Origin of the sequence: Eubacterium uniforme, from assembly GCF_900167115.1 — a bacterium.
Lineage (GTDB): Bacteria > Bacillota > Clostridia > Lachnospirales > Lachnospiraceae > Eubacterium_S > Eubacterium_S uniforme.
Genome location: NZ_FUXZ01000012.1, coordinates 59,666 through 104,717, shown reverse-complemented (window position 1 = coordinate 104,717; position 45,052 = coordinate 59,666). Strand labels below are relative to the sequence as shown.

32 protein-coding genes and 1 pseudogene (1 of these 33 only partly in view) are annotated in these 45,052 nt (G+C 33.0%); 4 read left to right on the top strand and 29 right to left on the bottom strand.

Going from position 1 to position 45,052, the window contains the following annotated elements; genetic code table 11:
- Nucleotides 1-219 (top strand): annotated as a pseudogene (locus B5D16_RS12600) (IS110 family RNA-guided transposase); the annotation flags it as partial.
- 135 nt (nucleotides 220-354) lie between these two features.
- On the opposite strand, the gene B5D16_RS09845 reads toward B5D16_RS12600, so the two are convergent.
- The 7 genes from B5D16_RS09845 to B5D16_RS12800 all read right to left on the bottom strand — a co-directional run bounded on the left by B5D16_RS09845 (nucleotide 355) and on the right by B5D16_RS12800 (nucleotide 6,697).
- Nucleotides 355-681, bottom strand: a complete 327-nt coding sequence (locus tag B5D16_RS09845; RefSeq protein WP_078766819.1) for a DUF6145 family protein — start codon at nucleotides 679-681, stop codon at nucleotides 355-357.
- A gap of 93 nt (nucleotides 682-774) precedes the next feature.
- Nucleotides 775-1,065, bottom strand: a complete 291-nt coding sequence (locus B5D16_RS09840; RefSeq protein WP_078766818.1) for a hypothetical protein — start codon at nucleotides 1,063-1,065, stop codon at nucleotides 775-777.
- Between the two features lie 67 nt (nucleotides 1,066-1,132).
- Entirely contained in the window at nucleotides 1,133-2,050 is a 918-nt protein-coding gene (locus B5D16_RS09835) for an SPFH domain-containing protein (RefSeq protein ID WP_078766817.1), read from the bottom strand.
- A 50-nt stretch (nucleotides 2,051-2,100) separates the two neighbouring features.
- The gene (locus B5D16_RS09830; protein ID WP_078766816.1) at nucleotides 2,101-2,535 is read right to left on the bottom strand and encodes an NfeD family protein; all 435 of its coding nucleotides are present in this window, start codon (nucleotides 2,533-2,535) and stop codon (nucleotides 2,101-2,103) included.
- Between the two features lie 266 nt (nucleotides 2,536-2,801).
- The gene (locus B5D16_RS09825) at nucleotides 2,802-3,608 is read right to left on the bottom strand and encodes an SH3 domain-containing protein (protein WP_078766815.1); all 807 of its coding nucleotides are present in this window, start codon (nucleotides 3,606-3,608) and stop codon (nucleotides 2,802-2,804) included.
- Nucleotides 3,609-3,869: 261 nt separating this feature from the next.
- Complete coding sequence (locus tag B5D16_RS09820; RefSeq protein WP_078766814.1) at nucleotides 3,870-5,024, bottom strand: glycoside hydrolase family 11 protein; 1,155 nt, start codon at nucleotides 5,022-5,024, stop codon at nucleotides 3,870-3,872.
- A gap of 473 nt (nucleotides 5,025-5,497) precedes the next feature.
- Entirely contained in the window at nucleotides 5,498-6,697 is a 1,200-nt protein-coding gene (locus B5D16_RS12800; protein WP_078766813.1) for a glycoside hydrolase family 11 protein, read from the bottom strand.
- Between the two features lie 684 nt (nucleotides 6,698-7,381).
- Between B5D16_RS12800 and B5D16_RS12575 the strand changes: the two genes are divergently transcribed.
- Complete coding sequence (locus tag B5D16_RS12575) at nucleotides 7,382-7,876, top strand: DUF6465 family protein (protein ID WP_078766812.1); 495 nt, start codon at nucleotides 7,382-7,384, stop codon at nucleotides 7,874-7,876.
- 88 nt (nucleotides 7,877-7,964) lie between these two features.
- On the opposite strand, the gene B5D16_RS09805 is transcribed toward B5D16_RS12575, so the two are convergent.
- The 16 genes from B5D16_RS09805 to B5D16_RS09730 all read right to left on the bottom strand — a co-directional run bounded on the left by B5D16_RS09805 (nucleotide 7,965) and on the right by B5D16_RS09730 (nucleotide 36,536).
- Nucleotides 7,965-8,171: a DUF1858 domain-containing protein gene (locus B5D16_RS09805; protein WP_078766811.1), complete on the bottom strand. Its 207-nt coding sequence runs from the start codon at nucleotides 8,169-8,171 to the stop codon at nucleotides 7,965-7,967.
- 106 nt (nucleotides 8,172-8,277) lie between these two features.
- Nucleotides 8,278-8,937: a hypothetical protein gene (locus tag B5D16_RS09800; RefSeq protein ID WP_078766810.1), complete on the bottom strand. Its 660-nt coding sequence runs from the start codon at nucleotides 8,935-8,937 to the stop codon at nucleotides 8,278-8,280.
- Between the two features lie 60 nt (nucleotides 8,938-8,997).
- Nucleotides 8,998-9,780, bottom strand: a complete 783-nt coding sequence (locus B5D16_RS09795) for an ABC transporter permease (RefSeq protein ID WP_078766809.1) — start codon at nucleotides 9,778-9,780, stop codon at nucleotides 8,998-9,000.
- Between the two features lie 80 nt (nucleotides 9,781-9,860).
- Entirely contained in the window at nucleotides 9,861-10,814 is a 954-nt protein-coding gene (locus tag B5D16_RS09790; RefSeq protein ID WP_078766808.1) for an ABC transporter permease, read from the bottom strand.
- A gap of 104 nt (nucleotides 10,815-10,918) precedes the next feature.
- Entirely contained in the window at nucleotides 10,919-12,478 is a 1,560-nt protein-coding gene (locus tag B5D16_RS09785; RefSeq protein ID WP_078766807.1) for an ABC transporter substrate-binding protein, read from the bottom strand.
- 121 nt (nucleotides 12,479-12,599) lie between these two features.
- Nucleotides 12,600-13,094 (bottom strand): tRNA (uridine(34)/cytosine(34)/5-carboxymethylaminomethyluridine(34)-2'-O)-methyltransferase TrmL, encoded by a 495-nt coding sequence (trmL, locus tag B5D16_RS09780; protein WP_078766806.1) that lies wholly within the window; start codon nucleotides 13,092-13,094, stop codon nucleotides 12,600-12,602.
- Between the two features lie 140 nt (nucleotides 13,095-13,234).
- Nucleotides 13,235-13,426 (bottom strand): hypothetical protein, encoded by a 192-nt coding sequence (locus tag B5D16_RS09775; RefSeq protein WP_078766805.1) that lies wholly within the window; start codon nucleotides 13,424-13,426, stop codon nucleotides 13,235-13,237.
- 187 nt (nucleotides 13,427-13,613) lie between these two features.
- Complete coding sequence (locus B5D16_RS09770; RefSeq protein ID WP_078766804.1) at nucleotides 13,614-14,963, bottom strand: HD domain-containing phosphohydrolase; 1,350 nt, start codon at nucleotides 14,961-14,963, stop codon at nucleotides 13,614-13,616.
- Nucleotides 14,964-15,001: 38 nt separating this feature from the next.
- Entirely contained in the window at nucleotides 15,002-16,687 is a 1,686-nt protein-coding gene (locus B5D16_RS09765) for a GGDEF domain-containing phosphodiesterase (protein ID WP_078766803.1), read from the bottom strand.
- Between the two features lie 21 nt (nucleotides 16,688-16,708).
- Nucleotides 16,709-18,448, bottom strand: a complete 1,740-nt coding sequence (locus tag B5D16_RS09760) for a GGDEF domain-containing protein (protein ID WP_078766802.1) — start codon at nucleotides 18,446-18,448, stop codon at nucleotides 16,709-16,711.
- A 193-nt stretch (nucleotides 18,449-18,641) separates the two neighbouring features.
- Complete coding sequence (locus tag B5D16_RS09755; protein ID WP_078766801.1) at nucleotides 18,642-29,207, bottom strand: hypothetical protein; 10,566 nt, start codon at nucleotides 29,205-29,207, stop codon at nucleotides 18,642-18,644.
- A 43-nt stretch (nucleotides 29,208-29,250) separates the two neighbouring features.
- Complete coding sequence (locus B5D16_RS09750) at nucleotides 29,251-30,282, bottom strand: hypothetical protein (RefSeq protein ID WP_078766800.1); 1,032 nt, start codon at nucleotides 30,280-30,282, stop codon at nucleotides 29,251-29,253.
- A 23-nt stretch (nucleotides 30,283-30,305) separates the two neighbouring features.
- Entirely contained in the window at nucleotides 30,306-31,097 is a 792-nt protein-coding gene (locus B5D16_RS09745; RefSeq protein WP_078766799.1) for a hypothetical protein, read from the bottom strand.
- A gap of 39 nt (nucleotides 31,098-31,136) precedes the next feature.
- Nucleotides 31,137-32,195: a hypothetical protein gene (locus B5D16_RS09740; protein ID WP_078766798.1), complete on the bottom strand. Its 1,059-nt coding sequence runs from the start codon at nucleotides 32,193-32,195 to the stop codon at nucleotides 31,137-31,139.
- A gap of 330 nt (nucleotides 32,196-32,525) precedes the next feature.
- Entirely contained in the window at nucleotides 32,526-35,069 is a 2,544-nt protein-coding gene (locus B5D16_RS09735) for an Ig-like domain-containing protein (protein WP_078766797.1), read from the bottom strand.
- Between the two features lie 171 nt (nucleotides 35,070-35,240).
- The gene (locus B5D16_RS09730; RefSeq protein ID WP_078766796.1) at nucleotides 35,241-36,536 is read right to left on the bottom strand and encodes an ATP-binding protein; all 1,296 of its coding nucleotides are present in this window, start codon (nucleotides 36,534-36,536) and stop codon (nucleotides 35,241-35,243) included.
- Nucleotides 36,537-36,873: 337 nt separating this feature from the next.
- Here B5D16_RS09730 and B5D16_RS09725 point away from each other — a divergent pair, with 337 nt between their 5' ends.
- Together B5D16_RS09725 and B5D16_RS09720 are read left to right on the top strand one after the other, a co-directional pair.
- Nucleotides 36,874-37,818, top strand: coding sequence for a DHH family phosphoesterase (locus B5D16_RS09725; RefSeq protein ID WP_078766795.1), 945 nt, complete (start codon nucleotides 36,874-36,876; stop codon nucleotides 37,816-37,818).
- 57 nt (nucleotides 37,819-37,875) lie between these two features.
- The gene (locus B5D16_RS09720) at nucleotides 37,876-39,603 is read left to right on the top strand and encodes a putative bifunctional diguanylate cyclase/phosphodiesterase (RefSeq protein WP_078766794.1); all 1,728 of its coding nucleotides are present in this window, start codon (nucleotides 37,876-37,878) and stop codon (nucleotides 39,601-39,603) included.
- Between the two features lie 151 nt (nucleotides 39,604-39,754).
- On the opposite strand, the gene B5D16_RS09715 is transcribed toward B5D16_RS09720, so the two are convergent.
- From B5D16_RS09715 to B5D16_RS09695, 6 genes are all read right to left on the bottom strand, one after another.
- Complete coding sequence (locus B5D16_RS09715; protein WP_078766793.1) at nucleotides 39,755-41,302, bottom strand: leucine-rich repeat domain-containing protein; 1,548 nt, start codon at nucleotides 41,300-41,302, stop codon at nucleotides 39,755-39,757.
- Nucleotides 41,303-41,489: 187 nt separating this feature from the next.
- Nucleotides 41,490-42,437: a hypothetical protein gene (locus tag B5D16_RS09710; protein ID WP_078766792.1), complete on the bottom strand. Its 948-nt coding sequence runs from the start codon at nucleotides 42,435-42,437 to the stop codon at nucleotides 41,490-41,492.
- 300 nt (nucleotides 42,438-42,737) lie between these two features.
- Entirely contained in the window at nucleotides 42,738-42,962 is a 225-nt protein-coding gene (locus tag B5D16_RS09705; RefSeq protein ID WP_078766791.1) for a hypothetical protein, read from the bottom strand.
- A gap of 64 nt (nucleotides 42,963-43,026) precedes the next feature.
- On the bottom strand, nucleotides 43,027-43,641 hold the full coding sequence (locus B5D16_RS09700) for a hypothetical protein (RefSeq protein ID WP_078766790.1): 615 nt from the start codon (nucleotides 43,639-43,641) through the stop codon (nucleotides 43,027-43,029).
- A complete protein-coding gene (locus B5D16_RS12410; protein ID WP_143405099.1) occupies nucleotides 43,607-44,299 on the bottom strand; it encodes a signal peptidase I in 693 nt (230 codons plus the stop codon). The genes B5D16_RS09700 and B5D16_RS12410 overlap by 35 nt, the downstream gene beginning before the upstream one ends.
- On the bottom strand, nucleotides 44,299-45,052 hold the final stretch of the coding sequence (locus B5D16_RS09695) for a DUF2357 domain-containing protein (protein WP_143405098.1). 1,505 nt of this gene lie beyond the right edge of the window; the window shows 754 of its 2,259 coding nt (coding positions 1,506-2,259); its start codon lies off the right edge, out of view; the stop codon is at nucleotides 44,299-44,301. The genes B5D16_RS12410 and B5D16_RS09695 overlap by 1 nt, the downstream gene beginning before the upstream one ends.

Below are 45,052 nucleotides of genomic sequence, written 5' to 3'. Positions count from 1 at the left end.
ACTACCAAAAGAGGTTCTGCTGATCTTCGAAAGACTCTGTTTCAGATAATGGATGTACTTATAAAAACAGCTCCGATAGACGATCCGGTATATCAATTTCTTGATAAGAAAAGATCTCAAGGTAAACCGTACTATGTCTATATGACTGCTGGAGCAAATAAGTTTTTACGAGTCTACTATGGACGAGTTACCGAATATCTATCGACTCTTTCAGATTAATCATAACTAATAAATGATCCTGATCAGACCGGCACTGATGTGGTGGTCTTCTTTTAATGCCTTTTCCCAACCTATATTTAATTTTCAATTTTTATAAATTTAGCCTTGACTTTTTATTTGCAGGCTAATTTATGATTACTCTTCACCAAGAACAAAAACTTTATAAAATGTTTCAAGTGATTCGAATAATTCTCTTTTTTCGTCTTGAAGCTTCTTTATCTTAAGTCCCGCTCCAATATCATCATATAAAAGATCACCCTCATCACACTCTGTTTCTAAGAGTAAGTCTCCTTCTTCAGAGAATCTAAGTAGAAAAACACCTCCAACATCCTCAGTAAAAAGAACACACATTATTTTAAGTTCATCCTTCACTGTCTGTGGAAGTAACTCATAATTATCATTAAAATAATACTTTTTCTCATATGCACTACTTGCACATAATACTAATTCATCATCAAACATATTATAACTCCTAGCATCAATTTATATATTAATAATATCTTAAGATTCATTAAAACATCCTTAAGTATATAATCTTCAATTTTATCATTTATATCAAAATATCATTCTAAATATATCACACATACATAACACGAACAATCCTGCAGCAAATAACCATACCAAAAAGGTACTTAAATATCTCTTTCTTCTTTTAAACTTTATCCCCATTAACACATTAAAAATCACACCCGCTCCAGTAACCAAAAACATGTATTTTAATCTCCACGAAACACCAACTAAAATTGCAACGAACATAACAATTATATATAGTGAAATACATGCATTAACTATATCAAATTTGTATCCTTCATATCTAAACGGTTTTCTTAATCTTTGGTTCTTCAAACTTCTCACCTAATCCCAATATATAAGGGGCTACTTTCGCAGCCCCTTTGTTTATATTATTTATAAATTATTTTTCACCTTTTGCAACTTCAGTAACTGCAGAAATTGTTCCTGCAAGGCTAGCAATATCTGAAGGTACAATAATCTTTGTAGCCTGTCCATGAGCAGCTTCAGCAAATGCTTCAAGACTCTTAAGTTTAATAACCTGTTCATCAGCACCAGCCTCTTTAATAAGTTTTAAACCTTCAGCTGTAGCCTGCTGTACTTTGATGATAGCCTGAGCTTCACCATCAGCTTCTCTAATCTTCTTTTCCTTAACAGCGTCAGCCTTAAGAATTGCTGCTTCTTTTTCAGCTTCAGCTTCAAGAATTGCTGATTCTTTCTGACCTTCAGCTTTAAGAATTGCTGACTTCTTTTCACCTTCTGCGATAAGAATCTGTTCACGTCTTTCACGTTCAGCCTTCATCTGCTTCTCCATTGCTTCCTGGATAGCAGCTGGTGGCATAATGTTCTTAAGTTCTACACGGTTAACTTTAATACCCCATGGGTCTGTAGCCTGGTCAAGTGACTGTCTCATCTGAGTATTAATAACTTCTCTTGATGTAAGTGTTTCATCAAGTTCAAGATCACCGATGATATTACGAAGTGTTGTAGCTGTTAAGTTTTCAATAGCCATAATTGGATTTTCAACACCGTATGTAAATAACTTAGGATCTGTAATCTGATAAAATACTACAGTATCAATTCTCATTGTAACGTTATCCTTTGTGATAACTGGCTGAGGTGGGAAGTCAACTACCTGTTCCTTCAAATCAACCATTCTTGCTACTCTATCAATAAAAGGCATCTTTACATGAAGACCAACTCCCCATGTTTCTAAATATCCACCAAGTCTTTCAATAATAAATGCATTTGCCTGTGGAACAATCTTAACACATGATGCTAAAATTACTACTAAAATTACTAATAAAACTACTACTGGCATTTTAAATTCCTCCTTATAATACTTTTCACATAAATACTCGCCATAAATATTTATGCCTTTCTAACAAACACTTTTACACCTTCAACTTTTTCAATGACAACCTGTGTATCAGCTGGAATAATATCTTTATCATTCACTGCTCTTGCTGACCACTCAAGGTCTCCAACTAAAACCTGTCCAGTGCTTTTAGCATTGTCGATTTCCTCTTTAACTAAGCAAGTCTTTCCAACCATGCTGTCTACATTTGTAGGCTCTCCGCCTTTTTTTGCCTGAGCTCTTGCAATCGGTCTAAAGATTAATAATACTAATACCGAGACCGCAATACCAACAAACCATTGAACGATTATGTTAGCACCTAACATACAAGCTATGAATGCGGCGACGGAGCCAACTGCAAACCATATAGTTACCAATGATACGGTTAGTGCCTCAATTACAACAAATATAATCAATAGCACAAGCCACATAATCTGAGCATCTGACATAACTTCTACCTCCTTTTATTTTTTCATTACTTATACCCCTAAATAATAAATATTCATCATATTCTTACACTTCAAATAATTATTTTCACATCAAAATAATTCTAAAAGTTTCCAAATAATTAAATATTTACTTTGAAAATAATTGTATATCATATCTCTTAAAATTTCAATATATTCCGTTAAAAAACTGTCAAAAAATACTGTCATTTCAAGGAGGTTTTAGCATATAAAAAGGAGTGATTTTCATCACTCCTTAACGTTCTCTTTTATTCAACAACTGCTGTCTTAACATTCTCATCAACTGTAACAAACTGGCTACTTACATAACCTGTCTGTCCTTCAAATGTAATTTCTACCCAGCCATCTCCAGTATCCTTTTCACTACAAGTATACTTACTTCCAACACCTGCCATGCCAAGAACCTGTGCATCTGTACTCTTTTCAGCTCTAACTCTTATGCCGTCCTCTGTAATCGTAGCTGTATAACCACCTTCATTAAGTTTCTTGTCAGCTGCAATACCAAAGATACATAATTCCGTTTTTACATAACCTTTATATTCGCCTGATGCAACTTCTGTCCACTCCTCACCTGGAGTAACCACTGTTCCACCACATCCACTATAAATTCTAGCAACTATCTTACTATCACTGCTAGCTTCTTCTCTTAAATTAACAAAATTATCAGCTGAATCTAATACTATAGCAAATGAATCACCAGCAGTAGCTTCCTTACTACTTACTTCATCTCCAATTTCCTCTCCATCTGATAAGTCTTCTGACTTGATTTCCTCTGTTCCATCAATTTCATCGATGTCATCTAAATCGTCAAGTTCCTCTAACTCATCTTTCTTAGATTCTTCTGTTTCTTTTTCACTAGTTTTCTCTGATCTGTTATTACCCTTAGTAAGTAAATGTTCTACTTTATTATTACCCATATCAGCAGAACTAATCTGCTTAACATTTACATCTCTTGATGATGTAAAATCCCAAAACATTATTGCGATTATAATGAAAAGAACAATATATAAACCTATATTGAGTTTCTTCACTAATCTTCTAATTTTAAACCTCATAGCGACCTCTAAATACACGTTTTTTAAACTAGATAAATTATAAAATTTCTTTCTTTTATAATCATCAGCCACGAGAATAATTTTAACAAATACTATTACACTTTGTCAATATATCGCGTTTATATTTTGACACGCTTTCACCATCTGCATTTGCTACTTTTTCCTTGAAATAAAAGGTTGCACACCCGAAAGTGCACAACCTTAATTTTTTCTTAAAAATTTATATTTATTATATGGCTTAGTTATCTTTAAAAAATTACTCTATGGATTTGTAATTGTAAAACTATCAAGATAAGCATCCCATGATCCGTCATCAGCTGTAACTACAAGCTTAACTTCCTGGTTACCTGTCTTATGTCTTACATTTTTAAGTGTATAAGTTGCTGGGTATCCATCTCCATAGTAAAATGTACCCATAAAATCTCCGCCAATGTAAAGATCTACACGAGCTAATTTGTTCGTATTTGAACAAGCTCTTAATGCGAAGTTATGTCTGTCATAACCAAAGTTCTGTGTATATGAAACAGCATCCTGATTTGCGTAAAGAGCAACACCATTGAATGGATTGCTGATTTTACCTGTATATCTTCCGCTTGTCTTCATGCTTTCACACTGAACTGTAGTTCCCTGCCATGAACCAGAATTGTTATTATTGTTGTTGTTATTATTCTGGTTATTGTTGTTATAGTTATTATTATTGTTATTACTATTGCCACCAAATGTTACAACTGCATTAGTAACGTTTGCATAGCCACTACTCTTGTAACCTTCTACAGTTAGGGCGACTTCTGTAAGGTTACCAAGAGTCATGCCATGCTGTGCCCAAGCATCAAAATGCTTGCTTACACTAATTGTTCCACTTGTTCTCTTGCTTGTTCTAACGCTCCAGAACTGTGTGAATGTTGTATTACCATCGATTGAAGGAGCATTATATCTTGTATCCTGATATAAATCATATGTTCCTCCATCAACACTAATCTGTCCTTTATACTGACCGCTTGTAGGTCTCCATGATCCCCAGCTGTCTACAATATAGTATTCAACTAATGGATTTCTTGACCAACCATATACACAAAGGTATGAGTTACCGTTTGGCTGGTAATTAGCACTGTAATTAACTGAGATATTACCATACTGATTATATCTCTTTGATGAATCAAGTGTCTTTCCTGTTCTAAATAAAGCATTTCCGATATTGCTCCATTGACATTCGAAAGCTCCACCTCCATTAAGTTTCATACTAGTGTTACCATAATCCTTCCATAATGAAAAATCAACACCATCAATTTTGCCAGTCTTGCTATCATATACAGTCTGGCCACGACTCTCAGCCTTAGTTGCAGTAAGTGGTGGTACTAAAGCTACCACTGCACATAACACACCTGCAATAAGACCTGCAATTTTTTTACGTTGCATAAGTCTGCTCTCCTTTCAATATTCTTTTTTTCTTTTTTCTTCTATATTTCAAACTCAGAGATTATTGCCATGGACCAAATCTCTAAGTTTCAATATCACAACCCCGGTTTCCCGACACACACAAATATACCACAAGGAATTTGCTGCAAAAAGGCTTTTTTTTAGCATTTAATTGTTAAAAAAACGAAAAAATCACAAATAGTTTTCTATCAAATCTTCATTTCAAAAATCACTAGCAATATTTTGGCTTTTTCAAAAAGCTAAAATGTGCTAGCAATAAAAAACCTTCCCAAAAACACCTTTTTTAAATGAATTGTTTCCATTTTTCATTGTATTTTCAGCTTTTTTAGATGAGTTGTTTTTATCATTTTAATTAGTTTCTTCCTATATAGATACAAAAAAAGCTGTACACCTTTCGGTGTACAGCCATTATTTCTTATAATATGTTTTACTGTTTTCTCTCTATATTAAATTTATGGATTTGTTATCTCAAGTGAATCGAGGAACGCATCCCAATTTCCATCATCAGCTGTAACAACAAGTTTAACTTCCTGGTTACCTGTCTTGTGACTTACATTCTTAAGTGTGTATGTAGCTGGATAACCATCTCCATAGTAGAATGTTCCCTTATATTCGTTACCGATATAAAGATCTACACGAGCCATGTTGTTATTATTTGAGCAAGCTCTTAATGAGAAGTTATGAGTTCCATAACCAAAGCTCTGTGTATATGAAACTGCATCCTGGTTTGCATATAATGCAACACCTGAGAATGGAGAATTAATGTTACCTGTGTACTGACCACTCTTTGTCATGTTTTCACACTGAATAGTTTCACCATTCCATGATGAACCTGAATTATTGTTACCACTATTGTTATTATTGTTATTATTGTTGTAGTTATTGTTATTATTGTTGTTATTCTGTGACTGGTTATTATTATTGTTATTTCCGCCACCTATTGAATAACCACCAAATGTAGTAACATTGTACTTAACGTTAGCATAACCGCTACTCTGATAACCTTCTACGTTAAGAGTAACTTCATAAAGATTACCGAGGTTCATGCCTCTCTGAGCCCAAGCATCAAAATGTTTGCTTACACTAATTCTACCACTAGTTCTCTTGCTTGTTCTAACACTCCAATACTGTTTAAATGTTGTGTTACCATCAATTGAAGGCTGATTAATTCTGTCTGTCTCATAAATATCATATGTGCCGCCATCGATTGTTACCTGACCTCTTGAATTAGCTCCAGGTGGTCTCCATGATCCCCAGCTGTCTACGATATAATATTCTACTAATGGATTTCTTGACCATCCATATACGCAAAGGTATGAATTACCATTTGGCTGATAATCAGCAGAATAATCAATTGTGATATCTCCATACTGTCCATATTTCTTTGTACAATCAAGAGTCTTTCCTGTTCTAAATAAAACATTACCAATGTTCTGCCATGAACATTCGAAAGCACCTCCGCCATTAAGTTTCATGCTTGTTGTACCATAATCTTTCCAAAGAGTACAGTCAACGCCATCAACCTGTACTGACTGATTGTTATAAAGAGTCGTACCTGCACTAGCTGCATTAGTATCTGTTAAAGGTGGTACTAATGTAAGAGCTGCACATAGGAATCCTGCTATTAGGCCTCCAAGTTTTTTACGTTGCATATTGCAACCTCCTTTCACTTTTTTCCTTTTTTATTCGTTCAAGGATATTAACCGGTTTGAATCCTTAAACATTATGTATCAATGATACTAAAGATTCTTTGCCTGTCTGCAGAAATATCACACTCTCTTATTACTCTATTAAATTTTTAAATCAATATAATCTAGTCCTTCGTTTTCCGCCTTATTTGCCCCCCAGCAATTGTTAATATATCACAATAAAATTCTAATTAAAAGTGTTTTCCTTGTTAAATTTTTGCCAACGAAATCGTTTAATTCACATTTTGCAGTTTCGTCTTTTCTTTGAATTTAAGCGAATTTTTGGATACTATTTTACATTTTTTTGTTTACTTAACAGAAACGAAAATTTACATCGCGTTTTCAATTTGGTAATAATCTCGTTACAATCTCGTAACAATTTACTTTAAAAAAATTGGTTTTCTTAACTTAATTTTCACTTTTGGATATATTTTTTTTATCTTTTGAAAGAGAAAATTAATAGTTATTAGCCACAAAAATAAAACAAAAAAGAGAACAAAAACTGCTGCGTTTCTTATTTGTTCTTTTTTTAGTTTTTTTCTCATAAATGTTACAAAAATATATAGATAAATGTTGCAAAATAGCCTAGATAGTTGTATTATTGAAATTGTATAAACAAATTATTCATTTTAATGGAGGAGAAAAATAATGGCTACAAAAGAACCAGTTAAGAAGGTTGTTGCAAAAGAAACTGTAAAGGCGGATGTAAAAGCTGCTCCTGCTAAAGCAGAAGTAAAGAAGGAAGAAGCTAAGGCTCCTGCTAAGAAAGCTACAGCTACTAAGACAGCTGCTAAGAAGGCTACAGCTGCTAAGAAAACTACTACAGCTAAGAAAGCTACAGCTACAAAAACAGCTGCTAAAAAAGCTCCTGCTAAGAAGGCTACAGCTACTAAGACAGCCGCTAAGAAAACTACTACAGCTAAAAAGGCTACAACTACTAAAAAAACTAACAACAAAGTTGTTGCTGAATTCAACGGATTCAGTGTTGATGTTACAGATGTAACAAGTATTATCGATCTTGCTAAAGATGCATATGTTGCTCAGGGTCATAAGGCAACAGAAGCTAAAAAGATTGAAGTATACGTTAATGATGGTGGGTATTACGCAGTAGTTAATGGCGAATCAATCGGTAAAATCAAATAATTATACTTTATATAAAGTACGTATTTAAGATTATGGGATTAAACCAAAAAAACCAGTCACACATTGACTGGTTTTTTTATATGATTAATTATGCCTGAGCGTCAATAAATGTATTGATTTCTTCAACTAAATCATCAGCGTCAATACCATGAACCATGCATGCTTCTTCTAATGATTCACCAATTGAAGATGGACATCCGATACAATGCATACCAGCGTTAAGAAGTACTGGTACTACTTCTGGATTTGTCTTTAAAAGATCGCCCATAATTGTTTCTTTAACTACTTTTGCCATAACTAAATTCCTCCATAAAAGTAATTTCTCATTTTTAAATTCCTTGATAAGTATATAGAATCAACTATAAAAACTCAAGCAAATAATCCACTAATGGTATTTTTTATCATTTAGAAAATATTTCATCATAATTATCATCTATAAGTTTCTCAATTAGATTCTCATCAACATCTTCAAACTCTCTCATAAGCTTGTCTTTTATTACTTCACTTCTCTTAAAATATAATTCCTCTTCACTACCTTCAATAGGAACAATATCCTTCTGGACACTTGTCTTTAACCATTCAGTAATTTTATCATAATCACTTTTTTCCTTACCAAGCATTCCTTCATACTCTTTCGCTTTAAAAATATATCTAATTCCAATAACTGTAAATACGATAAACATACCACCCATTGTAATACAATTTAGCAAATTCTCTTTTGGATTAAATGGAAGTTTAATAAATTTATCAAGTACACCACTCATGCTAAGTCCCATAACTGATAATCCTAAAACGCCAAATACAGTAAGTGCTCCAGCAGTTGATTTTGCATCCTCATACTTATCTGAAATATTAACATATCTACTTGATGAACCATTAACTATTTCTGATATTGTTTCATCAGGATATTCACCTTCTAAAGTAGGTGGTAAAGAATTGATATCAACGTTATTATTTTCTTCATCAAATTCAACATCTAAATCACTTATTGCTTCATCCGTTGCATTTGCTCCTTCAACACCATTCTCTTCTAAAATTTCATCTAGTAATTTTTCGTCCATATCTTCTCCTTAATATAATCATTTATTTATAATTAATAATCCATAAAAATAATTATAATACTATTCCTCAAAACTTTCACCAATCAATGAAAATCCTACAATCATAATTATAATAACAATACCCGGCATAACAGCAATCCAAGGCGCAACGAACAAGTAGCTTTGCGCTTCAGAAATCATACGTCCCAAACTTTGATCAGGTGGTTGTACACCTAAACCCAAGTAACTCATGGATGCTTCTGCTATAACAGCATTGTTAAAACCGATTGTAATGTTAGTTACCAATTTTGGTATAACATTAGGAAATACATGTTTGAATATAATCTTCCATGTAGGTATACCCATCGCTCTTGCACTTTCAATAAAACCAAGTTTTTTTATTCTTATAGTTTCAGCTCTAATCATTCTGGCAAAACTTGGAATAAATAAAATACCAAGAGCAATTATTATTTTATATTTACCTTTACCTAAAACACTTATAATAACAAGAGCTAAAAGAACACTTGGAAATGATAAAAGTAAATCATTTATTCTCATTATTATTTCATCAATTATGCCACCATAGAATCCTGTAAGAAGTCCAATAACACAACCAACAAATGCTCCGATAAAAACTGTACAAAATGCAATCAAAAATGTGATTCCGATTCCAGACATAATTCTAGAAAAAACATCACGTCCAAAATTATCGCATCCACATATATGTTCTAATGATGGCGCTGCATTCTTTAATGAACCACTCATTTTTGTAGGACTATATGGCGTCCAAAAAATACTTACAATTGCTAAGAGTAGCAAGATACTAATTATCGCTATTCCTATTCTTAAATATATCTTTTTCATGTATCTTTATCCTAATCCTAAAATAAAAATATAATTATTTCACATATATAATACAAGCATATCCCAATTAAATATAACTTTTAAATATCACTAAGTTTAATTCTAGGATCAATTACTGCGTATAATATATCAACTAATGTATTACATACAACAACCACAAGCGCTATATAAATAACTGCTGCCTGAACAACTGGAAAGTCTCGTTTTGAAATAGCATTTACTAAAAACTTACCCATGCCAGGTACACCAAATACCTGTTCAACAATTACAGAACCAGCAAGCACTTCTGCTATTACAAGTCCAATAAAAGTAAGAACTGTTATCATGGCATTCTTTAAAACGTGATGAATCAATATGTCTTTCTCATCACACCCTTTACTCCTTGCTGTTCTAACATAATCATTATCCATCTCATCAGACACTGCATTTCTAATGTATTTAACAGTCATTGCAACTTTTGGAAGTGCAACAGCCATCGCTGGGAATATAAGATAAGCAACTGCACCAAGAAAGTCTTCTGCTGGTGAAACATATTTGCCTGGTGTAAATAATTTAAGCACTATACCAAATACATACGTTAATAAAATACCCATAAAGAAACTTGGTATAGCCATAAATGTATGAGTTAGTAGCAATAAGCCACTATCTATCGGAGTATCTCTATATTTCGCAGCAAATATTCCAATCGGAAATGCAACTATCAATAATAATACAATTGACAAAAAACCTATTGTAATTGTATATGATGCCCTATTAAGCAATAACGAACTTACTGAATATCCTTCAAACTGAAGTGAATGACCAAAATCACCTTTTACTGCCTTGCTCGCCCAATTCACATATCTTACAAATACATTTTGATCAAGCCCGAGCTCACTTCTAAGTTCCGCCACTCTTTCAGGAGTTGCATCATTACCAAGCTTTGTTAAAGCAGCATCTCCAGGTATTACGGAAAAAGCAAAAAATGTAAATACAGATATTAAAAATATTGTAAATATTAAAACACCTATTTTTTTAATAATATATTTTAACATGCTTCCTCCTTTATTATCAATTTCAAAAATGGGCTTGCTGACAATAACAGCAAACCCATATATATTCAAATTATTATGCTAACAACATATATCCGTTATGCTACTTATTTCTTAAAGTATACAACAGACATATCCTGCGCTGCAACTGGATAAAATACATATCCATCTAATTTTTTGTTAATAGCAACGATATTTGCTGGATCTTCTAAGTATACTGAAGCCGCTGTATCAGCTAAAATCTGCTGCATCTTCTTGTATGATTCAACTTTTTCCTTGTCGTCTGTTGAAGCTGTTGCTTTCTTGAATAACTCATCATATTCGTCATTCTTGTAGTTTGTAAAGTTATTCTTAGCGTCTGATACGTTCTTCTTAAACCAACTACTTGGTGTAAGTGTACCATCAACAGCAACTACTGTTGCCTGATACTTCTTATTAGTATATGCTTCATCAACCCAAGTTGAAAATTCAACCATGTTAATCTTTGCGTTAATACCGATTTCTTTTAAGTTCTCAACAATGATTTCTGCAGCGCCCTGATGTGGTTCATAGTTATTAGGAACTGTAATTGTTAAATCAAATCCCTTTTCATAACCCGCCTTCTTAAGTAATTCCTTAGCCTTTTCAACATCTACGCTGTATGTCTTTTCTGTATCTTCATTATAGTACTTCTTAAATGCAGGAATCATGTTTGTACCAATAACATGACTATATCCATCAAATAAGAATTCATTAATCTGCTGTCTATCAACTGCATAACATAATGCTTTTCTTACATCTTCGTTCTTAAATGGTTCATAATCATTATTAAGGAATAATGCCTGAACATAATTTACGCTACCATGTAAGATATTAAAGTCGTTCTCAATTGTCTTAGCCTGGTCAGTTGTAAGGTACTGATAAACATCAATTGTACCACTCTGAAGCTGCATCATAGCGGCATCTGTATCTGCCTCAACCTTAAATGTAACCTCATCAAGATATGGATATGGACTATTCCAATATTCCTTATTCTTTTCAACTACTAACTTCTCGCCTGGTTTATATTCTTTAAACATGAAAGGACCTGTACCAACTGGCTTAGTTGTAACATTAGCTTCATTACTCTTTTCAATGATTGCAAGAGTAAGTTCACTTAAAAACTCTGTATCACCAGCGTTTAATGTAACCTTAATGTCCTTATCGCCTTCTGTAGTTACTTCCTTAAAATTAGCCCAAACAGTGTCTTCTTTCTTAACCTCTGCATATCTGTCAATTGAATACTTAACATCATCAACAGTAACTGCATTACCGTCATGGAACTTAATTCCGTCTCTTAACTTAAAGCTATAAACTGTTCCATCATCTGAAATGTTATATTCACTTGCAACTGCTGGTACTAATTCACCTTCTGATGTAGGTTTTACTAAACCTTCAAAAATGTTAAATAATACTTCTCTAGTTCCTGCATACACACAATTGTGTGGGTCAAGACTATCAAAATCCTGAGTTACACCAACTGTAACCTTTCCACCTTCAGCAATATCTCCTTCCTTTGGAGCACTGCTTTCAGTCTTTGTAGTTTCAGATTTCTTCTTTGACTTACCACCTCCGCATGATACGCAAAGTGTAGCTGTCATTGCCGTCATCATCATGATAACTAATGATTTCTTTAAATTTTTTCTCATGTTGATTCTCCTATCTACATATGCAACTGTACTTACCATAAAGATTTGTCACCTTAGTATCATATTGCAACTAAGTATCAATACCCATTGCAATTACAAACTCTAATGCAAATCACAATTCCTAATCCCAGTCAAAATTTCTTAAGTGTCCTTCTAACTGCATCCCAGCAAATTCAGTCTGTCTTAAAGCCTCATACAAAACAATTGCTACTGAGTTAGAAAGATTTAAAGATCTTATCTCTGGATTCATAGGAATCCTTATGGCTGTTTCTTTATTATCATGAAGTATGTCTTCTGGAATTCCAGCACTTTCCTTACCAAACATAATATAATCGCCATCTTCAAAAGAAACATCAGTATATTTCTGTGGTCCCTTAGTTGTGGCATAGTAGATTTTTGGATTATTATTTTTCTCCAAAAAGTCTTCTAAATTATCATATATGGTAACATCTAAATGCTGCCAGTAATCCATACCTGCACGCTTTAATCCTTTTTCGGTAATTCTAAATCCCATAGGTTCAATCAAATGTAACCTACTACCTGTAGCTACACAGGTTCTTCCAATATTACCAGTATTCTGAGGAATCTCAGGTTCAAGTAAAACAATATTAAACATAATATTTCCCTACTTTCTTAATTTCAGCTATATTTTACCATTGTATTTGCTATGTTGCAATATACTTTCTCTATTCATTTATAATTTAAGGGCTTGTCCATAACGACAAGCCCTCATCTATAAATATATAAATATATTTTTTATTTTATTAATTTTCTTCGTAAAAACAATACTATCATCAATAATATATAAGCAACTACAAGCATTGAAACCATAATAAAATTATAATTTCCACCTGGAATAACTCCTGTCTGTTTTAGAATTATACCAATTAACGAAGCAATCACTAAAAAAATCACTACTCTAGTTAAATAAACTAATTCTTTTCTCATTTTTTGTATCCTTTATTTAGCCTTTTTTCTCGCGAGATTAACAGTAATGTATTATATATTTTCAACATATATATGTCAAGTGACAATATACAACAAAAAAAGAAAACAATTATGAGTTTCGCTCAAGATTATTTTCCTTTTTAGTATACATTTCTTCATATATTTAATTTTATATTACTACACTTTTTTAATCTTCATCATCTTTCACTTCCTGGAAAACCACATCATCAAAATACTCATTCTGTTCGCGGTCCCATGCCATGCTTTCATAAAAACTTTCAGTAACCTCTAAGTCAAGCTTACCCTCTCTACACATGCTTCTAAGCACGTCAAAAGCTCTTTCTGGTGGCATAGCTGGCTTATAAGGTCTATCATCAGCAGTAATCGAATCATAGATATCAATGATTGTAAGAAGTCTACACTCCCATGATATCTGATCACCCTTAAGGCCCTGAGGATAACCTGAACCATCCAAAAATTCATGATGATTACTTGCCCATGTACTTACCTCGCCATAAACCTCAGAAAAGTCCATCTGGTCAAGCATCTCCTTAGTATGAATAACATGGGACTGAATAACCATACGTTCTTCATCAGTAAGAGTTCCTCTACGAATCAAAAGTGAATCTTTTTCATATTTATCTAAAAGTTTCACCTTCTCACCCGTTGGAGTAAGAACATTCATTTTACTAATTTTTTCAATTTTAGCACTCATTTCATCATTAAGATAGCCTACAATATTAGCAGCCATAATTATTTCCCCAGCATCTTCAAGTTGCTTAATCCTTCTATTTGCGCTTCTCTTTGTAGAAGGGTCATTAGCCATTCTTAAACGTTCACACATAATTGCAAGTTCTATACGATGCATAACATCCTTTTCATGACTACCAAGTCTTCTAGCCTTATCCATAATACTTTTTGGAATAACTAACTTTCCAATATCATGAAGCCATACACTTGCTATAAATGGCTTTCTTATACTTCTAACTCTTCTATCACCATTAGCTTCTAACCAATCTAAATATTTTTTTGCATACATAACCATACTTCTAGTATGATTCGCATTATAAGGAGTTCTTGCTTCAATAGCGCCAATCATAACCTGGATGAATCTATCTAAGGATTCTGACAAAGCCCTATTCAATCTAGCATTTTTCTCATTCATTGAAACAAGAGCGGTAAGATCGTAGAAAGTAACAACAATCCCCATCGGTTCCTCTTTTTCCATCAAAACGGAGGCTACAAGATGTAACCTTAATTCTCTTCCATTTTGATAAAATGAAACCATGGAATCAACCGGCTTTTTTTCGTATACTGCATCTAAAATACACTGGAAGAATTCGTCATTCTCGCTACTTTCATCAACCATAAGTGATGACACCTTCGTTCCTAAAAGGATTACCGACGGAATTGCCAAAATTCTTTCCGCTGATGGATTAACAAAAAAAATAGTCCCATCAAGATCAATCGCTATCAATCCATCAGAAATATTCGTTACAATATTCTCGAAAAAAAGATCTCTCTTTTTCTTATCCATACATTCTCCTTTATACTGCCCCACTACTTTACTATGCGCTACATTTCATATTTATGCTGATCCAGTCTGTCTTCAAAATCATTCTTTGGTAATGGCTTATCGAAATAATAACCCTGTGCCAAATTACAATTATTATTTTTCAAAACTTCTATCTGGTTCTTAGTTTCAACACCTTCAGCTAAAGTTTCAAGACCCAATTCTTTCGCCATAGCCACAACATATTTAAACATAATACTTCTTGTACTCTTATCATCATCTTCATCGACAGGTAAGAAGCTCTTATCAACCTTAAGTACATTCCAGTTAATTTCTTTAATAAGATTAAGTGATGAGTATCCCATACCAAAGTCATCAACTGATGTGTAAATTCCGGCCTTTTGCAAACCACTAACTATACGCTTCAAATCTCTAAATTCAACGTCTGTAGTTGTTTCTGTAAGTTCCAATTCTATAAATTTATGTGGAACATTATTATCATCAATAACTCTTATAATATGTTCTAGAAAATCCACATCCATCATATGTTTTCTAGAAAAATTAACAGAGACTCTTACTACATCCCTTTTTTCATCAAGCCAACGCCTAATATCCTTACATACGCAATCAAGCATATAAAAATCAAGTTTACAAATATCACTACTCTGCTCTAATATAGGAATAAAATCAGCTGGAGAAATAACCTCATCATCACGTATCCATCTACACAAAGCTTCAGCGCCAATAATTATACCAGTTCCAATATCAATCTTAGGCTGATAGTAAACCTGATATTCCTTATTAGCTAGTGCCTCTGGAAACATTTGCTGAATGCGCATTGTTTTTTCTTTTTCAAGAATCATATTATCATCATAATAAACAACATTTTCCTTATCACCTTTTTTAGCAGCCTGTGACGCAACTACAGCCTTATCTAAAATATCTCTTGAATCTTCAGATGTATGATCTTCAGGAATACGATAAACTCCTGCAGTTGCTGATACCATAATACGAGCACTATCATTACAATCATACTCAACTGGAGCACCCTCAATAATCGAAATTATATCAGATAGTCTTTCATTATTAACTATGGCTACAAAATTATCTCCTCCTAAACGGCATACTATGCCTTCAGAGCCAATTATTCTTTCAATCAATTCATAATAATTTCGCATAGCCATATCGCCTGCACTTCTTCCAATCTCCTGATTAACTAATGTAAAATGTTTTAAATTGAAATGAATTGCAGAATAATTCCCTATATTGGTCTTTAATTTCAATTCATATAAAAATCGCATAAATGCTCTTACATTACGATAACCATCTTCATCATAGAATGTTAAATCTTCTACTATACCCTGTAAGCCATCATATGCTATAAAATTAAGCATAACATTACATACTATCTCAACCTTTTTTAGTTCTTCATCATCAAAAGGTTCCTCATCTTCTAACATATAAACTGTACATCTAATTACAGTCATAGCTTTAGTAACAATACGCTTTGTGAAAGCCACCTTATTACTGCCGGTACTTTCGAAGCAAACAAAGATCTGTCCTTTGCTTGCCTTTTCATGATCTTGAGATGGATAAAATTCCGCTATAGCCTTAGAAACTCGCAAAACCTTAAATAATTCCACCAATATATCATTAATAGTATCAAAATCAACATCTTTTGGACGATTTATATTCTCTAATAATTGTTCTAGTAATGTATAATACCTTTTCTGACTTTCCTCGTTCATACGAACACCTCCCTGCTACAATCACCCCACGTTATTTATCTCATTTTTACATTTTTTCTTATCCTCATACATTAAACTATCCGCTCTTTCAAAAACATCCTGCACACGAATATCCGTCTCAGGTATAAATTCTGACAACCCAATAGCAATAGGCTTCATACCGTTAACGCGCTTACTCTCCTGTTCCACGCCTATCTGCTCCACTAATTCATATCTATTTTCATAGTCCCTATCTTTAAGAATAACAGCAAATTCATCCCCACCAATTCTAAACACCGGACTATGACTAAACACGTTACAAATAATAGAACACGAGCCTTTGATATATTCATCTCCAGCCTGATGCCCCTGTACATCATTAACGTGCTTCAATCCATTAAGATCACATACTACTACAGCAAATGGTGACTGTTCTTTCTTTTCAATCTTCTCATCCATTTCCACCTCAGTCTGTACATAAGCTCTCTTATTTTTGACGCTTGTTAATGCGTCATGATTAGCTATATCCATAGCCTTAATATATGCAAGTTCCATTCGTTTGGCTTCATCAATATTAGCGATAGCCATAACGATATAATCTGGATCCTCCTTTGATTGTACAGCGAATAAAGATGTATAATACGATTTACCACCCATCACCATACGATATGTAAAAAACAATTTACCAAACTTCTGAATACTTGATAAAAAGTTTTCTTTCTTCAAAGCTGTTTTCATCATTTCAAGATCGTCCTTAAGGACAACCATTTCAAATATCTTCTTAGTTTCTCTAAAAAAGTCACTTCCATCCAAGCCTAATGATTTTTGGAATGTTTCATATTTGTCATCTGATGAAAAAGCTTCATAAGTATAGTCTTTTGTATTGATTCGGAAAATTACTTCATAATTCTCAGCAAGCGCCATAGAGATATCACTGAATGTACGACTCTCTTTTTTTAACATCTCTTCACGTATATACTGAGCATTATTATTTACAACACCCATAACTATATGTTTATCATCATTTTTAGGTCTAATTACAATCATGTTCATGTACTGATATTCACCGTCCCAAAGCTGACGATACGCGAGGATTACAGTACCAAGATCATTTAATTCTTCTATCAAATAATCCTTTTGTATATGCTTAAGAAGATAATCAACATCGTCTGGATGAATAAACTGCTTTATGTCATTAGAAGCTTCTTCAAAGAAATCTTCACCCTCCACAGTCACTCCAAGATTAGAATAATCCTGACTTGAACTATATCGTATAAAATTATTAGTTTCAACATTGATAAAATATAGAGCCTCATATCGACTTGCAAGAGCCCCAGATATCTGAGCATAAGTTACAGCTTCTTCTGTAGCCTTAAGTTCTCGCCGTTTTTCTTCATCAATATCGCGTACAGCAACGAGAATATATTCCTCACCTGCTCTAATAGTTTTCAAGAAGAAATATCTAGGCTCTCCATTAATATTCAATCTATAAGTATGTGTAAAAGATCCACCATCTTTTAAAGCTTCTAATACTGTCTCCTTCTTAAATACTCGTAAGAATATCTCCTGATCTTCTGGCCACACCTGTATAGCAACATTTTTTACAGTATCCTCGTAAAAATTATCCCCCTCACTTACAGGAATAAGCTCTTTATCCGTACCATCTGTATTGTATTCTACATAGCTATCATCCACTGTATTAATAACGTATACACTTAAATAATCGCTCGCAAGTGCAACAGCCAAGCTTGTAAAAGATAACTTTTCTCCAGCCTTCTTCATAAATACCCCCTTTTTGTCTCAATATTAACGTACACTAACTTATAATAAGTATACTACAATTATCTTAAAACAACAAGTAAAATTAACCAACAAAACTATCTATTCTAATATTTTTTTGTGAAAATCGCACATAAAAAGCCCTTCGGATAACCGAAGGACTTTTTTTACAGCACCTATATAAGTACCAATAATTTTAATTTGAAGGTACAACATATTCCGCATTCACTCTGGCATTTGTATAAACAACATGATCTTCACTTAGATATGCCGTTGAGCCTTTCGAAATAGTTGCTGTTACCTTAATTCTATAATTTGCATATTTGTAACCATCAATCGCTTTAAGTAAATCCTCAGTCTTAACATCAAAGCTAAGATTTGAAGTAAAGTGCTTCTGGCCACCATTATCAGTATAATGTAATGTCCAATTGTTTCTGTTGGTTGATAACGGCATACTGTATGTATAATACAAATAACCATCTTGCTGTTCTCCACCACGAGCATTTGTTAACGCTACTGGAGCATCACTCTTATCCATAAACTTGAAGTTATCAAGATATCCTGTATTAGAAGTTCCATCTAAATCCTCGATATTTACTGGATTATATACATATCCAGGTGAAACATTAGAATTTTCCTTCTGCTCTAAAGTAATTGTAAAATCAAGATTATATCCGCCATCAGTTAAAACTTCATCTGGCAAATTAGTAATGTCATAGTCTAAACCAACATCAATATGTTCAAGATATCCACTTTCTGAGAAAGAGCTACCTGTTTCAATATACTTTCCATTAATACCAAGTGAACTCTTATTCTTACTCTGTTCACCATAAGCATCATAACCATCATATTCTGGCTGTTCTAAGGCTGTCAAAGTAAGCACACCATTTTGAGCAGTTCTATCAATGTAGTATCTCTTATTAGGTGGATCAGTTGCATTCTTAGTATTGTTACTATACTTAACTCGTGCCTGTGCGAAATCAATCTTAGAAGTTGCATCTAAGCCAATACCACGATAATCATTAGTAGCTTTAACTCTGGCTGGGAACTCCTCGATAAGTTTGGCATCATTTGCTCCAAAATCTAATGAAACAACTGCTGTCTGTGTACTCGACCAGTTCTCACCATATGTATAACCAACTTCAATCTCCACAGGTTCAACGTAGAAGTAAGGCGCTAAAGTATCAACACCACCTGAAGCAGTGGCACCAAATTGGCTACCGCCAACTGTACGAGTATATGTATATAGTGGGTTACCCTTAATCGTACAATCATCAGAAATATCACCCTGTTCATCATATCTATTAAGGTATAAATAGAAGTTCTGATACAACTTCTCACCAGCAAGGTTTTCATTAAAGTATGCTTTACTATCACCAGCAAATGCTACAGTCGATGTTAAGGTTGCATTAATCACATGATTATCAGTAGTTATTTGAGCATTATCATTAATTTCACTAATTGTTAATGTCTGTTGTAAGAAATCTCCTAAGTAAATGTTAGTATTCTTAGCTAATTTATTTCTCTGACATGTTACAACATTACTTGTAAATGTCATTGGACATTCTACCGTCAAACCATATGTATCATGCGTAGTAGCTGTAATAACATTATCATCACCATAAGTATACATACTTAAGTAGTAAGTTTCTGATATTACTTCACCTGACTTAACAGTAAGTGTGTATAATGTACCCGTTGTTCCAGCTTTAAAGTATACTTCATTACCAGAATCATCATAAGCTATTACTGTTGCTTGATTCTTACTACATGTTACATATTTACCATTAGTGCTGTCCGGTGTATATTCAATTTTATCAGCAGCTATATACATAAGATTTTGTGGATTAAACTCAGTAGTTTCAGTAACATCAATGAATTCACCAAAGTTAATAACATCATACTTATCACCACTCGAATTCACATTAGTATCTGCTGCCGCCTTTGTTTTATAGTACTGTTTATCTACATTATAGTTATTATCAAGAAGAACATACTCTGTAGATGTTGCAAGAGATTTATTTGAATTATATTTAAACTGAAGCGACTTAGTAGTATTCCAGTTAAGTCCCTTACCAGTCTTTAAGAACTCATCCATCTCTTCTTTTGTATATTCAAACTTAGTATAAATAGTCTGCCATGAATCAAAGCCAGCACCAAGTTTTGAAATATCTCCCCAATTTTCAGGAATCTTAGCTTCATAAACGCCTTTTTCATACTCTGTACCCTGAAGTGCTGTAGAACTAAAGTTGAACTTAAGAAGTTTCTTAGTTAGCACTGGGATGTAGAGATGATATGCTGTTTTTGAAGCATCAGTTGGATCAAGGAAGCTTACATCAATCATGGAAATCTGATTATTACCAGCTATTGAGTCGGCATTATCATCATCCATGGTATAGTTTCCACCACTAAGTTGGAAACCTGCCGTCACATTTGAATCAGATACTTTCTGATAAACACCATTTATACACTGACAAGGATAAATTGATATTGAATACTTACCAGCAACATCAGCCGTATACGTATCAGTTGTATTAGTTAAAGTTCTAATATAAGCATTGATATAACTGTTATAATCACCTTCCGCACCATTTATAGCGATAATTGGGAAATCAGATCCTTCATATCCTGTTGGAACACCCATTTCTCTAAAGTATGTTGTTAACTTGATATCATAATCTTTTGAAGTATCCTCACCATTAGTTATCATGTCTTTAACAATATTGATATCACTAGTATCAACTGTTTTATAAGCTATTCTGTTATCCGCTGCAGTTCCTTCATTTTCACTTGCAATAAGTTTTGCAATCGGAACATTATTAGTAACATTCTCATTATTTACAACGCTTTCCATACCTACGATATTAACACCATCACCTGTTAGGAAGTTATTACCACCCATTGAAGTTTTTGGACTAACCGTTACGTATGGGAAGTAGTTTTTAGCTGCACCTTCACCAACGTTTGTACCGTTGTCAAATCCGACAGCCATTGAATTACCATGGTTATTACCTATACTAACATTCATATAATCAGCATCAATAATGTAAGATCCTGAAGCAACACCATTACCATAGTCAGCACTAAATAATGCATTATTCAACTTATTATTTTTTCTAGTAAAGCCAACTATCTTCAATTCCTTTGAATTTGAATTTCCAATAAAGCCTCCATATTTTGCATTTGTTCCAGAGCTATTGTATGCTGCAAAAGAATTATTGTATGCTGCGATATTATAACCCCATATCGCAACTATAGTATTACCGACAACACTACCCATGCCATGACTGCTCTGTGAACCATCAATCTGTATTATACAATCATGAACACGCGTATTTACTACGGTTCTTGTTGCTTGCGCAGAATAACCTATTACGCCCCCCGCACCATTATTAGCATTATTATTGGCTGTCGATATAATAGTATAGCCATACACATCACAACCATCAATATCATATCGATAAACATTATTCTTAGTAATATCATAATCATAACCCTTGGCATTAGCTGCGGTCAAATAACTTTGATTGGACATAAAATTACCAGCGATTCCACCTGCAATTACTCTACCTGAAATACTATAAGTAGTATTTTTATCATTACCAAAAACCTTACAATTATAAATTTTCATAACTGGAGGTAAACCATAGTATTCCCAACCTGTATCATAAGCGATACAACCAGTCAGTCCACCTGCGGAAGGTCCACTGATATTTATATTACTAACATCACAGTTAGTAAGTATAATTGTATCAGCTTTTCTTACATATCCAATCAATCCTCCTGCTCCACATGTATCTGTTGTTGTATTATTACTATTCTCGATAATAGGATCCTTTGAGTTACCACTTAATGAAACATTATTTATCCACAAGTTTGACATATAGCCATTTCTAATAGCACCAAGCACACCTCCCGTACCACGATTATCTACATTAGTATTGTTTTTAACCGTTAAACTTAGATTGCTCTTATAATATCCATCATTTCCTTTATTAGTCGTATCATTTATATCCATATTTGGTGCTGTATTAACAAATAAATCAAGAAAACCTGACAATCCTCCTGCAACCATGCCTCCACAATAGCCACCATGAGCTGTAACTGTTAAATTAGTTGCATTACACGCATTGGCATAAATGTAATTCATTCCAAGTCCAGTATCAACATTTCTTTCAGTCACATTATTTCTGCCAATATAACCACCAACATCATTTGCTCCTTCAACAGAAACATTTGACATATCAAGTTTAAAAAAATTAACATAATTATTCACTGTAAGAGCACCAATAATTCCTCCAACAGAAAATCTTCTACGAGCTTGGTTTTTGTTTTCATTTGTACTATATGCAATAGGTGCAACAGTGCCATCATTTTTATACTCTTTTACTTTTATATTACCCGAAAGAGTAAAATTACCAATATAATATCCTTCTGCCAAATTATAATTTGGAATTACTGATGTTTCTGGTCTTCCGTTCTTGCCAGACAGTGCATTCGACATAGTAGTTGTTGCATTAGACTTTTGTATTACATAATTAAACAGACCAAAGCCTAAATTAATATTATCCTTAGTATAAACTGTATTACTATAATTATCCAATTCATTATAATAAGTATTATATAATAAATTAATATTAATCGTGGAATTATTCCCTTCAAATCCATAGATTTTCATTGCGAATTTACCATCTTCATCCTCATTAACCCATGTATAATTTAGATTTCCCTTCTGCTGAACCTGAGATGTACTACCGCCCTTAAATCTACATATCGAACCAATACCTCTGAACGACTTTGGCAAATTGTATGTACCTCCAGCTGTTGAAAGTTTCATAAAGTCAGTTGCACCTGTCATCATTCTTGCTGGATATTTTCCATTAGAATCAGTTTTAGTATAATGGTAGATAATATATGGAATTGCCGTTTTATCATTAAGTTTATCTACCTTTGATACAACATAGTCACTTTCTGCTGCCGTCTTATCTGCAAATGTCGCTTTCCCAACTTTATCATACTCAGCAACATGAGTTGCAACATTTTTAGCAGCACTAGTACCATTATACTGTGTTGAACCATCATAACCTACTCCATAAGCATAATTACCATCTACAGTAGTTGCTGTTCCTGCGCCAGACTGTGTTATAAGCGAAAGAATAAATAGCGATTGTCCTGTTGGAATATTCACACGATTTTTGCTATCAAAAGTATCATAATTAAGCTTTTCTGATGTATTATCTGCAACATTTACCTTAACATCAGCTATTTGATAGTTCTTCGTTCCATTGTCAAGAATATACGTATTTGTATCACCACTATAGGTCGTAGTTTCATTAATAGCATAACCATTAATAACTCTACCAACATAAGGGTTAACAAAAAGATGTGAATAATCATTGTCAGCTGTCCAATTTGCATTACTAGGAGTACTACCATTATTAACATTAATGGTTGATCTACTAACAAAACTATTCGGATTCATATTCCTAAATATAAGCCCACCATTCACTACAACGCCAACATAACCACCCACACAGGCAAGATTTGATGAAGGAATCCTAATATAAGCAGTATTATTGCTGCTATAAGTCATGCTAACATTATCAATAATGTTATCTCCACCCATAATATTTCCAATGACTCCACCATAAACATATGTAAAATTTAAACTGCCATAGCCAAAAGCAGTCGAACTACTACCTGCAGTCATACTTGAAATAACCTGATGAGCTTTATTTGAATAATTATCAACAACAATTTTCAAATCTTTAACAACACTTCCATTACTTATCTTAATAAAAGGTACACGAGATTTATTAGTAATAGTAATACTACTATTTTTACCTACTATCACTCCCTTAAAAGCATATGTGCTATCATATGCACCTAGACCTTTAAATGTGGTTCCAAGCGTAATATCCTGACCAACTTGATAATATGCTTTTGCAAGATATTTACGAACATCATCTTTTTCCCAAGTAGTATTAGTTCCTGTTGCTGTATAGTTAGTACCATTATAAGTAAATAACTTACAACTATGAGTTGTCGCATCACTAAGGCACCAATGAGAAGTATCATTTTTATTTACTGGAAGCATTATGTTAGGGATTGGTGTATAACCAGATTGAGCATCTAACATATTTGCTATCGCAACAAACTGCTTAGCACCATTAATCTCATATGGATGATCGTAAGTTCCACAACCATTTCTCAAATCAGAAGGCACTACATTAACCTTTATCTCTCGAAGAGTATTCGTAGCTGTAGGTGCTCCACTTACATTTGCATTATAATATCTTACATAAGGCAAAAAGTTTGAGCTAAAATCATATGCCGTTGTTGAAGTAGTAGGATAATTTTCTGGATCAATGTAATTTCCTTCCTCACCATCTTCATAATACCTATCTTCTTCACTAAGATTTGTAGATTCATCTCTATACTCAACAGTATCAGTTAATTCCTTTCCATAGGTAACACCAATATAAGGTGTTACACCAAATTCTATGTGCTCCTCGGAACTACTGTCCCAATCCTCACTCTGTGAAAAATTGTAAATTGCAACGGATGTAGAATCAACATCATATTTATTCAAAAGAGTTGCATTCTTAAAAATAGATTTTGTTGTCATATAAAAATCATCAAGAGCAGATGAATCTTCTGTTTTTCTCGAATCCAACTTTATGTTATTAAATCTAAGATTAATACCTATTCCTTGAACATTTCCTATCAAACTACTTGCATATATTTCTCCATTTGTTGTTGTATAAGATGGAGAATATCTACCATTTTCATCTATACATATTCCATTAAAATCAAGTGTTGCTTTACTTCCTATTGAATTAATAAAAAGAAATCTTTCACCAATATTCTCCCCCACAATAATAAGAGGTAATTTACTGTTTCTCTTTGGCGTAGAACCTAAAATTATATTCTTATTCTGCGCCGTTTTCAATGTTCCAGTTAATGTTCCATTAATTAACGCACCCGAATATGTATTGTCTACACCAACTGAACCATACATAGTTATATCACCAGTTGTATTAATAGTTGCTGAAACATTCTTAAATAAGCCCATATGCATTAAGTAATGCTGTGTATTAGCACTTCTCGTTGAACGTTTAGTATTAGAATCCGTTTCAGTATCTTCTATTTCAGCATTATAGAATATAAAATCTGCATCTCCTATAGTAACTGCTTTACTTATATCTATCGGATAATACGAAATATGTTTTAAATCAAATGTTCCTGAAAGAACTTCTGTTGGAAATGGATTAGTAAAACATCTTTTTATATTCGATGCTGCATAATGATTTAAGCTCCAGAATAATAACTTATATTCATCATCTGAACCATTATTTGTATATGATTCTCTGTCAGCATTGTAATAATATCTCGATTTATTATTAACTACTGTTGTATTATATACATTATTGTAGCTATTCTTCGTTCCTTCAGCACTAGAATACTCACCACCAGTCGCATAAGAAATAACTCCTGCTGTATTATTTGTTAGTATCTTACTAGCATCATCTGCAAGTGCAAAAACAAGTTCATCATAATTGCTTGTCATTGTAGGTATAGTCATACCACTTGCAAGAGTGTAACTATCAGATGCAGTCAATTCCATAAAAATACCACATGTTGTATTTCCACTTCCCACGTATCCATTATGAACTAAGATACCTAACGATGTAGGTGATGCAACAGAATTTCCATTCTTTATATTAAGAGATTCAATATCTATTCCACCTGAAGGTACATACCAATTTCCAGTAGCCTTATAAACAAGACCTCCTATAAATTTAGCACTAGTATTGATCTCATTACCTGTACTATCAGATGATAATACTACATTTTCTAAATTTACATCTGTACCAAACCAACGATATCCAAGGATACCACCTGACGCATTAACAGCTTTGTTCTTAATAACTGTATCAATTACATCTATATTTTTAAGATTAAGAGTTCTAGTATCTGTTCCTACTGTTTCATAGTATGCAATGTCAGAGATAAGACCTGCTGCTGAAACATAATTAACAGCACTTGCTCCTGATGCATCCACATTTGCTGAAAGAGTAATATTCTCTATAGTAGTTGTTGTTTCTTTAGCTGAACTAATATAACCAATCAGTCCACCAATAGCCTGACTAAATACTGTATTAGTATCACCACCATCAGCATTATTCACACCAGTACCATCAACTTTTATAGTTGGTGTAATTAAAACTTTATCAGATGAACTATTTCCTTTAACTGTAACTGTTTTATTATCATCACAATTAGTTACACCAATAAGACCACCAACATAATGATTAACTGAACTTCCTAAATGAGTATAATTGATAGTCTCCTTTACTTTTACATCAGTAATCGTAGCATCATTCTCAAGATATGCAATAGCCCCACCTATTCTCATATTATCTGCTGCGCCACGTATATTCATAAATCCATCAATAGTAATATTCTCTATCTCAACTCCATCACCAGTTCTAGCAAATAAACCATTAAATCTATGTCTATGAATAGCACCTCTTCCATTACTATTGCTATCTGTTACTTCATTTCCGTTACTTAATACACCATATCGTTCGCCTACTGCAAGTTTTATAATAGCATCTTCATCTTCTCCTTCACCATCTGGGTACCCTTTAGAAAGTTTTCCTGTAAAGTATTTAATCTCAGAAGTGTCATTACTTACAGCGCCATCTCTCATAAAGCCTGTAATTCCAGTTCCTTTTAAATTAATTGTTCCAAAAACTGTAAGATTACCTGCTAATAATGTTGTTCTTTTTGAACTACCATCAAATTTTAATGCACCTTTATTATTATCATTTAATTGCATGTTAATGGCAGTCTTTACAAAATCTCTTTTTGTTTTTATATCTGTAACCGCTGCTGCTACAGTAACTGTATGCGCTGTAGAATTATATGTAAGAATATCATTCTCCACATCATCAATTCTAACCACTTCGCCCCATACACCTATATCATCAACAGAAACATCATTAGATGATCTTACTAAACGCCATCCATTTTCATAAGATGCAGATGCATCATTACCATTTCCAAGAGCATATACTAAAGCATTAGTTCTTTCACCGACTATCTGTCCACCAGAATTTGCATTTGCTCCTGATAAATTTGTAGTTCCACTTAAGCGCAATACCCCATCACTTAATTTTCCTACAACTCCTCCACCTTTATAGTTATTAGATGTTGTTATAGTAATATTACCTACATCAATTAAACTTCCTTTGTTACCTGCTGTTCCAACTACACCACCAAAGTATGTACAATCACCTACACTTCCAGTTGAATTGAGTGAAAAATCATCGAAAAATGTATATACAGCAGCATTACCACCTATATTTCCAATTCCACCACCATAATTAGTTGCAGAACTTCCTTTCATAGTTACGTTTATATGTTCTAATGAAAATGTCTTTTTTAAATCAGTATTTGAGTATAATCCAACTACACCACCATAATTAGTTGTAGCATCTGATAATGTTGATACCACATCCACCTTATGACTTGAATCGGCACCTGAATAAGATGCATCTATACCATCTGCTACAAGCTCACCAATAAGACCACCCGCTGTTTTTCCTTTAAGCGTGCAGCCTACTGTACTTCTATAATAATCTGGTGAAAATCTATTATAATCTGCTGTTATCTTATAATATCCAAAAACACCACCTGCTGATCCATCAGTTGCTGTTATTGTACCTAATGCATCGTATACTTCTGCTGTATTCTTAATCACAACAGTGCCCTGGTCATTCTTCCCTACAAGACCACCTGCGTATGTTTTACCACTTACAGTTCTACTTGCATCAGATACAGCAATCTTATTATTTCTAATAACATTAAGATTAGAACCCTGGCACATTTCACCAACATAAAAACCTGCGTTTGCATTATCTGATGTAACATCAGTAACTGTTCCTGTACTTGCTGCATTTATTTCAACATTAACTGTTGCTCCGTTTTTAATAGTTCCACATATAAATCCAGCATTATCATTTGCCTGAATTGTACTTGAAGTATTATTAATTGTAAGATCTAAATTAACTACTGTATTATCAAGTTCAGTTCCAACAGTACCAATGATACCTGAGTAAGAACCTGTTCCACTTGCTATAAGATGCCATTTGCTAGGATATGATGTAGTTGCAGTGTTATGAACTACATGGTTGGCGAATAAAGGCTTAGTCTCGCCACTATCCACATCACTATTTCTAACAAGATTTAAAATCTGAGTAGGTTCATAATTCTCTACTGTTGTATCATCATTAATATTTGCTATATCTGTAGAATCATATATATAATCAAAAAGTGGTTCATTAACCTCGATATTCTGAGTATTACCCTGTCCTAAGTTGATAGTAACCTTTCCAGCAAATGGTTTATCAACTGTTCCGATAGGATACCATGTATATGTTGTACCATCAATTTCTCTTGTTGGAGATATAACAACAGCTTCATTCATACCAATTACGAGATTCTTAGTCTGATAACCACTTGGATTATCATGATAATTTTTTGCAAACTCATAAAGGGCTTTTAACGACGTAATTGGTACATTACCTGTTAATTCCCCTGGGTCTACATATGCATTAACTTCTCTGTTACAAGCAAACTTTTCACTTACTGTTTTAGTAAAATCTGGAAAAGCAACACTTGAAACAAGTATTATAAACGAAGTCATCATCGCTATGAAACTTTTAAAAATCCTAATTCTTCTATTTCTCTTCATATAATCACCACTTTTTTATCTATACTTCCAAAACACTTTAACCCTAAGGAGTTGTTGTATCCGGATTCCAATCACTAGGTGCAGTATCCGGTAAATAATTCTCCTTAACTACTGTTGTCGAATAATCATTATTCTTATTAGTTTTATAAAACTGTATTTCATATCTGTTTTGTTTAGTTGAATCAACTTCAATTGTTAATGAAACCATGCCTTCACCATCGGCTGTTAAGTTTGCTTCATCTGGAGCTGATGAATACGCTACATAATTATCATTATCTAAATAATAAAATTTATTATTTGGATTATTTAAGAAATCTTTATTAATTGAAACCTTACTCTTATTCCATCTAAACGTTAATTTACCTTTTCCATTTCCCTCAAGGTAATAGTTAAATCCATCATAGTCCTTATTACTATCAAGTTCTTCAAGTTCTCCACTCCAACCAGCTGATGCTTGCTTAGTGTATCTAACCATAACATAACCTGTTAAATTTTGTAGACTTGAATCATATGGATTAGCTTCAATCTTTATAACGTACCCTTTAGGACTATTACCTAATTCACTCTTATCAAATACAAGAGAAACTTGATTTGAATGTGCTCCTTCTCCTAAAATTACACAACCACTAAATGTATGTGTTAATCCACTCGCACCAAATGTAAATGTTTGCGAGCCGTATGTTACGCTATAAGTTAAACCCTCTAAAACTGAAGAATCCGATAAAGGAGTAAAATTATCAGAATCATCAATTGTTCCTATTGTTGCAACAAGGTCATATTGCGTATCTTCATTTCTATAAACAGCTTCTTTTGGGTATGCGTAATTGTATACATTAACTGTTACTGATGCATTCTGAGTGTTATCTGTTATAGGTTCTATAGTTTTCATTCCGCCTGTATTCATGTGGCTTGAACTAAATAAACTACTTGCACCTGATTGAGTTGATACTACTCTCTTAGCAATAGTTACACGCGTATAAATAGCATAACCAGACATAATCGAAAGAGAAATAGCTGCAATTACGAACCAAACAACTATCCAATTTTGTCTTATTTTTCTTAATAAATTATCCACAGCTATCCTCCCTTCTTAATCTTTTATGAAACTTGTGCAGTTATATATATTAAATCCGTTTCTTTATCATTTCTAACATCACTTCCCCATGAAACTCTTAAAACATAATAATTTTGAAATGCTCTTTCATGGCTATCTATATCATATGCTGTACCATCTGCAGTTATGGCTGTACTAGTCTGCCAATATAAAGGTTCTGCATATTTTTGTCTTGCATCTGCTGATGCACCATTTATATAACTTGGTTCAGCATACTGAGTTGTACCAATTTTTCTTTCCACATTATTTCCGCTAATCATGAAGTTTTCACTATTTTCATTTATATACGCTCCTGATAGAGGAGTTCCTGCCGGCATATAGTACACAGATTCACGATTCGCTGTAATATATTCAACGCCCCCAGTATCATTAGCCGGATCATAATTTATATCAGGTGTTGCCTGATAAACTGTATATGTAAAATTAATGTTAGTAGTATGTGCTATCTGAATGTTATAAGTTGAAATATCTTCACCTTCTACACAGAATACAAAATCCTTATAATTACCACTTTCTGTATCTATACCAGCCATCTTAAATTGAATGATATCTTCACCTGCACCAGATCTTAATGATAACTTCGCTGGTGAATTTATCTTAGCTAGTATCGCCATTCTTTTTTGATGTGCAAGCCATGCATTAGTGAAAGTTGAAATAATAAGAACTATTGTCATAACTAATGCGCACGCTGACATTATCTTGTCTCTTTTACTTAAATTCATATACCATTTTTTTAATATATCAATCAATAATTTGCCTTTATCAATTATTATCACAACTCTCACCTCCTTTGCTTTTATATAATCCTTTTCACACTATTTAAGTAAAGCTGTAAGTTCAACTAAAACATAATTTATATGATCACCTATAGACTGGTCCGCATCATTATACATAGCACCATATGTGCTATAATTTCTTCCTGAAACAAAGTCCTTTTTCTCCTCAATTTCTGCTTCTTCTGCTGCCACATCATCATTCTTTGTAACAGTAAATGCAGTAAATGAAACATTACCCGTTGCCTTTAAGAACTTATCAGGATTTTCGAAGAAATATCTTCTTACTTCTTTTGATGCATCCACATCTCCTAGCGATTCAATGTTAGCATCTAATATCTGCTGAAGTGTTGGAATCCATACCCAATATATGGTTTTAGCAGTTTCTACTGTAATATTATCAGCATCGAATCCTTCAGATGTCAGCATATGCTTCTTGTTATCAGTTCCTTTATAGAAGAATAAAATATGTGAATGCATATAATTATCAACTGTTGCATTTGTAACTTCTACTAAAGGATCATCTGTTTTATGACTTGTATTATCAAATGTAGCCTCGTATCCTTTTACATTTAAATTCATAGTTAGTGATACAGGTGGTGAATTAGGTACTATTGAAAAATCAAGTTTGCCACTATCACCTGGTTTTAAACCATATTCTTCTGAATCAGATCTTGTAATCTCTCCAAACTTTTCAGTAGTTAACTCTCCGCTTCCTTCATATAAATTATTCATCTGTGAAGTACTAGTTAAGTTCCACTTAATACCACTTGAACCAACTGTAGTTGTTTCATTTTCAAAACCTGTAGTTATATCATCCATGAATTCATCGTATATACCATCAGAACCAATTGATTTTAAATCAAACGGTGAATCGCTTAAAGTTACACTCATACCACTTGTTTTAACTCCATCTGGTTTTGTAAACCATGCTATAACTGCCATAATTAAAATTGCTAATGCAATAATACCCATAGCACACTTTTTATAATGTATTATTAATTTCTTTTTTATTTCTTCTTTTTTATCAACCGTACTCTCTTCAACCTGCTTTTCCACATTCTCCTGAAGCAGATTATCTTTATTTAATTTTTCATCCATCTGCCTCACCTCCAATCATGGTAAAACAACTTATAAAACTCATTTGAACCAAATCGTAACCAAAAAACCTTTTATATATCGCAAAACAGAGTGTAAGTCCTCACAATGATTATACTATAGGTTAACGTAAATTACAAGTATTTTTGACGGATTTTAAGCGTTTTGTCCGTATATTTTTGGTAATTTTCCACAAACATTAATACATAAAGAATGATATAGAAGCATCGATTTTACTTTTTTATTTCGTTTCCATTCTTTAAATAATCAAATCAAAAAAGCAGCTATAGTTTAAAAACTATAACTGCTTTTCAGAGACCTATACTTTTATAATTATTTAACTGTTACCTTCACTTTTTTAAACATACCATTCTGTGCATATACATAAACAGTACAGCTACCTTTTCCAACAGCTTTAATCTTGCCTTTGCCTGAAACTGTAGCAACCTTAGGATTTGAAGTTTCATACGAAAGTTTTCTATGTTTCTTAACCTTAAGTTTCTTACTTTCGGCTTTTGCATAAGCCTTAATCTTTGCGGTTTTTCCTTTTTTAAGTTTATATTTTAACTTCTTAACCTTTACCGACTTATCATTTCCAACTTTACCACCCTTAGTGGCTATATGAAGAGTCTTAGATGTAGCAAGAACTTTTCCTTTACCCACAGCTACAACTATGTACTTATAGTATGTACCTTTCTTAAGTTTCTTCTGAGTAAATGACGTTCCTTTAACTTCTTTTAACTTAACATATTTATTCTTCTTACCGCATTTATTTCCATAAACCACATAAGAATCAGCACCGTTAACCTTCTTCCAGGAAATCTTAATGCTGTTCTTTTTAACCTTTGCCTGTTTAGCCTTAAGAAGTGAGAATGTTGAGCCCGAAGCATCTTTTTCATCTGTTATAGAAGTTATCTCTTTATCTTTTTCCGCAAGAGTAACTATCTTATTTCCATAAACATCTTTTTCAATCACAGTTTCATTTGCTGTTACATTTTTATTTTCACTAGTTTTAGTACCTCCTATTGTACCAGCAAATGTCTCTGCAATAACAATCTTTACCTGATCTTTTGGAACAACTCCTACATAACCTGTACCCTGTTCTTCTGTTGCATCAGGATCTCCTTCAGCACCGAAGTTTCCGCCTACTCTCTGAGCATAAGTTGCTCCAACATCAATATCCATCAAATTCACAAGACCATTATATAACTGGTTATAAGTGATTCTTCCATGAGGATAACAGTATTCTGCATCCTCCTTAATATCAACTATTTTCCACTGAATTGCCCATGTTAATGGTGCCCATGTATAGAAGTCCATCTCAAGTGAATCTTTAAACCAATCAGATCTACCATAATCTAATGCTGTACCAAGTTTAAACAAATCAGCAAATCTATGAGCCATCAATGCGAAATCCTGTCTATTAATAAGCTCTTCACCACTGAATTTATTATCGCAAAGTACTGGGTAACCAAAACAAATATTATTAGCTTCGCCCCATTTAACTGCATCGTAATAAGAAGCATCCTTTGGTACATCAGTAAATCTTGTTTTTAAGTTACTAACATCTGGTTTTTTACCAAGAATTTCTCCGGCAAGCATATATAATGTCTGAATAGCACAACCTCTTGTGATAAATCTTTCGTTATTTGGAAGACCATCATTAGTATCAAGTCTGCAGTCTGGAACATTTACGCCATCAAACTTTGAATTTACTAATGATGCATCGATTCTATCATCAAGAGCAATAAGATGTCTCAATTCATCAAATGGATCACTACTTCCACCGTAATCAAGTTTCATTTCATATGCCAAGCCTATTTTTTCTCGGTCTTCATGCATATATGCACCTTCATTAAATGCTTTACAAAGACGATAGTTCTTACTTATGTCTATGTTCTCAATACTACTTAATCCAAACGCTAAGAGATAATAAAGTTTAGGATTATGTGATAAATCAAGTTCTTTTAAACTAACATCGCATTCAACTGCAAGATATGCAAGTTCCGGATTATGTGATAAATCAAGTGATGAAATTTTCTCATTATAGTTACAAACAAATTCCATCAAATGCTTATTGTTACTAATATCTGGATTCTTAGCTGCTGTATTTCCAATATTGTAGTACTGCATTTCCTTCAAATTAGAAACATCTACATCTCCGAGTTCCTCATTATCCCAAATATCAAGTCTTTTAAGAAGAGGATTATGAGATACATCAAGTGTTTTAAGTTTATTACCAAAAGCATCCAACTCACAAAGAAGTTCATTATGAGTAACATCAAGTGTTTCAAGTGAGCAATTGCTACAAAACAAGTTTTCTAATTCTAGATTGTGAGTAACATCAAGTTCCTTAAGATTCTCATTTTTATTACATTCAAGATATGCAAGTTTTGGATTATCTTTAAAATTAAGTTCCTCAAGTTGACAGTTAAAACAATATACCCATGCAAGATCAGGACATGGTGAAAAATCTAATTTTTTTATAGGATTAAATGAACACCATACACCGAAAAGCTTAGGATTTTTTGACAAATCCAATTCGGTAATATTATTGCCCTTACACCACAATCCCTGTAAATCAGGAAAATACTCTATACCCTTTACAGTGTTAACACCACTATTCTCGCAATACAAATTCCAGGTATACTTAATTTCATAGTTATCAAGCCAACCATCACCATCAGTATCCGAATTGATTGCAACGCATTTTCTGAAATTTTCATCAGGGAAATGTGCCTCATCAATTTCAAATTGTTCTTCTACTGGTTCTACTTCTTCTGCTTCTTCATCCGCTCTTACGGGTTGAATACCAAAACTCGTAAAAGCAACTGCCGTACACATAAATGCGGCAATTAATTTTTTCATGCTTTTCATTTTTTCTTGTTTCCTCCTTAAAATAAAAATCCTTCGCACAAACGTACAAAACGCAGCATAACGCCCGTTAACTATTTTATATCTAAATATATATATATGTCAATATAGCAAATATATCTATACTTCTTATATTTTTCTGGGTTTAACTTACACTGAAACATTACACCAAAATTAAATACAAAACACAGCATATAAAGGCACTGATTTAATCTGATTAGTATATCCAAATTGGTTTTCAGAAAAACGTATAGCATATGATGGATTATATTTTTTTCTATAATTATCTAAGCTAACAGATCTTTTATGCCTTCCAGATTTGATTTCTATAGGTATAATTTCATCATCAATTTCAATAATCAAATCTATCTCCATGCTTTCTGTAGGTTTGTAATAATACAAATCTTTTTTGTTACACCTTAATTGTTCTATAACATAATTCTCAATAACGGCACCTTTATAAATATTGTTCGTATCAGAAAGTAATTCCCTTACCCCTAATTGACAAATACTACTAAGTAATCCAACGTCTGACAAATATATTTTAAAACTATCTGGATTTTCATATCCCTTAAGCGGTAAATTAGGAGATTCTAATCTATTTAACTTTATAATCATGTCTGAAGAAACCAACCAATCAATTGGAGTGTAATAATCTCGCTTTACTGCATTTGCACTAACATCTTTATATTTAAACTTTGGATTTTCTCTAGCTAATTGACGTGGAATGGATTCATAAATTGCCGTAATTTTAGCTGTTTCTGGAGCGTTATTAACATATTTTGACATGTCTGCAAGATATGCCAAACGCAAAAAGTCCAGCAAATTCCTATTCACCTTCATAATATTTTTCCCATTATCCACGAAATTAACTACCATCTGTGGCATACCACCAACCAAAAGATAATCATGATATAAATTTAGTGCTTTTTCATGAATACCTGAAGGTATCGGAGACATAGTATCATATGCTTCTTTTATCATATCTCGTAATTTTTCTTCTCCACATGCCAAAAGAAATTCTTCAAAATCCATCGGATACATGTGCACTATTTGTACTTTCCCTACAGGAAATGATGTTTGAAAGCGATTTATTTTCACTCCTAACAAACTTCCTGCTACAATTACACGATAGTTTTCCTTCGCCTCACAAAAATATTTCAACGAAGTAATAGCTCTCTCGCTCTGCTGTATTTCATCGATAAAAATAGGAATTTTGAAATCTATATCTTTTCCCAATAATATACTTAAATTTCTAAGAATATTATCTGGAGATAAGTTTCCTTCAAATGCCGATATTAATTCTGGCTGTTCCTCTAAATTTATATATATATATTCAGAATAATTGTTTTCTAAATATTCACGAACAATCCATGTTTTACCAACTTGTCTTGCCCCTATAACCATCATTGGTTCTTTTATCTGATTTTTATCCCACTCTTGAAGTATTTTTATAAATTTTCGTTCCATTTACCAAACTCCTTTCGTTTATTATTACACTTATATCATCATTTCTTATTACCATATTATCATATTCATATTATATTTCCAAGAAAAAACCGAAAATTTTCAGGTTTTTCGCGTTAATAAAATGAAAATTCTCAGGTTTTTCTCACTCAAAAGCTGAAAGTTTTCAGGTTTTCTGCACTTAACTTTGTCAAAAATATAACTAAAAAAAAGTAAAAATCTATCTTTTTTTAAACCCATTTTCAATTGTTAATCTTCGTTAAATATGGTATCATTAAATATATATATGTGGTCTTTTAGAGAAGGAAAAGATTACATTTCGGGAAAGGTGGTTTTTACTATGGGAGAAGTCAAAAAAAGGCTTGTTACGAGGAGTGATTTTGATGGACTAGTTTGCGCCATGCTCCTTAAAGAATTAGATTTAATTGATGAGATTAAGTTCGTTCATCCAAAAGACGTTCAAGATGGTAAAATTGATTTATCTGAAAACGATATTACAACTAATTTACCTTTTGATCCTAGGGTTGGACTTGCATTTGATCATCACGAAAGCGAACTTATTAGAAATAACGTTGCGGCGTATAAAGAAAAATACGTAATCGATGGTAACGCTAAATCTGCTGCCAGAGTAGTTTATGATTACTATGGTGGAGCTGAAACATTTGTTAATGTTTCAGAAGAGATTATGCTTGCTGTCGACAAAGGCGATAGTGCAGACTTTACAGTTGATGAAATCCTTAATCCCACTGATTGGGTATTAATGAATTTCCTTATGGATGCTCGTACTGGTCTAGGTCGTTTTCACGATTTTAGAATAAGTAACTATAATCTTATGATGGAGCTTATCACTTTCTGTGTTGACCATTCCATCAAAGAAGTACTTGAACTTCCTGATGTTAAGGAACGAGTTGATTTATATTTTGAACAACAGGAGCTCTTTAAAGAACAACTGCGAAACATCACTAAGATTATAGGTAAAGTTGCAGTAATTGACTTACGAGAACAAGAGACAATCTATGCTGGTAATCGTTTTATGGTCTATGCTATGTGGCCTGATACTGAACTTTCAGTTCATGTTGCATGGGGATTTAAAAAACAAAATACAGCTGTTATGATTGGCAAGTCCATAGTAAACAGGAATTCTGATTTTGATATCGGCGCTCTTTGTCTATCATACGGAGGCGGTGGTCATAAAAATGCAGGAACATGTCAGCTTGATAATGATAAAGTCGATGCTGAACTTCCTATAATATTTGCTAAGCTTAATGGCGAAATTCCTGTTTAAAAATTCTAAACTATAATTCTATTAAATTTGTTTTTTGTATGGGGAAGTGGTTATTATATGAATCAAAATATAAAACAAAAATACACAGAGAGGGTTATAAATCGACTGTCAGAGCAGCATAAGAAACCTACGATTTTCTTCATTGTCATAGTGCTCTTATATATAACATCAACTGTACTTACTAGTGCCGCTGCTGCTCATAGCGTATCATTTAATCTTTTTGGTGTTGCAATTCCAGTATATACATTTGCTGGTGCACTATCTGCTATATCGGAAATATGCATTATCTTTATGGCATTTTATTTTGGAAAGCTGGGATATTTTACCGCAATAGCATTACAGTTTATTCAAGTTCAATCTATTATTTTTGGAATAGTTCGCAGACATAATATTACAAGTATTCCTGGACTTTTTTCTTCAGTACTTACAATTATTGCTATTTCAATTATTTACTTAAATAATAAAAAAATAGATATTTACCAAAAAGAACTACGTAGGCAAGCTATAACAGACGGATTGACAGGACTTCCAAATAGATATGCCTGTTCAGAACTAATTGATAATCTTTATTCCAAGAAGGAAAAATATATTATTACTTCAATTGATATAAATGGTTTTAAAGGTATCAATGATACACTAGGTTTTGATATAGGCAACAGCGTATTAAAAGAAATAGCAAATCGATGGATAACCTTAGCGGATACCAATGATAAAAAATCTTCAGATTTTATTGCACGAGTAAGTGGTGATGAATTTGTTATAATAATTAGAAACTACGCTTCGCAAGATCAAGCACTTAATAAAATCAAAGAATACGAGAAAAAACTTACTGAACGTATAACAATTGATGATTGTGATATATATGTTAATGCTAGTTTTGGTTATGCAGAATATCCTTTAGATTCAGATGAAAAAGATTTTGTTTATACTTGCGCAGAAACAGCAATGCATGAAGTTAAGCGAAGAAATATTAGTAATCATATATTGCATTTCACACCTGATATGCTTACCGATGAACACTTACTTGAAATTGAAGGAAAGATAAAAAAAGCATTAGAAGAACAGACATTTTTCTTCCATCTGCAGCCACAATTCAATATGGATCATAAACTCCGTGGTTTTGAAGCATTGGCTCGTATGAAGGATTCTGACGGAGCATTTATAAGTCCTGGTGAATTCATACCAGTTGCTGAAAAGATTGGATTAATCGATAAGGTTGATGAAATGATATTTAGAAAATCAGCATTATTCTTTGGAAAGCTATTAAAAGAAAGCGGCGCAGATATTACTCTTAGCATAAACGTATCTGTAAAGCATTTAATGAAGAATGATTTTCTTGATGAAATACAACGAATTCTTGATGAAAGCGGCGTTCCTGCCACTAATTTAGAAATAGAAATTACAGAATCCATTATGATTGATTCTGTTGATAAAGCACTAGAGTGTATTGACAAAATAAGAGCTATGGGAATACAGATAGCAATTGATGATTTTGGTACTGGCTACTCTTCACTTAGTTATCTAAATAAATTCCCAGCTAACCTTTTAAAAATCGATAAATCTTTTATCGATACTATGAATACTAGCAAATCATCAAAACAATATGTATCTGCTATTATTTCAATGGGACATATAATGGGATTTGATGTTATCTCAGAAGGTGTAGAAGAAGATGCACAAATTGAAACATTGAAAGAAATCGGATGTGACTTTATACAAGGTTATATCTGGGGCAGACCATTACCACAGGAAGAAGCTGAAAAACTTGTTTTGAGTATGTTTTAAAAAAATAAGGTTTATACATAAAACATAAAAAGGATACAGAGTAGATTTGAGTTTTGAGGGGGCACCTCATTTATCTCATCACTTCTCAGTATCCTTTTTATTTTACAAAAAAAATCTAGTTATTAAATTTTTGTCTATTATTTATACTTAACTATTTATTACTCTTAGTTTTCTTGCTTTTAGCCTTCTTACCTTTAACTTTCTTACTCACGATCTTGCTCCAGTTACCGTAATACTTAGTATTATCGATAGTCTTATATGCACGAACACGAACAAAATATTTCTTCTTACTCTTTAACTTCTTAATTGTCTTTTTAGAAATATTAGCCTTCTTAATATCGATAGTCTTAAGTGATTTAGTAAACTTCTTATTACGAGCTATCTGAATCTCATATCCAGTTACTTCTCCATTAGCCTTCTTCCATGTAACCTTTACACGTTTTACCTTAGGAGACTTTACTTTAACACCTGTAATCTTAGCTGGTGTAATAATAAAGTTCTCGCTAACAGTTTCAATATACTTGCCCTTACCATTAACAGTAACTGTAGCTTTACCACACTTTTTATTATCAGCGTAGCTTAATTCATAATCTGTACCAGCCTTAAGGACATCACCTGCTGAGTTTTTAACTACAACATCTGCATTAACACCATTATCATTATATACATAAACTGTTTTATTTAAGCTAACACTCCCCTTAGATAATCTTATATCAATGAATTTAAATTTATTATCTTCAGCATATTTCTGTGCTACAGGAGTTGTACCACATATAGCAAATTTTTCGATTTTTTCATATACTTTTGAATTAGTAGCATGGATATAACCAAATGCATTCTTACCAATTTTTGTTACTGAGTCAGGTATAACCACATCAAGTAAACCTGTACAATTTTCAAATGCTCCATCACCAATAGTTGTTACACTATTTGGAATAGATAATTTTTCTAAATGATTACATCTATCAAAAGCTTCATCACTTATAGTCTTAAGACTGTTAGGCATTATAACTTGAGTTAAAGCAGTACATGATGAAAATGCACGCCATCCAACGCTTTTAACCTTATTAGGTATTCTAATACTCTTAAGACTAGTACACCAAGCAAATGTATCATCACTTATTTCTGTCAATTCTTTAGATAATGTTACGCTCTCAAGTGATGAACAATTTTCAAAACAATATCCACCAATACTTGTAACCGTATCAGGTATTACTATATTTTTAAGGGCGCTACAACCATAAAAAACATAATCATCAATTTTATTTAATCCAGCGTTTAAACTTACATTTTTAAGACTCGTACACTTATAAAATGCATAACTGTCAATTCTTGTAGTACCTAAAAATTTTACATCAGTAAGATATGCTGATTCTCTAAATGAATCATTGCCAATATTTTTTACAGTTGCTGGTATAGTAACTGTCTTTACATTACTCATATAAAAAGCCGCATCTCCTATTCTAGAAACATACTTTCTAGCAAGCATTTCTGGAATAGTAACATTCTCTGATGAACCCGTATAACGTATTATCTCAACTGTACCATCTGAAAGTAATTTGTACTCAAAACCATTAGCAACTGCAGCTTCTACAGTTACTCCAGTACCTATACTTGATAAAAAACTGCTTGGAAGTGCTTCTACACTGCATAGCAACATAGAGGCTGAAAGTACTCCAGCTATAATCTTTTTCTTCATTAAAAAATCCTCCTTAAAAAACCATTTATACTGCTGTCACAAAAACAACGCGACAACAACACAATTATACTCTTATCACTGGAAACTATCAATTATAAAACTAGTTTTTTAAGAACCTATTACTCACAAAAAAAGAAGAGGCATAAAGCCTCTTCTTTTAAATAATTTAACGTTTATAACCAATCTATTAATTAATTGAAACTCCATTATCTGTAACTGTACCTGAATTATCAACTAATGCAAATCTAAATGATACTGTAAGATTGTCAAGTGTATTTGTAACATTTGATGTCTTAAGATCTGGGTCTTCACCTTCAAAATAGAGATAAACATCTACTTCTGTACCAGCAGCTGTTACAGCTGGGATACTTGTAATATTTATATACTGATCACCTGTAAGTGTTGTAGTTCCAGTTTCACTTGCATTTACATAATATGTCTGTGCTGAACTTTGAAGTGGTGCAAAGATATAAGCTTTACCACCTGCTACTACTGCTACTCTTAATGCCTTATCAAGATCAGCTGAATTATTATTACCTGTTACCTGTAAATCTTTAAGTTGGATAGACTGTGCAGCTGTTGTGCCACATGTAATAGCATCTCCATTTGATTTAAGATAATATTTATATTTTACGTAGTAACCTTCACCATTTTGATAACCTGTTGTTCCTTTGTCTATGTATGTAATATTCTGCTCTGCACTTGTACCAGCAACTGCTGCAACTGTATTTTCTGCTGTAGTATAACCTTCACTTGTATTAAGGGTTTTATAACCATCTGCTAAATCACCAGATTCCTGGCCTGATGATGCAAAAGCAGCACTATTAGCCTTTGTACTATAAGCTGCGTACCAAGTAGTTGTATTAGCTGTTGATGTAGCATGGAGTTGAATAGCTGATTCAGGTGTTGTCTGACCAGCTGTTGCTTCATTATCCCAATTTGCATCATTCGCAGTTGCTACCTCATTGATCAAAAGACCTTGATCAGTCTTTGCTTTAACCTGCATGTTAGTTACACTAACTTCTCTATTCATTGTAAACCATGCATATGTTGCCATTCCGAGCATCGCTGTTGATAATAAAAGCATCGATGCTGCACTTGCTATTTTTTTACTATTCTTATTCTGTCTCTTCATAATCGTCACCCTCCTTTTCTGATATTTTTATTCTTTATTATTATTTAAAAAAATCATCAACTTGTTAATTAGTTACTATTGTTACGCTTTAATGCTTTTGGTTACAATGCGTTAAATTTATATGATAATTATACAAAATACTTTTTAATAAAACAAGTTTTTTGTATAAATTTATCGAAAATATCTGTTATTAACAAAAGGTGTTGTGCAAATTGCACAACACCTTTTTATTTTTTTAGACATTTACTCACGAAATCGACATAGTACGTCCTTATTGGAAACTATTTTAAAATTTTTGTACTATAAAGACTCTAATTCTTTCTTTAATTCCATCATATGGTTACGACAAGCCGTAATTTCTCCAGTATATTTATTGAACCACTCTACATCATCTTCATTAGGTTCTTCCTGAAGAAGGATTGCCTGAACCAAGGCAGACTGCGATCTTGCACGTCTTCTTTCTATTTCAACTATAGTTTTTTGACAGGTTTTAATTTCTCTTTTTAATTTACTTTTTCTACTCATATGAATACCCCTCCACTATTAACAATCTTCTAATCAATAACCCTTCCTAATCTTTTTACGATCATTAATATCCTTTCAAATTTATAGTATCGACAAATTTGTCTATTCCTTCATATGAATCTTTATTGTTCACATTCAGTATTTTTTCAAGAATTTCTTTAACTTCATCTATTCTCTGCTGCATTTGCTGAGGATACTTAAGAAAACATGTATAAAGCCCATTTATACTCTTCTGTTCCTTCTCAAAATCATCCAGCAGAAAAGCAAATGCATTCGCATTCGACATATCTGCAAGAATCATTCTATACCTAAGTTCATAGTCAGCCTCTGCATTTTTATAATCATCCAAATCAAAAACTACAGTTTCTAGTGACTTAGTATACTTAGTACGATACGTCTCCTGCACTCTTCCTGCCTGATCCATGTAAAGAGCAATAAATACAATCAATGCAATTGCTAACATTATCGCAATGAATATGGCTCTAATCATCTTTCGTTTCATAATATACTCTTGGCCATAATCGCGAGCCGTATAATGAAGCATTGTATCCACTGAATTATTTTTCTTTACTTTATTAGCCTTTTTATTTTTGTTATTCTCTGTTGATTCTTTTTTTCTAGCCATAATTAAACCTTCATAAACTCTAGTCTGCGTTTTCATCATCTTTAATCTCTTCATCTGCTTTAGCTTCAGATTGAGATTTTAGATATTCTTCCACAGCCGCCTTTTTTAATCTTTCCACCGCTTCTTCGTAAGATTCATTTTCCTTCATCTTATCTCCATCAGATTTACTATCATCACGAACTTTCTTTGTCAACTTCCAAATACTCTTTACTTCATATATAGAAGCAAGAAACATCGGAATAATAACAAATAACATCAATATCTTTCTAAAGTCCATAAAAGATGAGATGAAATTTAATAATCCAACTCTTCCACGATACTTACCAATAACTTGCTCTCCTCTAACAGGGAGTACATCAGATGTTTCATTAGCATCACCCTTTGTTTTAAACCTTCCATCAGGTAAAACATCCACTATTCTATGGATTACCGGCAACCCTTTAACATCCGATTCTTCACTATAATATGCTATAATATCTTCTTTTTTAAGTTCTTTTGTATCTGTTTCTTTAACAAATACATATTCATCAGTTGAAATCGTCGGCTCCATGCTTCCGGTTACAACATGAAGTACATTATAACCAAATAAATTAACTGCTTTTCCTTGTAATGTATTAAAGAAAATATAAACAAGTATTATTGCTCCTACCACTAAGATAGTCCATTCAATATACGATAACGCTTTCCTTAACACCTTAAATGCTTTTTTCATTATGCAGCCTCATCCGTATTTTTTTCCGTAAGTTCTCTTATTTTTCTTCTCATCCTCTCACGTACCGATACATGATATTCTTTATAGAGTGCACGCATCTCCAATTCGATTGCTCTTGTCTCTTCTTCAGTACGTACTGGAGGATTCCATACAGGTTTTGGTTTATTCTTAGCTTCTTTTCTTCTCTTACGTTTAAACTTCTGGTCTTTATAGAATCTAACAAAACTATATGGGAAGTTTGTTGCATACTTTTTGTAGTACACAATAACTTTTTCTCTTTCGAGTTTTTCGTATTCTCTCTTTCTTGCATCTTCTTCTCTTTGACGTAAAATCTTCTTCTGATCTGGATTATCCGTATCTTTTGGAATCACACCAAAGAGTACATATAATAACCATCTAAACAAACGTGGAAGAGAGTAGATTGGATTATAAGTATACATCTTATAAATCTCTCTAAACGGCTTCTTCTCATAAGCCTCACGTTCTGCTTTAAGTCTAGCAGCTCTTTCTTTTTCAATACGCTCTTTCTCACGTTTTTGTTGTTCAAGTTTCATTCTTGCAGCTACTTCCCTTGGATCTTCCATTAGATTCTCCTCAGGTTTTGCTTCTATTTCACCATTAGCAATCTTTTCTTTCTTTTCTTGCATCATGTTAGTAACTTCTTCAATATCATTCTGAGTTACTGTTCCATATGCATTAACCTTTTCGTGGCTTTCCTTCTTTCTATCAAATACTGTTGTATCGACACCTTCT

Excerpts from the sequence above, each read along its gene's own strand:
- B5D16_RS09845 (WP_078766819.1), bottom strand. The coding sequence starts at position 681 with ATGTTTGATGATGAATTAGTATTATGTGCAAGTAGTGCATATGAGAAA.
- B5D16_RS09835 (WP_078766817.1), bottom strand. The coding sequence starts at position 2,050 with ATGCCAGTAGTAGTTTTATTAGTAATTTTAGTAGTAATTTTAGCATCA.
- B5D16_RS09830 (WP_078766816.1), bottom strand. The coding sequence starts at position 2,535 with ATGTCAGATGCTCAGATTATGTGGCTTGTGCTATTGATTATATTTGTT.
- B5D16_RS09825 (WP_078766815.1), bottom strand. The coding sequence starts at position 3,608 with ATGAGGTTTAAAATTAGAAGATTAGTGAAGAAACTCAATATAGGTTTA.
- B5D16_RS09820 (WP_078766814.1), bottom strand. The coding sequence starts at position 5,024 with ATGCAACGTAAAAAAATTGCAGGTCTTATTGCAGGTGTGTTATGTGCA.
- B5D16_RS12800 (WP_078766813.1), bottom strand. The coding sequence starts at position 6,697 with ATGCAACGTAAAAAACTTGGAGGCCTAATAGCAGGATTCCTATGTGCA.
- B5D16_RS12575 (WP_078766812.1), top strand. The coding sequence starts at position 7,382 with ATGGCTACAAAAGAACCAGTTAAGAAGGTTGTTGCAAAAGAAACTGTA.
- B5D16_RS09805 (WP_078766811.1), bottom strand. The coding sequence starts at position 8,171 with ATGGCAAAAGTAGTTAAAGAAACAATTATGGGCGATCTTTTAAAGACA.
- B5D16_RS09800 (WP_078766810.1), bottom strand. The coding sequence starts at position 8,937 with ATGGACGAAAAATTACTAGATGAAATTTTAGAAGAGAATGGTGTTGAA.
- B5D16_RS09795 (WP_078766809.1), bottom strand. The coding sequence starts at position 9,780 with ATGAAAAAGATATATTTAAGAATAGGAATAGCGATAATTAGTATCTTG.
- B5D16_RS09790 (WP_078766808.1), bottom strand. The coding sequence starts at position 10,814 with ATGTTAAAATATATTATTAAAAAAATAGGTGTTTTAATATTTACAATA.
- B5D16_RS09785 (WP_078766807.1), bottom strand. The coding sequence starts at position 12,478 with ATGAGAAAAAATTTAAAGAAATCATTAGTTATCATGATGATGACGGCA.
- trmL (WP_078766806.1), bottom strand. The coding sequence starts at position 13,094 with ATGTTTAATATTGTTTTACTTGAACCTGAGATTCCTCAGAATACTGGT.
- B5D16_RS09775 (WP_078766805.1), bottom strand. The coding sequence starts at position 13,426 with ATGAGAAAAGAATTAGTTTATTTAACTAGAGTAGTGATTTTTTTAGTG.
- B5D16_RS09770 (WP_078766804.1), bottom strand. The coding sequence starts at position 14,963 with ATGGATAAGAAAAAGAGAGATCTTTTTTTCGAGAATATTGTAACGAAT.
- B5D16_RS09765 (WP_078766803.1), bottom strand. The coding sequence starts at position 16,687 with ATGAACGAGGAAAGTCAGAAAAGGTATTATACATTACTAGAACAATTA.
- B5D16_RS09760 (WP_078766802.1), bottom strand. The coding sequence starts at position 18,448 with ATGAAGAAGGCTGGAGAAAAGTTATCTTTTACAAGCTTGGCTGTTGCA.
- B5D16_RS09755 (WP_078766801.1), bottom strand. The coding sequence starts at position 29,207 with ATGAAGAGAAATAGAAGAATTAGGATTTTTAAAAGTTTCATAGCGATG.
- B5D16_RS09740 (WP_078766798.1), bottom strand. The coding sequence starts at position 32,195 with ATGGATGAAAAATTAAATAAAGATAATCTGCTTCAGGAGAATGTGGAA.
- B5D16_RS09735 (WP_078766797.1), bottom strand. The coding sequence starts at position 35,069 with ATGAAAAGCATGAAAAAATTAATTGCCGCATTTATGTGTACGGCAGTT.
- B5D16_RS09730 (WP_078766796.1), bottom strand. The coding sequence starts at position 36,536 with ATGGAACGAAAATTTATAAAAATACTTCAAGAGTGGGATAAAAATCAG.
- B5D16_RS09725 (WP_078766795.1), top strand. The coding sequence starts at position 36,874 with ATGGGAGAAGTCAAAAAAAGGCTTGTTACGAGGAGTGATTTTGATGGA.
- B5D16_RS09720 (WP_078766794.1), top strand. The coding sequence starts at position 37,876 with ATGAATCAAAATATAAAACAAAAATACACAGAGAGGGTTATAAATCGA.
- B5D16_RS09715 (WP_078766793.1), bottom strand. The coding sequence starts at position 41,302 with ATGAAGAAAAAGATTATAGCTGGAGTACTTTCAGCCTCTATGTTGCTA.
- B5D16_RS09710 (WP_078766792.1), bottom strand. The coding sequence starts at position 42,437 with ATGAAGAGACAGAATAAGAATAGTAAAAAAATAGCAAGTGCAGCATCG.
- B5D16_RS09705 (WP_078766791.1), bottom strand. The coding sequence starts at position 42,962 with ATGAGTAGAAAAAGTAAATTAAAAAGAGAAATTAAAACCTGTCAAAAA.
- B5D16_RS09700 (WP_078766790.1), bottom strand. The coding sequence starts at position 43,641 with ATGAAGAGATTAAAGATGATGAAAACGCAGACTAGAGTTTATGAAGGT.
- B5D16_RS12410 (WP_143405099.1), bottom strand. The coding sequence starts at position 44,299 with ATGAAAAAAGCATTTAAGGTGTTAAGGAAAGCGTTATCGTATATTGAA.